The 54358-nt window shown below is 66.3% G+C and carries 56 protein-coding genes (1 of these 56 cut by a window edge); 26 read left to right on the plus strand and 30 right to left on the minus strand.

Going from position 1 to position 54358, the window contains the following annotated elements; all coding sequences use genetic code 11:
• Positions 1-165: 165 nt before the first annotated feature.
• Entirely contained in the window at positions 166-1092 is a 927-nt protein-coding gene (locus tag PSEWESI4_RS02610) for a LysR substrate-binding domain-containing protein (RefSeq protein WP_187669620.1), read from the minus strand.
• A gap of 296 nt (positions 1093-1388) precedes the next feature.
• On the opposite strand from PSEWESI4_RS02610, the gene PSEWESI4_RS02615 reads away from it, so the two are divergent.
• The 4 genes from PSEWESI4_RS02615 (at position 1389) to PSEWESI4_RS02630 (ending at position 7008) form a co-directional block, all read left to right on the plus strand.
• Positions 1389-2879 carry an aldehyde dehydrogenase gene (locus PSEWESI4_RS02615; RefSeq protein WP_187669621.1) on the plus strand — a complete coding sequence of 497 codons (1491 nt, stop codon included), beginning with the start codon at positions 1389-1391 and terminating at the stop codon, positions 2877-2879.
• A gap of 150 nt (positions 2880-3029) precedes the next feature.
• Positions 3030-4082: an ABC transporter substrate-binding protein gene (locus PSEWESI4_RS02620; protein ID WP_187669622.1), complete on the plus strand. Its 1053-nt coding sequence runs from the start codon at positions 3030-3032 to the stop codon at positions 4080-4082.
• Positions 4083-4180: 98 nt separating this feature from the next.
• Positions 4181-5584: an APC family permease gene (locus PSEWESI4_RS02625; RefSeq protein WP_187669623.1), complete on the plus strand. Its 1404-nt coding sequence runs from the start codon at positions 4181-4183 to the stop codon at positions 5582-5584.
• 41 nt (positions 5585-5625) lie between these two features.
• The gene (locus tag PSEWESI4_RS02630) at positions 5626-7008 is read left to right on the plus strand and encodes an aspartate aminotransferase family protein (RefSeq protein ID WP_187669624.1); all 1383 of its coding nucleotides are present in this window, start codon (positions 5626-5628) and stop codon (positions 7006-7008) included.
• Between the two features lie 546 nt (positions 7009-7554).
• Here PSEWESI4_RS02630 and PSEWESI4_RS02635 read toward each other — a convergent pair.
• The 3 genes from PSEWESI4_RS02635 to phoB all read right to left on the minus strand — a co-directional run bounded on the left by PSEWESI4_RS02635 (position 7555) and on the right by phoB (position 11212).
• Positions 7555-8898, minus strand: a complete 1344-nt coding sequence (locus PSEWESI4_RS02635) for a hemolysin family protein (protein ID WP_187669625.1) — start codon at positions 8896-8898, stop codon at positions 7555-7557.
• Between the two features lie 255 nt (positions 8899-9153).
• Entirely contained in the window at positions 9154-10467 is a 1314-nt protein-coding gene (gene phoR / locus PSEWESI4_RS02640) for a phosphate regulon sensor histidine kinase PhoR (protein WP_187669626.1), read from the minus strand.
• A 55-nt stretch (positions 10468-10522) separates the two neighbouring features.
• Positions 10523-11212: a phosphate regulon transcriptional regulator PhoB gene (gene phoB / locus PSEWESI4_RS02645; protein ID WP_187669627.1), complete on the minus strand. Its 690-nt coding sequence runs from the start codon at positions 11210-11212 to the stop codon at positions 10523-10525.
• Positions 11213-11463: 251 nt separating this feature from the next.
• Between phoB and PSEWESI4_RS02650 the strand changes: the two genes are divergently transcribed.
• Positions 11464-11838, plus strand: coding sequence for a COG4315 family predicted lipoprotein (locus tag PSEWESI4_RS02650; RefSeq protein WP_187669628.1), 375 nt, complete (start codon positions 11464-11466; stop codon positions 11836-11838).
• 24 nt (positions 11839-11862) lie between these two features.
• On the opposite strand, the gene ubiA is transcribed toward PSEWESI4_RS02650, so the two are convergent.
• Positions 11863-12753 (minus strand): 4-hydroxybenzoate octaprenyltransferase, encoded by an 891-nt coding sequence (gene ubiA / locus PSEWESI4_RS02655; protein WP_187669629.1) that lies wholly within the window; start codon positions 12751-12753, stop codon positions 11863-11865.
• Positions 12754-13428: 675 nt separating this feature from the next.
• Positions 13429-13995, minus strand: a complete 567-nt coding sequence (locus PSEWESI4_RS02660; RefSeq protein WP_187669733.1) for a chorismate lyase — start codon at positions 13993-13995, stop codon at positions 13429-13431.
• 192 nt (positions 13996-14187) lie between these two features.
• Between PSEWESI4_RS02660 and PSEWESI4_RS02665 the strand changes: the two genes are divergently transcribed.
• Positions 14188-14355 carry a rubredoxin gene (locus tag PSEWESI4_RS02665; RefSeq protein ID WP_187669630.1) on the plus strand — a complete coding sequence of 56 codons (168 nt, stop codon included), beginning with the start codon at positions 14188-14190 and terminating at the stop codon, positions 14353-14355.
• A gap of 51 nt (positions 14356-14406) precedes the next feature.
• On the opposite strand, the gene PSEWESI4_RS02670 is transcribed toward PSEWESI4_RS02665, so the two are convergent.
• On the minus strand, positions 14407-15162 hold the full coding sequence (locus PSEWESI4_RS02670) for a substrate-binding periplasmic protein (RefSeq protein ID WP_187669631.1): 756 nt from the start codon (positions 15160-15162) through the stop codon (positions 14407-14409).
• A 277-nt stretch (positions 15163-15439) separates the two neighbouring features.
• Positions 15440-15853 (minus strand): hypothetical protein, encoded by a 414-nt coding sequence (locus PSEWESI4_RS02675; RefSeq protein ID WP_210768827.1) that lies wholly within the window; start codon positions 15851-15853, stop codon positions 15440-15442.
• 162 nt (positions 15854-16015) lie between these two features.
• Between PSEWESI4_RS02675 and PSEWESI4_RS02680 the strand changes: the two genes are divergently transcribed.
• The 7 genes from PSEWESI4_RS02680 to PSEWESI4_RS02710 all read left to right on the plus strand — a co-directional run bounded on the left by PSEWESI4_RS02680 (position 16016) and on the right by PSEWESI4_RS02710 (position 21346).
• Complete coding sequence (locus PSEWESI4_RS02680; protein WP_187669632.1) at positions 16016-16882, plus strand: sugar phosphate isomerase/epimerase family protein; 867 nt, start codon at positions 16016-16018, stop codon at positions 16880-16882.
• A gap of 10 nt (positions 16883-16892) precedes the next feature.
• The gene (locus PSEWESI4_RS02685) at positions 16893-17900 is read left to right on the plus strand and encodes a fatty acid desaturase family protein (RefSeq protein ID WP_187669633.1); all 1008 of its coding nucleotides are present in this window, start codon (positions 16893-16895) and stop codon (positions 17898-17900) included.
• 298 nt (positions 17901-18198) lie between these two features.
• Positions 18199-18366: a rubredoxin gene (locus tag PSEWESI4_RS02690; protein ID WP_187669634.1), complete on the plus strand. Its 168-nt coding sequence runs from the start codon at positions 18199-18201 to the stop codon at positions 18364-18366.
• Between the two features lie 21 nt (positions 18367-18387).
• The gene (locus tag PSEWESI4_RS02695) at positions 18388-19536 is read left to right on the plus strand and encodes an NAD(P)/FAD-dependent oxidoreductase (RefSeq protein WP_187669635.1); all 1149 of its coding nucleotides are present in this window, start codon (positions 18388-18390) and stop codon (positions 19534-19536) included.
• Positions 19537-19726: 190 nt separating this feature from the next.
• Positions 19727-19999, plus strand: a complete 273-nt coding sequence (locus PSEWESI4_RS02700; protein WP_187669636.1) for an HU family DNA-binding protein — start codon at positions 19727-19729, stop codon at positions 19997-19999.
• A gap of 132 nt (positions 20000-20131) precedes the next feature.
• Positions 20132-20524: a helicase gene (locus PSEWESI4_RS02705; RefSeq protein ID WP_187669735.1), complete on the plus strand. Its 393-nt coding sequence runs from the start codon at positions 20132-20134 to the stop codon at positions 20522-20524.
• Between the two features lie 84 nt (positions 20525-20608).
• Entirely contained in the window at positions 20609-21346 is a 738-nt protein-coding gene (locus tag PSEWESI4_RS02710) for a hypothetical protein (protein ID WP_187669637.1), read from the plus strand.
• Positions 21347-21486: 140 nt separating this feature from the next.
• Here PSEWESI4_RS02710 and PSEWESI4_RS02715 read toward each other — a convergent pair whose 3' ends face one another.
• From PSEWESI4_RS02715 to exbB, 9 genes are all read right to left on the minus strand, one after another.
• Entirely contained in the window at positions 21487-22893 is a 1407-nt protein-coding gene (locus tag PSEWESI4_RS02715; RefSeq protein WP_187669638.1) for an aminoacyl-tRNA deacylase and HDOD domain-containing protein, read from the minus strand.
• Between the two features lie 100 nt (positions 22894-22993).
• Positions 22994-25069, minus strand: a complete 2076-nt coding sequence (gene recG / locus PSEWESI4_RS02720; RefSeq protein ID WP_187669639.1) for an ATP-dependent DNA helicase RecG — start codon at positions 25067-25069, stop codon at positions 22994-22996.
• 4 nt (positions 25070-25073) lie between these two features.
• Complete coding sequence (locus PSEWESI4_RS02725; protein WP_187669640.1) at positions 25074-25994, minus strand: hydrogen peroxide-inducible genes activator; 921 nt, start codon at positions 25992-25994, stop codon at positions 25074-25076.
• Positions 25995-26115: 121 nt separating this feature from the next.
• Positions 26116-27135 (minus strand): ACR3 family arsenite efflux transporter, encoded by a 1020-nt coding sequence (gene arsB, locus PSEWESI4_RS02730; RefSeq protein WP_408004266.1) that lies wholly within the window; start codon positions 27133-27135, stop codon positions 26116-26118.
• Positions 27136-27191: 56 nt separating this feature from the next.
• A complete protein-coding gene (locus tag PSEWESI4_RS02735; protein ID WP_187669642.1) occupies positions 27192-27686 on the minus strand; it encodes an arsenate reductase ArsC in 495 nt (164 codons plus the stop codon).
• Between the two features lie 14 nt (positions 27687-27700).
• On the minus strand, positions 27701-28027 hold the full coding sequence (locus PSEWESI4_RS02740; protein ID WP_187669643.1) for an ArsR/SmtB family transcription factor: 327 nt from the start codon (positions 28025-28027) through the stop codon (positions 27701-27703).
• Between the two features lie 257 nt (positions 28028-28284).
• A complete protein-coding gene (locus PSEWESI4_RS02745) occupies positions 28285-29022 on the minus strand; it encodes an energy transducer TonB (RefSeq protein ID WP_187669644.1) in 738 nt (245 codons plus the stop codon).
• Positions 29019-29438 (minus strand): TonB system transport protein ExbD, encoded by a 420-nt coding sequence (gene exbD, locus PSEWESI4_RS02750; protein WP_187669645.1) that lies wholly within the window; start codon positions 29436-29438, stop codon positions 29019-29021. Before exbD ends, PSEWESI4_RS02745 begins: the two co-directional genes overlap by 4 nt.
• Before the next feature lie 3 nt (positions 29439-29441).
• The gene (gene exbB, locus PSEWESI4_RS02755; protein ID WP_187669646.1) at positions 29442-30473 is read right to left on the minus strand and encodes a tonB-system energizer ExbB; all 1032 of its coding nucleotides are present in this window, start codon (positions 30471-30473) and stop codon (positions 29442-29444) included.
• Positions 30474-30655: 182 nt separating this feature from the next.
• Here exbB and PSEWESI4_RS02760 point away from each other — a divergent pair, with 182 nt between their 5' ends.
• The 3 genes from PSEWESI4_RS02760 (at position 30656) to PSEWESI4_RS02770 (ending at position 32997) form a co-directional block, all read left to right on the plus strand.
• Complete coding sequence (locus PSEWESI4_RS02760; RefSeq protein ID WP_187669647.1) at positions 30656-31516, plus strand: NAD-dependent epimerase/dehydratase family protein; 861 nt, start codon at positions 30656-30658, stop codon at positions 31514-31516.
• 2 nt (positions 31517-31518) lie between these two features.
• Complete coding sequence (locus tag PSEWESI4_RS02765; RefSeq protein WP_187669648.1) at positions 31519-32316, plus strand: helix-turn-helix transcriptional regulator; 798 nt, start codon at positions 31519-31521, stop codon at positions 32314-32316.
• A 66-nt stretch (positions 32317-32382) separates the two neighbouring features.
• On the plus strand, positions 32383-32997 hold the full coding sequence (locus PSEWESI4_RS02770) for a LysE family translocator (RefSeq protein ID WP_187669649.1): 615 nt from the start codon (positions 32383-32385) through the stop codon (positions 32995-32997).
• Between the two features lie 73 nt (positions 32998-33070).
• Here the strand turns inward: PSEWESI4_RS02770 and PSEWESI4_RS02775 are convergent, their stop codons facing one another.
• The 5 genes from PSEWESI4_RS02775 to PSEWESI4_RS02795 all read right to left on the minus strand — a co-directional run bounded on the left by PSEWESI4_RS02775 (position 33071) and on the right by PSEWESI4_RS02795 (position 37812).
• Complete coding sequence (locus PSEWESI4_RS02775; protein WP_187669650.1) at positions 33071-33451, minus strand: RidA family protein; 381 nt, start codon at positions 33449-33451, stop codon at positions 33071-33073.
• Between the two features lie 120 nt (positions 33452-33571).
• Positions 33572-35680: a bifunctional GTP diphosphokinase/guanosine-3',5'-bis pyrophosphate 3'-pyrophosphohydrolase gene (gene spoT, locus PSEWESI4_RS02780; RefSeq protein WP_187669651.1), complete on the minus strand. Its 2109-nt coding sequence runs from the start codon at positions 35678-35680 to the stop codon at positions 33572-33574.
• Between the two features lie 60 nt (positions 35681-35740).
• Positions 35741-36004, minus strand: a complete 264-nt coding sequence (gene rpoZ, locus PSEWESI4_RS02785; protein WP_187669652.1) for a DNA-directed RNA polymerase subunit omega — start codon at positions 36002-36004, stop codon at positions 35741-35743.
• A 279-nt stretch (positions 36005-36283) separates the two neighbouring features.
• A complete protein-coding gene (gene gmk / locus PSEWESI4_RS02790) occupies positions 36284-36904 on the minus strand; it encodes a guanylate kinase (protein ID WP_187669653.1) in 621 nt (206 codons plus the stop codon).
• 44 nt (positions 36905-36948) lie between these two features.
• Entirely contained in the window at positions 36949-37812 is an 864-nt protein-coding gene (locus PSEWESI4_RS02795) for a YicC/YloC family endoribonuclease (protein WP_187669654.1), read from the minus strand.
• Between the two features lie 140 nt (positions 37813-37952).
• Here PSEWESI4_RS02795 and rph point away from each other — a divergent pair, with 140 nt between their 5' ends.
• Positions 37953-38675: a ribonuclease PH gene (rph, locus tag PSEWESI4_RS02800; protein WP_187669655.1), complete on the plus strand. Its 723-nt coding sequence runs from the start codon at positions 37953-37955 to the stop codon at positions 38673-38675.
• Between the two features lie 31 nt (positions 38676-38706).
• Positions 38707-39075: a DUF4870 domain-containing protein gene (locus tag PSEWESI4_RS02805; protein WP_187669656.1), complete on the plus strand. Its 369-nt coding sequence runs from the start codon at positions 38707-38709 to the stop codon at positions 39073-39075.
• 113 nt (positions 39076-39188) lie between these two features.
• On the opposite strand, the gene PSEWESI4_RS02810 is transcribed toward PSEWESI4_RS02805, so the two are convergent.
• Entirely contained in the window at positions 39189-39968 is a 780-nt protein-coding gene (locus tag PSEWESI4_RS02810) for an exodeoxyribonuclease III (RefSeq protein WP_187669657.1), read from the minus strand.
• Between the two features lie 81 nt (positions 39969-40049).
• Here PSEWESI4_RS02810 and pyrE point away from each other — a divergent pair, with 81 nt between their 5' ends.
• The gene (gene pyrE / locus PSEWESI4_RS02815; protein WP_187669658.1) at positions 40050-40691 is read left to right on the plus strand and encodes an orotate phosphoribosyltransferase; all 642 of its coding nucleotides are present in this window, start codon (positions 40050-40052) and stop codon (positions 40689-40691) included.
• A gap of 21 nt (positions 40692-40712) precedes the next feature.
• The gene (locus tag PSEWESI4_RS02820) at positions 40713-41312 is read left to right on the plus strand and encodes a DUF4124 domain-containing protein (protein WP_187669659.1); all 600 of its coding nucleotides are present in this window, start codon (positions 40713-40715) and stop codon (positions 41310-41312) included.
• 93 nt (positions 41313-41405) lie between these two features.
• Here the strand turns inward: PSEWESI4_RS02820 and PSEWESI4_RS02825 are convergent, their stop codons facing one another.
• The 5 genes from PSEWESI4_RS02825 to coaBC all read right to left on the minus strand — a co-directional run bounded on the left by PSEWESI4_RS02825 (position 41406) and on the right by coaBC (position 47093).
• Positions 41406-41843 (minus strand): acyl-CoA thioesterase, encoded by a 438-nt coding sequence (locus tag PSEWESI4_RS02825; protein WP_187669660.1) that lies wholly within the window; start codon positions 41841-41843, stop codon positions 41406-41408.
• 2 nt (positions 41844-41845) lie between these two features.
• On the minus strand, positions 41846-42751 hold the full coding sequence (argB, locus tag PSEWESI4_RS02830; RefSeq protein WP_187669661.1) for an acetylglutamate kinase: 906 nt from the start codon (positions 42749-42751) through the stop codon (positions 41846-41848).
• Positions 42752-42778: 27 nt separating this feature from the next.
• Complete coding sequence (gene algC, locus PSEWESI4_RS25040; RefSeq protein ID WP_210768828.1) at positions 42779-44176, minus strand: phosphomannomutase/phosphoglucomutase; 1398 nt, start codon at positions 44174-44176, stop codon at positions 42779-42781.
• A 1245-nt stretch (positions 44177-45421) separates the two neighbouring features.
• Complete coding sequence (dut, locus tag PSEWESI4_RS02840; protein ID WP_187669663.1) at positions 45422-45877, minus strand: dUTP diphosphatase; 456 nt, start codon at positions 45875-45877, stop codon at positions 45422-45424.
• Between the two features lie 7 nt (positions 45878-45884).
• Positions 45885-47093, minus strand: a complete 1209-nt coding sequence (gene coaBC / locus PSEWESI4_RS02845; RefSeq protein ID WP_187669664.1) for a bifunctional phosphopantothenoylcysteine decarboxylase/phosphopantothenate--cysteine ligase CoaBC — start codon at positions 47091-47093, stop codon at positions 45885-45887.
• Positions 47094-47230: 137 nt separating this feature from the next.
• Here coaBC and radC point away from each other — a divergent pair, with 137 nt between their 5' ends.
• A complete protein-coding gene (radC, locus tag PSEWESI4_RS02850) occupies positions 47231-47905 on the plus strand; it encodes a RadC family protein (RefSeq protein WP_187669665.1) in 675 nt (224 codons plus the stop codon).
• A gap of 16 nt (positions 47906-47921) precedes the next feature.
• On the opposite strand, the gene PSEWESI4_RS02855 is transcribed toward radC, so the two are convergent.
• Positions 47922-49499, minus strand: a complete 1578-nt coding sequence (locus PSEWESI4_RS02855; protein ID WP_187669666.1) for an ABC transporter substrate-binding protein — start codon at positions 49497-49499, stop codon at positions 47922-47924.
• Positions 49500-49820: 321 nt separating this feature from the next.
• On the opposite strand from PSEWESI4_RS02855, the gene rpmB reads away from it, so the two are divergent.
• The 4 genes from rpmB (at position 49821) to ltrA (ending at position 53224) form a co-directional block, all read left to right on the plus strand.
• The gene (rpmB, locus tag PSEWESI4_RS02860) at positions 49821-50057 is read left to right on the plus strand and encodes a 50S ribosomal protein L28 (RefSeq protein ID WP_187669667.1); all 237 of its coding nucleotides are present in this window, start codon (positions 49821-49823) and stop codon (positions 50055-50057) included.
• Positions 50058-50067: 10 nt separating this feature from the next.
• Positions 50068-50223, plus strand: coding sequence for a 50S ribosomal protein L33 (rpmG, locus tag PSEWESI4_RS02865; RefSeq protein WP_160077807.1), 156 nt, complete (start codon positions 50068-50070; stop codon positions 50221-50223).
• A 1022-nt stretch (positions 50224-51245) separates the two neighbouring features.
• Positions 51246-51401, plus strand: coding sequence for a hypothetical protein (locus PSEWESI4_RS02870; protein WP_187669668.1), 156 nt, complete (start codon positions 51246-51248; stop codon positions 51399-51401).
• A gap of 116 nt (positions 51402-51517) precedes the next feature.
• Positions 51518-53224, plus strand: a complete 1707-nt coding sequence (ltrA, locus tag PSEWESI4_RS02875) for a group II intron reverse transcriptase/maturase (protein ID WP_187669669.1) — start codon at positions 51518-51520, stop codon at positions 53222-53224.
• A gap of 310 nt (positions 53225-53534) precedes the next feature.
• On the opposite strand, the gene PSEWESI4_RS02880 is transcribed toward ltrA, so the two are convergent.
• Positions 53535-53900, minus strand: a complete 366-nt coding sequence (locus PSEWESI4_RS02880; protein WP_187669670.1) for a cupin domain-containing protein — start codon at positions 53898-53900, stop codon at positions 53535-53537.
• 216 nt (positions 53901-54116) lie between these two features.
• On the opposite strand from PSEWESI4_RS02880, the gene PSEWESI4_RS02885 reads away from it, so the two are divergent.
• Positions 54117-54358 carry the start of an aldehyde dehydrogenase gene (locus tag PSEWESI4_RS02885; protein WP_187669671.1) on the plus strand. It continues 1252 nt past the right edge of the window, so only the first 242 of its 1494 coding nucleotides appear in the window; it begins with the start codon at positions 54117-54119; its stop codon lies off the right edge, out of view.

Here is a 54358-nt window from a genome sequence, read left to right on the forward strand (position 1 = left end):
GGATTGGAGGCGGGTTGATGTGATGGGGGGCGGCCAACAGTGACTGTTGGCGAGCGGCTATTCCCGGTGGAGACCCGGCAGCAATGGGTCGACCTTTACCTAATAGACAAAGGCTGGCGGTGGCCGGCCAGCAGGCGCTAATGACCAACACAATACCTGCTCGCATCACTGTACCCTCAACGTCATATCCCCACCCCCCAACTCCTCCTTGCAATACTCCACGAACAACCGTGCCGGCTTGGTCAATTGGCTGCGCTTCAGCCAGGCGGCGACCAGGCCGGAGCCGGTGACGTCTTCGGCTATGTCGACGCAGACCACGCGCTTGCCGTCGTAGGTGCATTCCGAGTGGGGGCGGGTGACGAGGACGGAGAAGCCGAAGCCCTGGCCGACCATGCCGCGCACCATTTCGATGGAGGGGGAGCTGAAGACGATGTTCGGGCTCAGGCCGAGTTCTTCGAAGATGCTCACGAAGTAGGTGCGGCTGGGCAGCACGTCGAGGAGGATCATCGGTTCCAGCACGAGGTCGCGCAGCGATACCTGCGCCTGGCCGGCGAAGCGGTGGTTCTCGGGGAGCAGGGCGTAGGGTTTCAGCGGTGGCATCAACGGTTCGGTCTCGATGGTGCCGTCGAGGTCGTGGGCGTAGAAGATCGCCAGGTCGAAGCGGCCACCGGTGAGGCCCTGCACCAGTTCCTGCTGTTCGCCGTCGCGGAGGCGGATTTCCACGCCGGGGTAGCGTTCGTTGAAGCCGGCGATCAGGCGCGGCAGGTAGAGCGGGGCGACGGTTTCGAAGCAGCCGATGTCGATCTGCCCGGCCACCACGTCGTTGTCGGCCAGGGCGTTCTGTTCGAATTCCTTGGCCATGCGCAGCAGTTCCTGGGCCTTGCGGTAGAAGCGCGCGCCGCCGGGGGTGAGGGAGACGCCCTGGGCGTGGTGGCGGATGAACAGTTGCAGGCCGAAGCTTTCTTCCAGCCCCTTGATGGCCGTGGAGATGGACGGCTGGGCGATGTACAGCTTGCGCGAGGCCTCGGCCACGCTGCCGCATTCCACGGTGGTCACGAAGTATTTCAGTTGTCGCAAGGTATAGGACGCCACAGGCAGTTCCTCTCCGGCGTCGCTGCGCCCCGGGCCGGGGCGGCTCGCCTGTTGTTGTGTCGGTGCCGGGCGTCAAGCAAGAGGCCTGCCGGCCCGGCATCTTTTTCCCTGGCGCGGCGGCTCGCCGACCGGGGTATGCCCGACATGCACCATAACCCAGCACGAGGCACTTGGTTGGGGCGCTCCTGGGCAGCTTTTTCATATGGCCCGAGCACATTTTTAATAATTTTCCTCTGCCCGGGCTTGGGCCACCATCGAAGCCGTACCGATAACTAGGCACAGGCGAGGATCTGGTGGTGTTCGAGCTCGAAGACTGGCAACAGAAGGCTTCCCGGCAAGGGTTCATCGACAAGGCGTTGATCGCCGGACGCCAGGTGGCGGCGCAATCCGGCGCGACCTTCGCGGCCATCGACCCGGCGACCAACCGGCTGCTGGCGAATGTCGCCGCCTGCGGCGAGGCGGAGGTCGACCAGGCGGTGAGCGCCGCCCGGCGCAGCTTCGAATCCGGCGCGTGGTCGCGCTGCGCGCCGCGTGAACGCCAGCAGAAGCTGCTGCGCCTGGCCGAGCTGATCCTCGCCCATCGCGATGAGCTGGCGCTGCTCGATTCGCTGAACATGGGCAAGCCGGTGACGGATGCCTGGAACATCGACGTGCCCGGCGCCGCCGGGGTGTTCCGCTGGTATGCGGAGAGCCTCGACAAGCTCTATGACCAGGTCGCGCCCACCGCGCCCGATGCACTGGCGACCATCACCCGCGAGCCGCTTGGCGTGGTCGCCGCGGTGGTGCCCTGGAACTTCCCGCTGGATATGGCCGCCTGGAAGCTGGCGCCGGCGCTGGCCGCCGGCAACTCGGTGGTGCTCAAGCCCGCCGAGCAGTCGCCGTTCTCCGCGCTGCGCCTGGCCGAGCTGGCGCTGGAGGCGGGCATCCCGGAGGGCGTGCTCAACGTGGTGCCCGGCCTCGGCGAGCAGGCCGGCAAGGCGCTGGGCCTGCACCCGGACGTGGATTGCCTGGCCTTCACCGGCTCCACCGAGGTGGGCAAGTTCTTCATGGCCTATTCGGCGCAGTCCAACCTCAAGCAGGTCTGGCTGGAGTGCGGCGGCAAGAGCGCCAACCTGGTGTTCGCCGACTGCCGCGACCTGGACCTGGCCGCCGAGAAGGCCGCCTTCGGGATCTTCTTCAACCAGGGCGAGGTGTGTTCGGCCAACTCGCGGCTGCTGGTCGAGCGCTCGATCCATGACGAGTTCGTCGAGCGGCTGGTCGCCAAGTCCCGCGACTGGCTGCCGGGCGATCCGCTCGACCCGGCCAGCCGCGCCGGCGCCATCGTCGACGAGCGCCAGACCGCGCGGATCATGGAGTTCATCCGTGGCGCCGAGCAGGACGGCGCGCGCCTCGCCTGTGGTGGCCGGCAACTGAGCTTCAACGGTTCGTCCAATTTCGTCGAGCCGACCATCTTCACCGGCGTGCGTGCCGACCAGCGCCTGGCCCGCGAGGAGGTGTTCGGCCCGGTGCTGGCGGTGAGTGTCTTCGACAGCGAGGAGGAGGCCGTGCGGCTGGCCAACGACAGCGTCTACGGCCTGGCCGCCTCGCTGTGGAGCGACGACCTCAACCGCGCCCATCGCGTCGCCCGGCGGCTCAACGTCGGCACCGTGTCGGTGAACACGGTGGACGCCCTCGACCCCTGCACGCCGTTCGGTGGCGCCAAGCAGTCCGGCTTCGGCCGCGACCTGTCGCTACACGCCTTCGACAAGTACACGCAACTGAAGACCACCTGGTTCCAGTTGCGCTGAAGGCCGCGACACGATCCGGTCGCAGCGCGGCCGGCGACGAGAACAACAAGAGGAACCTTGCCGCGCGACACCGCGCATTTGACGGCCTCATGGCCATGACTGCCTCGATAACTATCGATCATAACCACAAGAGTGGGTGAGGGAGTTCCAATGAAAAAGTCCTTGCAGTGCATCCGCGCCGGCCTTGCCGTGGCGCTATTGAGCGGTACCGGTGGCGCGGCGCTGGCCCAGTCCCAGAGCCTGACGGTGATTTCCTTCGGCGGCGCCACCAAGGCGGCGCAGGAAGTCGCCTACTTCAAGCCCTTCGAGCAGAGCGGCGCGGCCAAGGTAGTGGCCGGCGAGTACAACGGCGAGCTGTCGCGCATCAAGGCGATGGTGGATGTCGGCCAGGTCAGTTGGGACGTGGTGGAGGTGGAGAGCCCCGAGCTGCTGCGCGGCTGCGAGGAAGGGCTGTTCGAGCCGGTGAACGCCAGTGTGCTGGGCGAGGCCGGGCAGTACCTGCCGGGCACCATCAGCGAGTGCGGGGTGGCCAGCTACGTGTGGTCGATGGTGCTGGCCTACAACGCCAAGCGCCTGGATACCGCGCCGGCCTCCTGGGCCGATTTCTGGAACGTGGAGAAATTCCCCGGCAAGCGCGGCCTGCGCAAGGGCGCCAAGTACACCCTGGAAGCGGCGCTGCTGGCCGACGGGGTGCCGCGCGAGGAGCTCTACAAGGTGCTGGCCACGCCGGACGGGGTGGCCCGCGCCTTCGCCAAGCTGGATGAGATCAAGCCGCATATCCAGTGGTGGGAGGCCGGCGCCCAGCCGCCGCAATGGCTGGTGGCCGGCGATGTGGTGATGTCCGCCGCCTACAACGGGCGGGTCGCCGTGGCCCAGCGCGAGGGCGCCAGCCTGGCCATCGTCTGGGACGGCAACCTGTTCGATCCGGATCACTGGGCCATCGTCCGTGGCAGCCGCAACAAGGAGCTGGCCGAGCGCTTCATCGCCTTCGCCAGCCAGGCCGAGCCGCAGCAGGCCTTCTCCCGGCAGATTCCCTACGGCCCGGTGAACCGTGCCGCGTTGGACGCGCTGCCCGACGAGACCCGCCAGCAACTGCCCACCGCCCCGGAAAACCTGGCCCAGGCGCAACTGGTGGACGCCGGGTTCTGGGTCGATCACGGCGAGGAGCTGGAGCAGCGCTTCAACGCCTGGGCCGCGCGCTAGGGCATGCGGGGCGGGGTTCGTACGCCCCGCTTCGTCGCGATGATCGGCCCCGGCGAGGTCGGGGCCGACGATAACAACTACAAGATTGGGAGATTGCCATGAGTGCAAGTGTTTCCGTCACCGCCGAAGCGCCGGCGGAAGCGGGCAAGCTGCGTCGTGTCCTGGGCCTCGGCTCGCTGCTGGCGGTGGCCGTCGGCCTGGTGGTGTCGCAGGGCGTGATGGTGCTGATGCTGCAAGGCGCCGGCATCGCCGGGCTGGGCTTCCTGATTCCGCTGTCGCTGGCCTTCCTGCTGGCGCTGACCTACGTGCTGTCGTTCTCCGAGCTGGCGCTGATGGTGCCGCGCGCCGGCAGCCTGAGCAGCTACACCGAGGTGGCCCTGGGGCATTTCCCGGCGATCCTGGCGACCTTTTCCGGCTACATCGTGGTGGCGATGTTCGCCCTCTCGGCCGAGCTGCTGCTGCTCGACCTGATCATCGGCAAGGTCTACCCCGGCCTGCTCCCCGACATGAGCATCGCCTACGGCGTGCTGATTCTGTTCACCCTGCTCAACCTGCTGGGCATCGACATCTTCGCGCGGTTGCAGTCGGCCCTGGCGCTGGTGATGGTGATCGTCCTGCTGGCCCTGGGGCTGACCGCGGTCACCGGCAGCGGCAGCGAGCCGGCGCTGGCCGGCGGTATCGGCGCGGACTGGAACCCGCTCGGCGCCGGGGTGCTGACCCTGGTGGCGCTGGCCATCTGGGGCTTCGTCGGCGCCGAGTTCGTCTGCCCGCTGGTGGAGGAGTCGAAGCGGCCGGAGCGTAACATCCCCCGCTCGATGATCCTCGGCGTGACGGTGATCTTCGTGACCATCGCCCTGTACTGCGTCGGCGCGCTGTTCTACGTGCCCCGCGAGGAGCTGTCCGGTTCGGTGCTGCCGCACTACCTGTTCGCCACCGCGCTGTTCGGCGAGGCCGGCAAGGTGCTGCTGGTGGTCGCCGCCGTCACCGCCACTTGCAGCACGGTGAACAGCTCCCTGGCGGCGATCCCGCGGATGCTCTACGGCATGGCGCAGAACGGCCAGGCGTTCCCGCAGTTCAAGTCGCTCAGCCGCCGCTACGGCACGCCTTGGGTGGCGGTGCTGTTCGTCGCCATGATCACCGGCGTGCCGATCCTGTTCATGGGCGACGACCCGGATTCCATCGGCCTGCTGCTGCTGGCCGCCGCCGTGGCCTGGCTGCTGGCCTACATCATCTGCCACCTGGACGTGATCGCCCTGCGCCGCCGCTATCCGCACATGCACCGGCCGTTCCGCACGCCCTTCTACCCGCTGCCGCAGATCGTCGGGATCGCCGGCATGCTGGTGGCGATCTACTACGTGTCGCCGGCCGAGGAACTGACCCTGAAGATCTTCCTCAGCGCCGGCGCGGTGCTTGGCCTGGTGTCGCTGATCGCGGTCTTCTGGATCAAGCTGGTGATGCGCAAGCCGCTGTTCAGGCCGGAACCCATCGAGTCGGTGCAGTAAGAGAACCCGCAACATCCCCGCGAGGGGCGAGGAGAAAAAAGATGAATGCCCGCTTCAAGGCTCAACGTGAAACCCGCGACTACCAGGCGTCGGACGCCGCCCACCACATTCACGCCTTCCTCGACCAGAAGGCGCTGAACGCCGAGGGTCCGCGCGTGATGGTGCGTGGCGAGGGCCTGTACCTCTGGGACAACGACGGCAAGCGCTACCTGGACGGCATGTCCGGCCTGTGGTGCACCAACCTCGGCTACGGGCGCCAGGACCTCAACGCCGCCGCCGCCCGCCAGTTGGAGCAGTTGCCGTACTACAACATGTTCTTCCACACCACCCACCCGGCAGTGGTGGAGCTGTCCGAACAGCTCTTCGAGCTGCTGCCCGACCACTACAGCCACGCCCTCTACACCAACTCCGGTTCCGAGGCGAACGAAGTGCTGATCCGCACCGTGCGCCGCTACTGGCAGGTGGTCGGCAAGCCGGGCAAGCGGATCATGATCGGCCGCTGGAACGGCTACCACGGCTCGACCCTGGGCAGCACCGCGCTGGGCGGCATGCAGTTCATGCACGAGATGGGCGGCATGCTGCCGGACTTCGCGCACATCGACGAACCCTACTGGTTCGCCCACGGCGGCGAGCTGACCCCGGCCGAGTTCGGCCGCCGCTGCGCCCTGCAACTGGAGGAGAAGATCCTCGAACTGGGCGCCGAGAACGTCGCGGCCTTCGTCGCCGAACCCTTCCAGGGCGCCGGCGGCATGATCTTCCCGCCGGAAAGCTACTGGCCGGAGATCCAGCGCATCTGCCGCCAGTACGACGTGCTGCTGTGCGCCGACGAGGTGATCGGCGGCTTCGGCCGCACCGGCGAATGGTTCGCCCACCAGCACTTCGGCTTCCAGCCGGACACCCTGTCCATCGCCAAGGGCCTGACCAGCGGCTACATCCCCATGGGCGGCCTGGTGCTCAGCAAGCGCATCGCCGAAGCCCTGGTGGAGCAGGGCGGGGTGTTCGCCCACGGCCTGACCTACGCCGGCCACCCGGTGGCTGCCGCCGTGGCCGCCGCCAACCTGCGGGCGTTGCGCGACGAGGGGATCGTCGAGCGGGTGAAGGACGAAACCGGCCCCTACCTGCAACGCTGCCTGCGCGAGCTGTTCGGGGATCACCCGCTGGTGGGCGACATCCAGGGCACCGGCCTGGTCGCCGCGTTGCAGTTCGCCGAGGACAAGGCCACCCGCAAGCGCTTCGACAACGAGAGCGACATCGCCTGGCGCTGCCGCACCATCGGTTTCGAGGAAGGGGTGATCATCCGCTCCACCCTCGGCCGCGTGATCATGGCCCCGGCCCTGGTGGCCGGCCGCACCGAACTGGACGAGCTGCTGGAAAAGACCAAGCTCGCGGTGGATCGCACGGCGCAGGAACTGGGCCGCTTGTAACGCTCTTTGTAGGAGCCAGCTTGCTGGCGATGCTTTTGGTGTCGCCGATGATCGCCAGCAAGCTGGCTCCTACAGGGTGGGGTGAGCTGGATCGCATGGTGGGGGTTTGCACGGACAGCTCCCTCTCCCAGGGGGAGAGGGGACTCGTTCGGAGTAATGGCCGAGCGTCGAAGTATCAGGTCTGGCACGCAAACGTCCTCTCCCGAAGGGAGAGGACAGGGCCTCTCAGCTCACCCGGCCATCACCTGTAGCCCGGATGCAATCCGGGGAAACGGTCTTGCCAGCCTCACGGTCTTGCCTCAAGTCCCGCAACCTGCCAGCCCATACGGACAGCCCCCTCTCCCATTTATGGGAGAGGGTTGGGGAGAGGGAACATGGCTTCACAGTACGCCGAAACCCCACCCCTCACCCTCTCCCAGTGGGAGAGGGGATTGGTTCGGAGTAGTGGCCGAGCGCCGAAGTATCAGGTCTGGCACGCAAACTCCCTCTCCCTTCGGGAGAAGGGAGTAGCCGACTCTCCGGATTGCATCCGGGCTACGGTCGGCCTCAATCCAGCTTGAGCACCTTGGCGAGGATGATCTTCGGCCCCTTCATCTTCTTGACGATGATGCGCAGGCCCTCGACCTCGATGACTTCCTCTTCCTCCGGCACCCGCTTGAGGGTTTCGTAGACCAGCCCGGCGAGGGTTTCCGCCTCGATGTGGTCGAGGTCCAGGCCGAGCAGGCGTTCCAGTTTGAACAGCGGGGTGTCGCCGCGCACCAGCAGCTTGCCCGGCTGGTAGGCGAGCACGCCGCGTTCGGTCTTGCGGTGTTCGTCCTGGATGTCGCCGACCAGCACTTCCAGCACGTCTTCCATGGTCAGGTAGCCGATCACCTTGCCGTCGGCTTCCTCGACCAGGGCGAAGTGCGAGCCGCCCTGGCGGAACTGTTCGAGCAGGTCGGACAGCGGCATGTTGCGCGAGATGTGCTCGATGGGGTGGATCAGTTCGTCGAGCTTCAGCGCGTTGGGCAGCATCTCCAGCAGCGAGAGTTGCAGGAGCAGGTCCTTGATGTGCAGCAGGCCGATGAACTCGCCGGCGGCCTCGTCGTACACCGGGTAGCGGCTGTACTTGTGGCGGCGGAAGATGCTGAAGATATCGTGCAGCGGCATGTCGCGCTCGATGTACACCAGGTCTTCGCGGGAGTTGGCCCAGTCCACCACTTCCAGCTCGCCGAGTTCCACCGCCGAGGCCAGCACGCGCATGTCCTGGTCGCTGGGGTCGCGGGCGCGGCTGGAGTGGAGGATCAGCTTGAGTTCCTCGCGGCTGTAGTGGTGCTCGTGGTGCGTTCCCGGCTCGCCTTGCCCGGCGATGCGCAGGATGGCGTTGGCGCTGGCGTTGAGCACGAAGATCGCCGGGTACATCAGCCAGTAGAACAGGTACAGCGGCGCCGCCGTCCACAGCGAGAGCAGCTCGGGCTTGCGGATCGCCCAGGACTTGGGTGCCAGCTCGCCGACCACGATGTGCAGGTAGGAAATGATCGAGAAGGCGGTGAAGAAGGCGATGCCGTGCACCAGTTTCGGCGACTCGATGCCGATGGCGCCGAGCAGCGGGGTGAGCAGTTCGGCGAAGGCCGGCTCGCCGACCCAGCCCAGGCCCAGCGAGGCCAGGGTGATGCCCAGTTGGCAGGCCGACAGGTAGGCGTCCATCTGGTTGTGCACGGTGCGCAGGATGTGGCCGCGCCAGCCGTGCGCCTCGGCCAGGGCGTCGACCTTGGTGGCGCGCAGGCGGACGATGGCGAACTCGGCGGCCACGAAGAAGCCGTTGAGCAGGACCAGGAAAAAGGCGAAGAGAACGAGGCCGAAGTCGGCGAAGTAGGTGACCAGGTCGGGGCTACTGGAAGAGGGGTCCATTGCGGGAGTGCTTGGCTGATGACCGGCTAAGGGTGAAGGTTGAAGGTGAGGTTTGCAAGCAGGTGCCCGTCGTGGCCCGCAGGGCGAGTCTCCACGGCCCGTAGAGTGGGCTTCAACCCACCGAGCGGAGTGGAGCCTTGCGTTGGACGCAAGCTCGGCCCCTCACCCCAGCCCTCTCCCGGGGGAGAGGGGGCCGTTCGTGCAAGTCCGGGCTTCGCGAGCACTCCGCCCCGCTGTATGCGCCGCCGTCCACGTTCATGCGTCCTGGTCTGTCCGCACTCTCTGGCTGACGGGGAAGTGGCAGGTGAAGGTGCTGCCCTGGCCGAGCTGGCTGGTGATGTCCAGGCGGCCACGGTGGCGCAGCAGCACGTGCTTGACGATGGCCAGGCCGAGGCCGGTGCCGCCGGTGTGGCTGGCGCGGCTGGAGTCGACCCGGTAGAAGCGCTCGGTCAGGCGCGGGATGTGCCGCGCCTCGATGCCGATGCCGGAGTCCTGCACGGCCAGGTGCGCGCCCTGCTCGTCGCCCCACCAGCGGATGCGGATTTCGCCGCCGTCGGGGGTGTACTTCACGGCATTGAACACCAGGTTGGAGAAGGCGCTGCGCAGCTCCGCCTCGCTGCCCTTGAGGCGCATGCCGGGGGCGGCGTCCAGCTCTATGCGGTGGCCACGGGCGCCGGACAGTGCCTGGGCGTCGGCCTTGATCGTTTGCAGCAGTTCGGCGACCGCCACCGGCTGGTTGTCCGAGGGATAGTCGGTGGCTTCCAGCTTGGCCAGCAGCAGCAGGTCGTTGAGCAGGGTCTGCATGCGTTCGCCCTGCTGCTGCATCTGCTCCAGGGCGCGGCGCCAGCGCGGGTTCACCTCGTCGACGTTGTCCAGCAGGGTCTCCAGGTAGCCGGCGATCACCGTCAGCGGCGTGCGCAGCTCGTGGGAGACGTTGGCGACGAAGTCCTTGCGCATCTGTTCGAGCTGGTGGACGCGGGTGACGTCGCGCACCAGCATCAGGTGCTCGCCGTTGCCGTAGTGGGTGATGTGGAATTGCAGGCGGCGGCGGTCGTTGACCGGCGAGGGCAGTTCCAGCGGGTCGGCGTGGTTGTTCTGCTCGAAGTATTCCTTGAAGCGCGGGTGGCGGACCAGGTTGGTCACCGGCTGGCCGCTGTCCTGAGGGGTCTTCAGGCCGAGCAGGGTCTCGGCGGCGCGGTTCCACCATTCCAGGTTGCCGTCGGCGTCGAGCATGATCACCGCGTCCTTGAGCGCGGCGGTGGATTCCTGGATGCGGTCGATCACCGCCTGCAGGCGGCCACGGGCGCGCTGGTCGCGGCGTTGCAGGTGGTAGATGCTGTCGAACACCTCGCCCCACAGGCCGTAGCTGTGCGGCGGCGGTTCGTCGGGTTGGTGGTTCTTCAGCCAGTGCTGGAGGCGCAGCAGTTGCCACAGCGTCCAGCCCAGGTAGGCGCCCAGGCCGGCGGCCAGCGCCCATCCGTATTCGCCCGTGATCAGGCCGAGCAGCAGGCACCCGGCCACCACCAGCAGCAAGCGGCGGATTACCACGCCACGCCAGTCTTGATTCACCTGTCAGGTTCCTTGCACAGCATTCCCTGTCGGGGCTCCCCTGGTCGGGTCCGGCTCAACTCTTGGTGGAGAAACGATAGCCGGTGCCGCGCACTGTCTGCACGAGATTCTCGTATGCGGTGCCGAGCGCCTTGCGCAGCCGGCGGATGTGCACGTCGACGGTACGCTCCTCGACGTAGACGTTGCCGCCCCAGACCTGGTCGAGCAACTGGCCACGGGTGTAGGCGCGTTCCTGGTGGGTCATGAAGAATTGCAGCAGACGGTATTCGGTGGGGCCCATCTCGGCCGGCTTGCCGTCGATGGTGACACGATGGCTGACCGGGTCGAGCAGCAGCCCGCCGACCTCGATCGGCGTCTCGCCATCGCTCGGTGCGGCGCGGCGCAGCACGGCCTTGAGGCGGGCGACCAGCTCGCGCGGCGAGAACGGCTTGGTGATGTAGTCGTCGGCGCCGACTTCCAGACCCTGGATCTTGTTGTCCTCCTCACCCTTGGCGGTGAGCATGATGATCGGGATGTCGCCGGTCAGCTCGTCGCGCTTCAGACGGCGCGCCAGCTCGATGCCGGAGGTGCCGGGAAGCATCCAGTCGAGGAGGATCAGGTCCGGCTTGCGGTCGACGATGATGGCGTGGGCCTGCTGGGTGTTCTCCGCTTCCAGGCAGTCGTAGCCGGCCATTTCGAGGGCGACTGCGATCATTTCGCGGATCGGCGCTTCGTCGTCGACGATGAGGATGTGCTTGCCTGCCATGGATGTGCCTCGGGTTGGGTCCAGTCGTTGGGGGCTGTCGGCGCAGCAGCGCGGTTCGTGACGAGGCGTCAACAGCCCCGACGCATTAGATAACGGAATTATTGCAGTCATGTGACATCCCTGTGGTGGCTTCGGCTCGACTATGCTGAGTGGCGAGGCCGGGTGGTCCGGCTTCGTACGTGCATCCATGAGGCTGTCCGAACCCCCGGGTTGCCGTCAGATCGCCTCTGTTCCAACAGGGGGTCCATGCGATGAACAGAACATTCCTCCTCGCCATCGGTTGCGCTGGCCTGCTGCTGGTGGCGCCGGCGGTGGCCGACGATGCGCCGGCCACGGTGTCCAATGGCATGCTGGTCGATCAACAGGGCATGACGCTGTACACCTACGACAAGGACGGCATCGACAAGTCCAACTGCAACGGCCCGTGTGCCGCCAACTGGCCGCCGCTGGCGGCGATCGCCGGTGCCCAGGGCGACGAGGACTGGACGGTGATCACCCGCGACGACGGCAGCCTGCAATGGGCCTACTACGGCAAGCCGCTGTACACCTTCGTGCAGGACAAGAAACCCGGCGACACCACCGGCGAAGGCAAGATGGACGTCTGGCACATCGCCAAGCCGCAGTAGCCCCTGGATGCCGTAGGGTGGGCTTCAGCGCAGCGCGTAGTCGGCGATGATGCCGATCAGGATCGCCAGCCCGGCCCAGTGGTTGTGCAGGAAGGCCTTGAAGCAGAGCTGCGGGTCGCGGCTGCGCGTGCTGTGGAACTCCCAGAGGAAGCAGGCCGCCGCCGCCAGCAGGCCGAGCTGGAAGTAGCCGCCCAACTCGAAGCGCGCGCCGGCCAGCAGCAGGCAGAACAGCGACAGGCCCTGCAGGCCGAGGACTATGATCCGGTCGGCGTCGCCGAACAGGATCGCGGTGGACTTCACGCCGATCTTCAGGTCGTCCTCGCGGTCGGTCATCGCATAGTAGGTGTCGTAGGCCACCGTCCACAGCAGGTTGGCGATGTACAGCAGCCAGGCCGCCGCCGGCAGCGCGCCGGTCTCGGCGGTGAAGGCCATCGGGATGCCCCAGGAGTAGGCCGCGCCGAGCACCACCTGGGGATAGAAGGTGTAGCGCTTCATGAACGGGTAGCAGGCGGCCAGCGCCACCGCGCCGAACGACAGCCAGACGGTCGTCGCGTTGGTCAGCAGGACCAGCCCGAAGGCCAGCGCCAGCAGCACGACGAACACCAGCATCGCCTCCTTTATCTGGATCTTGCCGGCCGCCAGCGGGCGGGTGCGGGTGCGGTCGACGTGGCCGTCGAAATTGCGATCGGCGTAGTCGTTGACCACGCAGCCGGCGGCGCGCATCAGCACGGTGCCGAGCACGAAGATCAGCACGTTCTTGACGGAAGGCGAGCCCTCGCCGGCGATCCACAACGCGCACAGGGTCGGCCAGAGCAGCAGGTAGATGCCGATCGGCTTGTCCATGCGGGTCAGTTGCAGGAAGTCCCAGGCGCGTGGGTGCAGACGGTTGAAGGATTTCAGCAGGTCTTGGTACATCGGCGCGTCTCTCCGTGCGAGTGCGCGGATTATACGACGAGGGTGGTGTGGTGGATCGTTGATGGAGTGGGGGATGGTGGCGTTGGTCAGGCCATGGGGGTGGGATCAAGCGCGTTCCCTCACCCCAGCCCTCTCCCAGGGGGAGAGGGAGTCTACGGAGCCAGCCCGCGGCTACGTGGCATCTCGCAACTCCGTCCGGCCCCCTCTCCCTCCGGGAGAGGGCTGGGGTGGGCGGAGTCAATGACCAGCACCTGCGCCGAATACCAGACGCCAGGCCAAGTGAGGCAGGGTAAAACCCCCCGATGGGTTGTCACCCATCCTACGGACTCGACAGAGTTGCGGCGATGGAGCAGCCTCGTAAACTCCCTCTCCCCTCGGGAGAGGGCTGGGGTGAGGGGCGGAGCCAGTTACCAGCACCTGCGCCGAATACCAGACGCCAGACCAAGTGAGGCAGGGTGAAACCACCCGATGGGTTGTCACCCATCCTACGGACTCTAGAGGGAGTCTACGGAGCCAGCCCGCGGCTACGTGGCATCTCGCAACTCCGTCCGGCCCCCTCTCCCTCCGGGAGAGGGCTGGGGTGAGGGGCGGAGCTAGTTACCGGCACCTGCGCCGAATACCAGACGCCAGGCCAAGTGAGGCAGGGTGAAACCACCCGATGGGTTGTCACCCATCCTACAGGCTGGAAGCTTGCGGCTTGCGGCCGACCTCATCCCACAGCGCTGGCAGGTACACCTCGGCGACCAGCACGCCCAGCGCGTCACGGACGAAGCAGGAGCGGCGGCTCCACAGGCGCTCCTCGCGTACCTCGGCCGGCAGCCAGGCCGCCGGGTAGCGGGTCACTTCGATGGGCCCGCGGGTGAAGGCGCGGTCGCTGAACAGCAGTTCGCCGAGCGAGCGGCTGCCGAGCAGGCTGAGGTCGAAGCCGGAGCCCTCCAGGGCGCCGCGCGCCGCCACGCTGCGGGCGAACACCCAGGGCTGGCCATGGCCGCGCAGGTACACCTCGCGCACCCAGCCCTGGCTGCCTTCCGGTGCGCCGAGGGCCTGGCATTCGTCGTGGCGCAGCGTCTGCCAGCCTTCGAGCAGCGGGCTGACGCTGAAGTGATCGGCGGACAGCGCGGTCAGGCGGCGGGTCAGCGACCCCTGGTCGAACAGCCAGTCGGCCAGTGGCTCGGTGGGGCGGGGATGCAGTTGGCTGGCGCTGAACCAGCGCGGCGGATGGGGAAGGGCGGCGTGGGGCACGGCGGCGACTATCTGCAACGGTCGGGGCCGCGAGCTTAGCATGTTTGCCGCCTCCGGCCGGACACCAGCCAAAGGTTGGGTCGGCCGGATGGCACTTGCACGGCGCTGCCTGTGCCAGTACAAACGCCCGTGACCGGCAATCCTTCAATTCCTAGTGCCGGTCGTGTGCCTGAAGAACCGAGGTAGTAGTCGATGAAGAAGTGGCAGTGTGTGGTCTGTGGGCTGATCTATGACGAGCGCCTGGGCTGGCCGGAAGAGGGTATCGCCGCCGGCACCGCCTGGCAGGACGTGCCGGAAGACTGGGTGTGCCCGGATTGCGGCGTCGGCAAGTCCGACTTCGAGATGATCGAGATCGGTTGATCCCTGCCCCGCCATGACGACGGCGGCCCGCCGGCCGCCGCTCGCGCTCCTTCAGAGATAGCCGTTGGTTATCTCGTCCACGAAACCTTCGGCACGCAGTTCGTCGAGAGCCTTTTGCAGGCGCTCCACCACTTCGTCGGGGGTGTCCTTGTTCAGCGCCAGGTAGAGTTGCGCGTCGTTGAAGCGCAGCACCGTCTGTAGCCCGGAAATGCCGTCCTGCTTGGCCAGGAAGCGGCCGACCGGGTCGGTGGTGGCCCACAGGTCGATCTCGCCCTTCACCAGCTTGCGCGCGTTCTCCAGGTCACGCAGTGCGTTGACCGGCTTCAGGCCCAGGCTTTCCAGGTGCTGGCTGACGGCATCGTTGCGATAGGCGCCGACGCGGTACTTGCCCGCTTCTTCCAGGCTGTTCACGCGCAGATTGTTGCCAGGCGCGGAAAGCAGCACCCAACTGGTCTTGGCCAGCGGTCCGACCCATTTGAACAGCGGCTTGCGTTCCTCGGTGTAGGTGGTCGAGAACAGCGCGTAGTCCGGCTTCTCCAGGGTCAGGCGATAGATACGGTCCCAGGGGAAGCGCAGGGTCAGGTTGTAGTCGATGCCGGCGCGCTTGAAGACTTCCCGGACGATGTCCGCGCTGATGCCGTCGATCGAGTCGTCCCGGGCGAAGTTCTTGTCGTCCACCGCCATGTTGAACGGCGGGAAGTTCTCGGTGAGCAGGACCACCCGGTAACCCTCGGGCAGTTCCGCATGGGCGGCGGGGGCGACGAACGCCAGTCCCGCCAGGAAAAACATCTGCAGCCACTTCGACATGTTGCATTCTCCCCCAGCCTGATTGATGGATGCCGCGAGTTGCCGGTCGGGGGCCTCGGTGCGGAGTTCCGCGCCCTGTGGCCAGCTCCGGGCGTGCGTCGCGGCGGGTCGCTGCTTGCAGCTTTCGATCCAGTTCGCCGGTGGCCCGTTCGAGGCTTCTTCGCGATGGTCGGCGATGCGCGGGATGCCGCGCGTTCCGGTGCTGCTGAACCGTGCAGAACATACCCGCCGGGCTCGGCGTTTGTCGCTATCCGGTCACGTCAGGTTGCCTACGGGTTCACGTTCTCAGCTTGCTGTAGTTCTCGAACGACTGGTCGAAGAAGCGCTCCAGGCGTTCGGCCACCGCTGTGCCGAGGGTTACCCAGCGCACCCGGCGGTCGTGCTCGGCGGGGCTTTCGTCGAGCAACGCCTGGTCGATCAGTTGTTGCACGTACTTCACCGCGGTGCGCCGGCTGATGCTGGGCATGAAGGCGTAGAGGTCGGTCTTGCGCAGCGATTGGTCGCGACGCAGCCACATGTGGGTGAACAGGTCGCAATAGCACAGGTCGCTGAGGCCGGTATCGCCGAACAGGGCGATCCAGCTTTCGTCCATGCGAATGATGGCTTCGGCGACGGCACGGCGGTTGGTCTGGCTGTAGCGACGGGGCATGGCGTCCTGCTCGGCGGGTTCCTGGCGATCAGTTTGGTGCAAGTCTGCACTTTATGCACTGTCTCGAGGCGTTGCGGGCTTCTCCCGGATCGTCATAAATATGCAAAAGTGCATGAAATAAAGCATTTTTCTACGCTGCGCGGGTCGCTGGCATGGCGGTTGCTCAAGCTGCTGCGAGCGTTCATGTCGAACGGGGAGAATGCCATGCGGTTGCGAATATTCAAGACTCTCTGGGGCCACGCCGGCAGTATCGAGCAGGCTGCCTTGCAGGCGCTCGAGGCCGGTTTCGACGGCCTCGAGGCGCCGGCCCCCGGCAACGCCGCCGCACGCGCGGCGTTCGCCGAGGTGCTTGCCAGCCATGATCTCGACTACATCGCCGAGATCTGCACCGCCGGCAGCTACGTGCCGGAGCGCCATGCCACGCCGGCCGCGCACCTGGCCGACCTGGAGCGCAAGCTGGTTGGCGCCCTGGAGCTGTCGCCGCGCTTCTGCAACCTGATGGCCGGCTGCGACGCCTGGCCGCTGGCCGTGCAACTGGAGTTCTTCGCCGCGGCGCTGGAGATTGGCGACCGGCATGGCGTGCAACTGAGCTTCGAGACCCACCGCAGCCGCTCGCTGTTCAATCCCTGGGTCACCGCCGAGCTGGTCCGCCAGTTGCCGGACCTGCGCCTGACCGCCGACATCAGCCACTGGGTGGTGGTCAGCGAACGCCTGCTGGACGACGACTGGGGGCTGCTGCTGGCCATCGCCGAGCGGGTCCACCACATCCATGGCCGCATCGGCTATCCACAAGGGCCTCAGGTGCCGCACCCGGCAGCGCCGGAGTACGCCGGCTGCCTGGCCTTCCACCAGCGTTTCTGGGAAGCGGTGTGGGCGTCGCAGCGCCGTCGCGGCTACGCGCTGAGCACCCTGACCCCGGAATTCGGCCCGGACGGCTACCTGCACACCCTGCCGTTCACCGACCAGCCGGTGGCCGACCTGTGGCAGATCAACCGCTGGGTCGCCGACACCGAGCGCGCGCATTTCCAGCGCTGCGCCGCAACCCCGCACCTGGCTAGCGGAGCATTGTGAGGAGCTGCCCATGAAACTGCCCACCTTGCGTCATCCCGCCGGCCGCCTGCCCACCGCCCTGGTGCTGGCCTACATCGCCGCCGCCTACCTCGGCGGCTTCGCCCTGCTGATCCACGCCACGCCGTGGAGCTGGCCGCTCGGCGTGCTGCTGCTCGGCCACGGCCTGGTGATCGCCGCCTACCTGATCCACGACTGCGCCCACCAGGCGGTGTTCCTCGAGCGCGAATGGAATGCCCGCCTCGGCAGCCTGCTCAGCGTGCTGGTCGGTGGCTGCTACGGCGCCTACGATGGTCTGCGTCTCAAGCATATGCGCCACCATGTCGACCGCGCCGACGTGGTGGCCTTCGACTACCGCGCCATCCTGCTCGCCCGGCCCTGGCTGCTGCGCCTGGTGCGGGCGCTGGAGTGGGCCTACGTGCCGGCGGTGGAACTGCTGATGCACGGGCTGGTGATCGCCAGCCCGTTCTTCGTCGAGCAGTACCGCCCGCGCCGCCGCCGGGTGCTGACCTGGCTGGCGCTGCGCGGCTCGGCGCTGGTCCTGCTCGGCTGGCTGGCCTGGCCGGCGCTGCTCGGCTACCTCGTCGCCTACCTGCTGTTCCTCAATGTGCTTCGCATGATGGACATGCACCAGCACACCTACGAGGTGGTGGTCGGCCTGGACGCCGAGCCCGGCGAACGCCCGGCCTATGCCTACGAGCAGCGCAACACCTTCTCCAACCCGTTCGGCCACTCGCCGCTGCTCAACCTGCTGGTGCTCAACTTCGGCTACCACAACGCCCATCACGAGAAGCCGACCGTGCCCTGGTACCGCCTGCCGGCCCTGCACCGCGAGCTGTACGGCGGGGGTGACCGCGAGGAACCGGTGCTGCCGGCCCGCCGCTTTCTCGCCAACCTGCATCGCCACCGGGTGGCGCGAGTGCTCAACGCCGATCACGGCGACGCGACCCTCGGCCAGCCGGTGGCCGAGGGGCCGGGCTTCGTCGGCGTCTACGGGGTGTCGTTCCTCACCGCGCTCTAGACTGGTAGTCAGGAGTCGGGCCCGGTTGCCATCCCTCGGCTCTGTACGAAAAGTGCCTGCGCATCGGTGATGCTGCGTTTAAAAGAGGCTCGGACTGCTCATTTACAGCCGTAAACTCGATCGCGAGCCCGGTCCGTTCCTCCCCTCTTTTTGTCGGGGCCGCCTAGGTTTGCCTGACCTTCGCTCGGCGACTTTTCGTACAGAGCCTAACCTCCGTCGGGGCGATGCCTTCGGCAATTGGCGGCACCGGGTAAATCCGTTAGGGTCCAAACAGCATCCGCATCGCGGAGGTCGAACCATGCGCAAATGGCAATGCATCATCTGCGGCTTCATCTACGACGAAGCCGAGGGCCTTCCCGAGGAAGGCATTCCACCCGGCACCGCCTGGGAGGACATCCCGGAAGACTGGCTGTGCCCCGACTGCGGCACCGGCAAGCAGGATTTCGAGATGATCGCCATCGGCTGATCAACCCCTTGGAGTGAATACATGAGTGCACCTGTAGTGATCGTCGGCACCGGCCTGGCCGGTTACAACCTGGCCAAGGAATTCCGCAAGCTGGACGTCGACACGCCGCTGCTGCTGATCACCGCCGACGATGGCCGCTCCTACTCCAAGCCGATGCTCTCCACCGGTTTCGCCAAGAACAAGGACGCCGACGGCCTGGCCATGGCCGAGCCGGGCACCATGGCCGAGCAGCTCAAGGCCGAAGTACGCACCCACACGCGGATCACCGGCATCGACCCGGCCCACAAGCGGCTGTGGATCGGCGAGGAAGCCGTGGCCTACCGCGACCTGGTGCTGGCCTGGGGCGCCGACACCATCCGCGTGCCCGTGGAAGGCGACGCCCAGGACGCCATCTTCCCGATCAACGACCTCGAGGACTATGCGCGCTTCCGCGCCGCCTCCGCCGGCAAGCGCCGCGTGTTGATCCTCGGGGCGGGGCTGATCGGCTGCGAGTTCGCCAACGACCTCAGCGCTGGAGGTTTTCAGGTCGAACTGGTGGCGCCCTGCGAGCAGGTGATGCCCGGCCTGATCCACCCGGCCGCCGCGACGGCGGTGCGGGCCGGCCTGGAAAGCCTCGGCGCGCGCTTCCACCTCGGCCCGGTGCTGGCCAGCCTGAAGCATGCCGGCGATGGCCTCGAAGCGATCCTCTCCGACGGCACGCGGATCGAATGCGACCTGGTGGTCTCGGCGGTCGGCCTGCGCCCGCGCACCGAACTGGCCGCCGCCGCCGGGCTGGCGGTCAACCGCGGGGTGGTGGTCGACCGCCGCCTGCAAACCTCCCACGCCAACATCTATGCGCTCGGCGACTGTGCCGAGGTGGACGGCCTCAACCTGCTCTACGTGATGCCGCTGATGAGCTGCGCCCGCGCTCTGGCGCAGACCCTCGCCGGCACGCCCACCGAGGTCAACTACGGGCCGATGCCGGTGCTGGTCAAGACGCCGGTCTGCCCGCTGGTGGTGTCGCCGCCGCCGCGTGGGCTGAGCGGCGAATGGACGGTGGAAGGCAGCGGCGCCGACATCAAGGCATTGTGCCGCGATGCCGCCGGTCGGCTGATCGGCTACGCCCTGACCGGAACGGCCGTGCAGGAAAAACTGGCGTTGAACAGGGAGCTTCCCGCGCTGCTGGCGTGAATGTCGTGCGTTCTGTCCGATAAGCTGCAAAAAACCCACGACAAAACGCCGGGCCGAGACTGGCGCGAGGCCCGTGGGCGTGCCATCCTCCCTCGGGTCTGCCGCAGTGCAGAGCTGCTGCGGTGCTTTCGGCGCCGTTCGGGAAGAGCGGCGGGACACACAACAACAACAAAACGTCAAAGAGGCTTCTATGCGCAAACCGGAACTCGCCGCGGCTATCGCGGAAAAGGCTCAACTCACCAAAGACCAGGCCAACCGCGTACTCAATGCCGTACTGGAAGAAATCACCAACGCGCTGAACCGCAAGGACAGCGTCACCCTGGTTGGCTTCGGTACCTTCGTCCAGCGCCATCGCGGAGCCCGCACCGGGAAGAACCCGCAGACCGGCGCTCCGGTGAAGATCAAGGCCAGCAACACCGTCGCCTTCAAGCCGGGCAAGTCCCTGAAAGACGCCGTCAACTGAACGCCGCTTCGCCCGGGGCCGTTCGGCTCCGGGCCATCGCCAGGGCCTCCCGACCCCATCGAAGGCTGGCTGTAGTCCCCGCCGCAAACCGCTACAATGCGCCGCCATTCCATTCCCGCCGAGGCCGTGCGCATGAAATTCCGCTTTCTCCTCTGGATGCTGGGCCGCCTGATGGCCAAGGCCAGCCGCGACAATCCCGCGTTCCAGCAGCAACTGGACGGCAAGGACCTGACCTTCCAACTGCATACCCTGGACGGCAAGCTGGCCCGCCACTTCGTGGTCAAGGACCAGCGCGTTACCAGCAAGCGCGGCCCGGCCAGCGAACCAGCCTTCGCCATCGGCTTCAAGGACGCCGCCTACGGCTTCGCCACCATGAGCGCGAAGAACAAGCAACTGGCGTTCATGCAGGGCATCCAGAACAAGGACATCCAGATCCAGGGCAACCCGGCGCTGGTGATCTGGTTCCAGGGCCTGACCAAGCACCTGGTGGCGAAGAGGAAGAGCGTCGAGAAAAAAGCGGCCTGATCCGCAAAGCGCCCGTGCTTCACTAGCCGTGGTGCGGGCCGATTGGTTAGGCTGGGCGGCACTCTGTTCGCCGGATATGCCGTCATGCGTGTGCTGTCGTTGCTGTCGCTGTTCCTTCTACCCTTCTTCTCTCTCGCCGAACCGGCCCAGCCCGGCGCCCTGAAACGCGCCTTCGAGCTGGCCGGCGTCCAACTGCTCTGCGAGCAGAGCGCGCCGCTGATCCAGCGCGGCCTGGAGCCGGCGCAGCAGGAGCGGGTCGCCCAGGCCTTCGCCGCCGACCTGATGTGCGCCGACCTGGCCCAGCAGGTGGCCGGCCAACTGGACGCCAGCGAAGTGCGCCAGATCGAGGCGCTGCTCGACAGCCCGCTGGCGCAGCGCTTCACCGCGGCGGAACGTGCGGTGGGGGAGCCCGGCGGCACCGAAGGCCTGGCCGCCTATCGCGAGCAACTGAAGAGCAGGGCGCCGCGCGCCGAGCGCCTGGCCTTGATGCAGCGCCTGGACAAGGCGGCGCACACCACCGCCCTGGCCACCCAATTGCGCCACGAGGCCGACAAGACCCAGGTCCTGCTGGTGCTGAACGCCCGTGGCGAGTCGCTTTCCGAACCGCAACTGGACGAGATGACCGCCAAGCAGGTCGAAGTGCTGCGCAACTCCAGCAGGCAGGCGGTGGAGTCCTTCATGTTCTACGCCTACCGGCAGATGCCCAGCCGCGAGCTGAGCGACTACACCGCGCTCTACGAACAGGACCCGGTACGCAAGCTTCTCGACGCCAGCGTCAAGGCCCTGCCACAGGTGTTCGCCGCGCGCCGGAAGGCGCTGTAACCGGTAGGGTGCGCCGTGCGCACCGATTGAGAGGCGACTCCTGGGGTTCCGGCCGACACTGTGCCCGCCCCCCAAGAGCCGGTGCGCGCGGCGCACCCTACGATCATGATCCACATATCCCGTAGGGTGGTCGTCGTGGCTCAGTGACCTTGCTGGTACTGCCTGGCCAGTTCGCGCAGCGCGGTTTCGGCGGCCAGTACCTTGTCCACCGCTTCCTCGGCCTTCTCGCGGGTCAGGCCGAGCCCTTCGTGGAGGCTGGCGGGAATCTCGTCCTGCGGGTCGACACCGATGCCGCGACTGGCCAGCAGGCGCACCGCCAGGCATACGAGGTTGGCGTAGGCGGCGTTGTCGCCACGGTAGTCCGGGTCGTGCTGGAAGCGCAGGGCGTCGGCCAGTTCCTCGGGCATGTCCCAGTGACGCATCAGCCAGGCGCCGATCTGCTCGCGGGTGATGCCCAGCAGGTGCTGCTCGACGTAGCTGTGCGGCAGGTGCGGGTTGGCCTCCAGATGCCGGCAGATCAGTGAGAAGTGCGGCGGGAAGACGTGCGCCAGAACCAGGTAGCCGAAGCTGTGCAGCAACCCGGCGAGGTAGGTCAGGCCGCCTTCCGGGCGCACCGCGCGGGGCATGGCGCGGGTCAGGCCCTCGATCACCGCGGCGGTGTAGATCGCCTGCTGCCAGTAGGGCGTGGCCTGTTGCGGCTGGTCCTTGGGCAGGCTGAGGGTCTTGCCGAGCGCCAGGCCGAGCGCCAGGTTGATCACCAGGTCGAAGCCCAGCACGCGGACGATGGCGTCTTCCACCGAGCGGATCTTGCCCGGCGCCGCGTAGTAGGGCGAGGCGGCCCAGCTCACCACCTGGGCGGCCAGCGCCGGATCGGTTTCCACCACGCCGGTGATGTCGTCGATCGTGGCGTTGGGGTCGACGCGCAGCTTGACGATGCGCTGCGCGGTTTCCGGCAGCGGCGGGATCTCGATGGTTTCCTCCAGGCGCTGCTGGATGCGTCGCGCGGTGAAGGCCTGCACCGCCTGGGTGATTTCCGCGCGGTCGTCGTGCGGGCGATTGAGGTTGGGCCGGATGCCGGCCAGCGGCTCGCCGAAGCGCGCGGCGCTGGCCTTGGCCAGCAGCCCCTTGTAGGCGTCGCGGGGAACCTCCAGCAGCACGCCGGGCGTGCCGGACTCGATCAGCAACCGTTCTTCCTGCAGCAGGCGCTCGTCGTACAGGCAGGGCGCGCTGGTCAGCGGCGGCAGGGCCGGCAACAGGTCGAGGCCGTGCTTGCCGAGCAGGCGTTCCTGGCGTTCCGGCTTGATCGCGGTCACTTGGCGGCCGGTCAGTTCGGTGAGGCGCTTGAGATCGAGCAACTGGTTGCGCGGGAACAGCACCAGCAGCGCGCCGATGGCATCCTCCAGCAGCACCGCCTGGACCCGGCGGGCGCAATCCAGCCCCGTTCGCTCATGGCTCACCTGATGGGGCACGGCGAGCTTGCCGAGCAGTTGCAGGATCACCGCGGGCGGCTGGGGCGAGGTTTCGGCGGAGTGGGCGAGTTCGGTCATGGAGGCATCCGGCTGGTACATCGATGGGCCCGAGTATAACCAGCGAGACCACCCTGTGCGGACAAGATGCGACCGGTGAAGACTGGTGCTTAGTGATGGCTCAGACCTGGCCGTACTGCTGGCCATGGCGCAGCCAGCGCTCCAGCAGCGGGCTGACGTGCTGCGGCCAGCGCGCCAGCAGGGCCTGGGCGGCGTCGCGCACGGCCGGCAGCAGCTCGGCGTCGCGCATCAGGTCGGCGACCTTGAATTGCAGCAGGCCGGTCTGCCGGGTGCCTAGCATCTCGCCGGGGCCGCGCAGTTCCAGGTCCTTCTCGGCGATCACGAAGCCGTCGCAGGTCTCGCGCATGATCGCCAGGCGCTCACGGCCGAGCTGCGAGAGCGGCGCGTGGTAGAGCAGCACGCAATGGCTGGCGGCGCTGCCGCGTCCGACCCGGCCGCGCAACTGGTGGAGCTGGGCGAGGCCGAGGCGTTCCGGGTTCTCGATGATCATCAGGCTGGCGTTGGGCACGTCGACGCCCACCTCGATCACCGTGGTGGCGACCAGCAGTTGCAGGCGGCCGGCCTTGAACTCGTCCATCACCGCGGCCTTTTCCGCCGGCTTCATGCGGCCGTGGATCAGCCCGACGCTGAGCCCCGCGAGCGCGGCCGAGAGCTCTTCGAAGGTGGTTTCCGCCGCCTGGCAGGTCAGCTCCTCGGACTCCTCGATCAGCGTGCACACCCAGTAGGCCTGGCGGCCTTCGCGGCAGGCGGCGCGCACCCGCTCGATCACTTCCGGGCGGCGGCTGTCGGCGATCACCAGGGTGTTCACCGGGGTGCGGCCGGGCGGCAGTTCGTCGAGGATCGAGGTATCGAGGTCGGCGTAGGCGCTCATCGCCAGGGTCCTGGGGATCGGCGTGGCGGTCATGATCAACTGGTGCGGGCAGAGGCGGCCGTCGACGCCCTTCTGGCGCAGGGCCAGGCGCTGCTGCACGCCGAAGCGGTGCTGTTCGTCGATGATCGCCAGGGCGAGTTTGCGGAACTGCACTTCGTCCTGGAACAGCGCGTGAGTGCCGACCACCATCGGCGCGCCATCGGCGATCCGCGCCAGGGCCGCCACGCGCGCCTTGCCCTTGAGCTTGCCGGCCAGCCAGGCGACTTCGAGACCGAGCGGTTCCAGCCATTTGGAGAAGTTCAGGTAGTGCTGTTCGGCGAGGATTTCGGTGGGCGCCATCAGTGCCACCTGATAGCCGGCTTCCAGCGCTTGCAGGGCGGCCAGCGCGGCGACCACGGTCTTGCCGGCGCCGACGTCGCCCTGCACCAGGCGCAGCATCGGCTCGCTCTGCGCCAGGTCGTAGGCGATCTCGGCGCCGACCCGCTGCTGCGCGCCGGTGGGTGTGAAGCCGAGGTTGGCGAGGAACTGCTTCGGCAATCGTTTCGCCGGGGGCAGTTGCGGCGCCTCCTGGGCGCGCAGGGTCTCGCGCAGGCGCTGCAGCGACAACTGGTGGGTCAGCAGCTCCTCGAAGGCCAGGCGGTGCTGGGCCCAGTGGCGACCTTCGGCGAGTTCCTCGAGATCGGCGTCCGGCGGCGGCCGGTGCAGGTAGCGGATCGCCTCGTCGAGCGGGCCGAGGCGGTAGTCACGGGCCAGTTCGGCGGGCAGCCAGTCCGGCAGGCTGTGCGGGCCGAGGCGCGCCAGGGCCTGGCCGCTGAGCTGGCGCAGGCGCTGCTGGGTGAGTCCTTCGGTGGTCGGGTAGATCGGCGTCAGGGTCTGTTCCACGGCGATCGGTTCGGCGCCGGAGAGCGCGCGGTATTCCGGGTGGTAGATCTCCAGCCCGGAGGCGCCGGGGCGCACCTCGCCGTAGCAACGCAACTGGGTGCCGCGCTTGAGGCCGTCCTTCTGCGCCTGGCTGAAGTGGTAGAAGCGCAGGCTGAGGGTGCCGCTGCCGTCCTGCAGGCGCACCAGCAGGCTGCGGCGCCGGCCCATCACCACGTCGGCGCCGGCCACGATGCCTTCGACCACCGCATCCTGGCCGGGGCGCAGGGCGCCGATGGGGGTGATGCGGGTGCGGTCCTGGTAGCGCAGCGGCAGGTGGAACAGCACGTCCTGCAGGGTTTCCAGGCCGACCTTGGCGAGTTTTTCGGCCAGCGCGGCGCCCACGCCCTTGAGCGCGGTGACCGGCACCGTTGCCAGCTCGGTCATGGGCTCAGGCGGCGTTGGGCCGCGCCACCGAGCACAGGCGGATCGAGTCGGCCAGCACGTCGATGGCCTTGGGCCGCGGGAAGCTGGCGCGCCAGGCGATGGCCACGGTACGGAACGGCGCCGGCGGGGTCAGCGGGCGTACCTCGAACACGCCGGGCGCGTAGTGGTGGCTGTCCACCGCCGAGAGCGGCAGGATCGAAATACCCATACCGGAGGCGACCATGTGGCGGATAGTCTCCAGCGAGCTGGACTCCACCGTGGTGAACTGGGTGCCTTCGTCGCCGTGCTTGCGCAGGGTCGGGCAGGCTTCCAGGACCTGGTCGCGGAAGCAGTGGCCTTCGCCGAGCAGCAGCAGGCTCTTGTTGTTGAGCTGGGTGCTGTCGATGGTCTCGCTCTCGCCCCAGGGGTGGCCGGCCGGCAGCAGCACCTTGAACGGCTCGTCGTAGAGGGCCATGGTCAGTACGTCGGCTTCCTGGAACGGCAGGGCGATGATGATCGCGTCCAGTTCGCCGTTACGCAGCTTGTCGCGCAGCACGTGGGTGAAGTTTTCCTCGATGTACAGCGGCATCTGCGGCGCCACCTTGTGCAACTGCGGAATCAGGTGCGGGAACAGGTAGGGGCCGACGGTGTAGATGGCGCCGACCTTGAGCGGCGCGGCCAACTGGTTCTTGCCGGCCTGGGCCAGTTCGCGGATGCCCTGGGCCTGCTCGAGGACCTTCTGGGCCTGGGTGATGATGCCCTCGCCGACCGGCGTGAGGCGCACCGCGCTCTTGCTGCGCTCGAAGATCAGCACGCCGAGTTCGTCTTCCAGTTTCTTCACCCCCACCGACAGGGTCGGCTGGCTGACGTGGCAGCGCTCGGCCGCGCGGCCGAAGTGCTGTTCCTGGGCGAGGGTGACGATGTAGCGCAGTTCGGTGAGGGTCATAGGTAAATTCCATGAAAGTGCTACCAATAATAGCGGCAGCTTCCGATGGAACGAAACACCCCAGCGCACCGGGGAGGCGGGGTGGGGTGCCGAAGACCCGAACGCGTGCGGGAAGGACCGTCTACGCGCGTTCGTACCAGGCGCGCGAGCGGTTGACCAGGCGCACCACCAGCAGCATGACCGGTACTTCGATGAGCACGCCGACCACGGTGGCCAGCGCTGCGCCGGAATGGAAGCCGAACAGGCTGATGGCGGCGGCTACCGCGAGTTCGAAGAAGTTGGATGCCCCGATCAGCGCCGAAGGGCAGGCGATATCGTGTTTTTCGCCGACGCGGCGATTGAGCCAGTAGGCCAGGCCTGAATTGAAGAGAACCTGGATCAGGATCGGCACCGCCAGGATGGCGATCACCAGCGGCTGCTGGAGGATGGCCTGGCCCTGGAACGCGAACAGCAGCACCAGGGTCAGCAGGAGGGCCAGCATGGATAGCGGGCCGATTCGCCCCAGTGTGCGCTCGAATGCCGCCTGCCCACGGCGTAGCAACGCGCGGCGCCATGCCTGGGCGATGATGACCGGGATGACGATATAGAGCACCACCGAGGTCAGCAGCGTGTCCCACGGCACGCTGATCGACGACAGCCCGAGTAGCAGCCCGACGATGGGTGCGAAGGCGAACACCATGATGGTGTCGTTCAGGGCCACCTGTGACAGCGTGAACATAGGGTCGCCGCCGGTCAGCCGGCTCCAGACGAATACCATCGCGGTGCAGGGCGCGGCGGCCAGCAGGATCAGGCCGGCAACATAGCTGTCGAGCTGTCCGGCCGGCAGCCAGTCGGCGAATACCTGGCGGATGAACAGCCAGGCGAGCAGCGCCATGGAGAAGGGCTTGACCGCCCAGTTGACGAACAGCGTCACCCCGATGCCGCGCCAATGCCGCCCGACCTGCCCCAAGGCGCCGAAGTCCACCTTGAGCAGCATCGGGATCACCATGATCCAGATCAGCAGCCCGACCGGCAGGTTGACCTTGGCAACCTCCATGCGGCCGATTGCCTGGAACAGATCCGGGGCGATCTGGCCAAGGCTGACGCCAGCCACGATGCACAGCGCCACCCAGGCTGTCAGGTAGCGTTCGAACGTGCTCATGGGCTGCGCATCGGGCACTTTGCCGAGCGCTTCGCTTCCCGCATCCATGGCCTTTCTCACTGCTGGCCGATGTCGCGCAACGCTTGCTGCCGAGCCATGGCATCCAGGCGATCCAGGGGAAGCGACAGGAACAGTTCGATGCGCCGCCGCAGGGCCACGGCGGCATTCAGGAAGGCCTGGCGCTGCTGCTCTTCGCTGCCCTCGGCCGTTGCCGGGTCAGGCACGCCCCAATGGGCGGTCACCGGTTTGCCCGGCCAGAGCGGACAGGCTTCTCCCACCGCGTTGTCGCACACCGTGAAGATGAAGTCGAAGCGCGGCGCCCCGGGTTCGACGAACTCATCCCAGCTCTTGCTGCGGTAGCCGGCGCTCGGTAGATGCAGTCGCTCCAGGGTCGCCAGGGCCAATGGATGCACCTCTCCCCTGGGATGGCTGCCGGCGGACCAGGCCCGGAATCGTCCGCTGCCCAGGTGATTGAGGATGCCTTCGGCCAGAATGGAGCGCGCCGAGTTACCGGTGCAGAGGAACAGCACGTTGTAGGTGGTGTCGGTCATGGGGGAGCCCTGGATCAGCAGGTCGTGCAGGTTTGGGGGGAGGAAACTTCGCACACGCCATCCTGGCAGCAATGCTGGGTCAGATAGCCCAGGAGACTGTTCATGCGTGCATATTCGGCGCGATAGATCAGGTTCCGGCCTTGCTGCTCGATGGTCACCAGGCCTGCATGTGCCAGCTCCTTCAAATGGAAGGACAGGGTGTTGCGGGCCACATCGAGCTGGTCGGCCAGGACGCTGGGGGTGAGCCCGTCGGGACCGGCGACCACCAGCGCGCGAAACACACGCAGCCGCTGGGTATGGGCCAGGGCGCCGAGGGCGGAGACAGCTTGATCTTCGTTCATGGTTCGATAATACAACTTTTATTGAATCATTTGGCAAGAGGGCGAATCGGATCAGGACGATACTGCCTGTGTCTTCTGGTTCTCGATCTGGAAGAGGTGGTGAGGCGGGGAAGTGCGAGGGAAGGCGGTTCCGGCCATTGCCGCGATGTCTCCACGACGGTCGCGACAGAGACTCGGGGAATCGCGTGAGCGGATGTACTGCAAGGGCACTTCGGCCCCTCACCTCGTGGGGGAGGGGCCGAAGCGATGGCAGCCCCCTAGCGGCGATCCAGCGAGTAGACGAAGGGTGCGACCACTTCCAGGCTGTTGCCGTCGAGCAGGTCGGCCGGCGGCTTGGGCACCGGCTGGGCGCGGCGGATCATCGCCAGGGTGGCGCGGTCCAGCGAGGCGCTGCCGGAGCTGCCGACCAGTTCCACGGACAATACGTTGCCATCGCGGTCGACGCTGAAGCGCACTCGCGTGATGCCTTCGTAGCCACGCCGGCGGGCGTCCTCGGGGTAGCGCTTGTAGCGGCTCAGGTGGCTGAGCAGCTTGCTCTGCCAGGTCACCTCGGCCTTCGACGGCGCGCTGACCGATGCCAGTTGCTGGGCGGCCGGCTTGCTGTCGGTTTCCGCCGGCGGTGCCGGTGGCGCCTCCTGCGGCGGTTCCTCGGCCGGCTTGGGCTGCGGCTTCTCGATCGGCTTCGGTGGCTTGGGCTTCGGCTTGGGTTTGGGCTTAGGCTGGGTGATGGCGATCTTCGGCTTCGGCGCTTCGACCAGCTTGGGCAGCGGTTCCGGCTCCGGTTCCGGCTCCACGATCTGGGGCGGCGGCGGGGCCGGCTTGGGCGCGGCCGGCGGCAGCGGCTCCAGCTCGATCATCACGGCTGGCGGCGGCAGCTCGACGGGGGCGGCCTGCGGATGCCAGAACAGCGCCCAGAAGGCCAGTCCGCCGTGCAGGGCGAGCACCACCGCCAGGCTGACGGCGTAGCGCGACAGCGTGCGGGTTTGGGTAGTCATTGAACCGTCTCGAGCCCCACCAGACCGATCTTCAGGTAGCCGGCGCCGCGCAGGGCGTCCATGACTTCCATCAGCTTGTCGTAGTTCACTTCCTTGTCGCCGCGGACGAAGACGGTCTTGTCCTTGTCGGCCTGGGTGAGCTTGTCCAGCGCCGGACCGAGCTGTTCCTTGCTGACCAGCTCGTTGTCCAGGTACAGGGTGTGATCTTCCTTGATGCTCAGGTAGATCGGCTTGTCCGGGCGTGGCGCCGGCTTGGCGCTCGAGGCCGGCAGGTCGACCTTGATGTCGACGGTGGCCAGCGGCGCGGCGACCATGAAGATGATCAGCAGCACCAGCATGACGTCGATAAAGGGCGTTACGTTGATCTCGTGGGATTCGACGAGATCATCGCTTCCTTCGTTCAGATGCAGTCCCATGGATTACCCCAGCTTCACCACGTTGGCCTGCTGGTTGCGATCGCTCGCCGGCAGGTGGTCGAGGTCGCGGCTGAGCAGCAGCAGGACTTGTGCCGAGCAGTCGGCGACCTGGGCCTTGTAGCCGGTGATGGAGCGGCTGAAGACGTTATAGATGACCACGGCCGGAATCGCCGCGACCAGGCCCAGGGCGGTGGCCAACAGGGCCTCGGCGATGCCGGGGGCGACCACCGCAAGGTTGGTGGTCTGCGATTTGGCGATGCCGATGAAGCTGTTCATGATGCCCCACACGGTACCGAACAGGCCGACGAAGGGTGCGGTCGAGCCGATGGTGGCGAGCGGGCCGGTGCCCTTGCTCATGTGCCGGCCGCTGGCGGCGACCAGGCGTTCCAGTCGGAAGCTGACGCGCTCCTTGATGCCTTCCTTCTCGCGGGTGTTGGCCGAGAGCTTCACTTCTTCCAGCGCTTCCTGGACCAGTTGGTGGCTCAGGCAGCCCTGGCGGGCGGTGCCTTCGTCGGCTTCCTTCAGGGTGCGTGCCTTCTTCAGGCCAGCCAGTTCGACCAGCAGGCGGCGGCGGGAGTTGAACAGCTCCAGGCCCTTGGCGATCCAGATGGTCCAGGTGATGATCGAGGCGATCACCAGGCCGATCATCACCGCTTTCACCACGATGTCGGCGCCCTGGTACATGCCCCAGGGCGACAGGTCGTGGGCCAGCGTCTGCTCGGCGGCGACCACTTCCTGCTGCTCGGCCTCGGCGAGGGCGGCGGGATCGATGGCGGCTTCGCCATTCTCGCCGACTGCCGGAGCGCTGGCGGCATCGGTAGCTGCGGCGTCGATAGCGCTCGGGGTCGCCGGAGCGGCGGCCGGGTCGGCCGGAGCGCTGGCCGCCGGTGCGGTTTGCGCGGCGGCTTCGGCGCCGACGGGCTCATCCGCGGAGGCCAGGGTCGGCACCAGCAGCAGGCTGCAGAACAGCGCTGCCAGGCCACGCGAGGCGCGGGAAGGACGGACGGGTTGAGCGTTGGAGTGGTTAGCGTTCATGCTGGGCGGACCCTGAGGAGAAAAGAAGTCAGCTGGACTGCCGGCATGAGCCGGTAGTGAAAAAAGGCCGCTATTATTGCAAGTAATTCTTGTTAACAAAAGTAATATTGTAACTTTCCTATGCACTTTTCTACGTAACACTGCCTTCGTCCGCCGCCTCTGGACTGCCGCTGGAGCTCTCGATGCCTACAGAACCTTCTTTGCTGATCGCCGGTTGCGGTGACGTCGGCTGTCGCCTGGCCGCCCGCATGCTGGGTGCGGGCTGGCGCGTGCATGGCCTGCGTCGCCAGGTCGATGCCTTGCCGGACGGTGTACTGCCGCTGGCCGCCGATCTCGCGGCGACGGACTGCCCGTCGGCCTGGCCCGCGGGGTCGCTGGATTACCTGGTCTATTGCGCCGCCGCCAGCCGCCACGATGAAGGGGGCTATCGACAGGCCTACGTCGACGGGCTGGCGCACCTGCTGGCCTGGCTGGAGCAGCATGGCCAGCGGCCTCGGCACCTGCTGTTCGTGTCCAGCAGCGGCGTATACGGGCAGCGGGACGGCGAGTGGATCGACGAGGAGTCGCCGGCCGAGGCGGGCGACTTCTCCGCACAGGTCATGCGCGAGGCCGAGCAACTGGCGCTGGGCAGTGGCCATCCAGCCACGGTGGTGCGCTTGACCGGTATCTACGGGCCGGGACGCAACTGGTTGCTGAACCAGGTCCGCGAAGGGTGCCGGGTGACCCGCGAACCGCCGCTCTACGCCAACCGCATCCATGCCGAGGATGCCGCCGGATTGCTGGCTTTCCTGCTCGACGCCGACTCCCGTGGCGTGGCCCTGGCGGACTGCTACCTGGGCGTGGACGACGAGCCGGCGCCGCTGCACGAGGTGGTCGACTGGCTGCGCGGCGAACTTGGCGTCTCTCACTGGGCCGAGCAGGGCGAGATGCGCCGCGCCGGCAGCAAGCGTTGCAGCAATGCCCGCGCTCGCGCGCTGGGCTGGGCGCCGCGCTACCCGAGCTATCGCGAAGGCTACGCCGCGGTGCTCGCCGGGCAGGATTGAACGTGGACGCCAACCGCTTGCAGGCACGCTCCTGGCTGCCCGGGGTGGAGCTGTTCCACGCCGACTTCTCCGGCCAGCCGTTCGGCCGCCACAGCCACGACGCCTTCGCCATCGGTGCGATCCTGCACGGCGTTGGCGGCTACCAGTGCCGTGGCGCCCGGCATGCGCTGCCGGCTGGCACCCTGTCACTGATGAACCCCGAGGAGCCGCACACCGGTCATGCCGAGTCGCCGCGACTGGTTTATCGGATGCTCTACGTCGAGGAGGCGCGGCTGCCGCAATTGCTCGGCCGCAAGCGCCTGCCGCGTGGTTTCAGCGAGCTCAACCCGCGCGACGACGGCGCGGTGGCGGCCGCCCTGGCTCGCTTGGTCGACGAGTTCGCTCGGGACGACGCGCTGGCCCTGGAAAGCGAACTGCTGCAACTGCTGGAGCTGGTCTTCACCCGCCATGGTGGCCTGCGTGAGACCGCCGCTCCGCCGCGCGACGGTGGCGTCACTGCGCGTCTGCGCGACTACCTGGAGGCACATTACCGCGAGTCGATCGGCCTGGAGGATCTGGCCGGCCTGCTGCAGCGCCATCCGCGCCACCTGATCGAGGCCTTCCGTCGTGCCTACGGCGTACCGCCGCACACCTACCTGCTGCAACGCCGGGTGGCCGAGGCCAAGCGCCGCCTGCTGGCCGGCGAGGCGCTGGCGGACCTGGCCCTGGAACTGGGCTTCTACGACCAGGCGCACTTCTCCGCCACCTTCAAGCGTTTTACCGGCGTGACGCCGGGGCATTACCGGCGCGGCGGCGCCTGAGTTTTTTCCAAGACCCGCCGATTCGAGCGGATCGAGACTGGCCTCCGCGTTCGTCGGAGGTCCGTCATGCTCGCCCTGTTCATGCTGGTTGCCAGTACCCATTTCGCCGCCCTGCTGTCGCCGGGGCCGGATTTCTTCCTGCTGATCCGCGCCACCCTGTTGCGCGGTCGGCGGCATGCCGACGGCTGCGCCAGTGGCATTGCCCTGGCCAACCTGCTGAGCATGTTGTTGGTGCTTTGCCTCCTGGGGTTGTTGCCGGAAGAGGGCGGTTGGCTGTGGCAGGGACTGCAATGGCTGGGCGGTGGGTATTTCGTCTGGCTCGGCTTGCAGGCACTGGCCGCCCGGCGCGACCTGAGCCTCCCCGAGGACAGCGCCGGAGCGAGGGGAAGCTGGCGTGCCGGCTTCGTCCAGGGGCTGCTGGCCAGCAGCCTGAACCCCAAGCTGCCGATCTTCTACGCCGGGCTGTTCGGTGTACTGCGCCAGTCCGCCATGCCCGCCTGGGGGCTGGCGCTGAGCATGACTTGGATGGGGCTGGTGGTGCTGGCCTGGGACCTGCTGCTGGTGCGCCTGCTCGGCCAGGCGCGCTGGCGGAACTGGCTGGGGCGCCGGGTCGTCTGGCTGGATCGTTTGTGTGGGGCGCTGCTGTTGGCGCTGGGCGTCTGGTTGCTCGTGGAGGCCTGAATGCAGGGAGCGGCCGGGCGGAGCTCCCTACGATCGAAGCGCGAGGGGCGGGGCGAGTGCCCCGCCGGAGGGCTTATTCGAGGACCAGGATGCCGTCCATTTCCACCTGTGCGCCGCGCGGCAGGGCGGCGACGCCGATGGCGGCGCGGGCCGGGTAGGGCTGCTCGAAGTAGCGGCCCATGATCTCGTTGACCTTGGCGAAGTTGGAGAGGTCGGTGAGGAAGATGTTCAGCTTGACCAGGTCGTGCATGTAGCCGCCGGAAGCTTCGATCACCGCCTTGAGGTTCTCGAACACCTGGACGGTCTGGGCTTCGAAGCCGTCCACCAGTTCCATGGTCGCCGGGTCGAGCGGGATCTGCCCGGACAGGTAGACGGTATTGCCGGCCTTGATCGCCTGGGAGTAGGTGCCGATGGCGGCAGGCGCCTTGTCGCTGTGGATGACGGTCTTGCTCATGGGGAGGCTCCTTGTTCGAGGGGGAAAGACGATAAAAGCGCTTGAGGCCGGACGACAAGGCTGTCCGCTATCCGCTGTTCGATTCGTCCAGCGTTCAGCCTCCAGCGCTTTTGTCGGCCTTCAGGCTCTTACGCGGGTGATGCGGATCACGCCCTTGAGGGCGCGCAGCTTCTTGATGACCCGGGCCAGGTGCACGCGGTCGTGCACGCTGACCACCAGTTGGACCACGCTGATGCGGCCATCGCGTTCGTCCATGCTGATCTTTTCGATGTTGCCGTCGGCGGCGTTGACGCTGCTGGCGAGCAGGGCGATCAGGCCGCGCTGGTGCTCCAGTTCGACACGCAGCTCGACGTTGAATTCACCGGTGACGTCCTTGGCCCAGGACAGGTGGATGCATTTTTCCGGGTTGTGGCGAATCTCGGCGATGTTCTTGCAGTTTTCCAGGTGCACCACCATGCCCTTGCCGGCGGACAGGTGGCCGACGATCGGGTCGCCGGGAATCGGCGTACAGCACTTGGCGTAGCTCAGCACCAGGCCTTCGGTGCCACGGATCGCCAGCGGGCCCTGGCTGGCCGGCAACTGGTCGCCGTCGCTGGCCAGCAGGCGGCGGGCGACCACGTAGGCCATGCGGTTGCCGAGGCCGATGTCTTCCAGCAGGTCTTCGATCACCTCCAGGCGATACTCGCCGAGCACCGTCTGCAGGCGTTCGGCGGGGACTTTCTCGAGATGGCTGTCGAAGCCGGTCAGCACCTTGTTGAGCAGGCGCTCGCCGAGGCTGATCGACTCCGAGCGGCGCTGTTGCTTGAGGGCGTGGCGAATGTGCGTGCGCGCCTTGCCGGTGACCACGAAGTTGAGCCAGGCCGGGTTCGGCCGGGCGCCGGGGGCGGTGACGATCTCGACCGTCGAGCCGCTTTCCAGGGCTTGCGACAGCGGCGCCAGGCGGCGGTTGATGCGGCAGGCGATGCAGGCGTTGCCGACGTCGGTGTGCACCGCGTAGGCGAAGTCGACCGCGGTGGAGCCTTTCGGCAGCTCCATGATGCGGCCCTTGGGCGTGAACACGTAGACCTCGTCGGGGAACAGGTCGATCTTCACGCTCTCGATGAATTCCAGCGAGTTGCCGGCGCGTTGCTGCAACTCCAGCACGCCCTTGACCCACTGCCGCGCGCGGGCGTGGTTGCCCTTGGGATGGTCGTCCTCGCTGGACTTGTACAGCCAGTGCGCGGCGATGCCGTTGTTGGCCATCTCTTCCATCTCGCGGGTGCGGATCTGGATCTCGATGGGCACGCCGTGCATGCCGAACAGGGTGGTGTGCAGCGACTGGTAGCCGTTGGCCTTGGGAATCGCGATGTAGTCCTTGAAGCGACCGGGCAGCGGCTTGTACAGGTTGTGCACGGCGCCGAGCGCGCGGTAGCAGGTGTCGACCTTGTCGACGATGATGCGGAAGGCGTAGACGTCCATGATCTCGTTGAACGCCTTGCGCTTGCCGCGCATCTTCTTGTAGATGCTGTAGAGGTGCTTCTCGCGGCCGATCACTTCGCCGCTCATGCCTTCGCGTTGCAGGCAACTGGCCAGCGATTCCTCGATCTTGGCGACGATTTCCTTGCGGTTGCCGCGCGCCCGGCGCACGGCGGCGCGGATACGCTCGGAGCGCATCGGGTGCATGGCCTTGAAGCCGAGGTCCTCGAACTCCACGCGCATGCTGTGCATGCCCAGGCGGTTGGCGATCGGGGCGTAGATTTCCAGGGTTTCGCGGGCGATGCGCCGGCTCTTCTCGTGCGGCATGGCATCGAGGGTGCGCATGTTGTGCAGGCGGTCGGCCAGCTTGACCAGGATCACCCGGATGTCGCGGGCCATGGCCAGGGCCATCTTCTGGAAGTTCTCGGCCTGCGCCTCGGCCTTGGTCTGGAAGTCCATCTGGGTCAGTTTGCTGACCCCGTCGACCAGCTCGGCGACGGTTTCGCCGAACTGTGCGGTGAGCGCTTCCTTGGCGATGCCGGTGTCCTCGATCACGTCGTGCAGCATGGCGGCCATCAGGCTCTGATGGTCCATGTGCATGTCGGCGAGGATGTTGGCGACCGCCAGCGGATGGGTGACGTAGGCTTCGCCGCTACGGCGGCGCTGGCCATCGTGGGCCTGCTCGGCGTAGAAGTAGGCGCGGCGGACCAGGTTGATCTGGTCCGGACCGAGGTAGGTCGAAAGGCGCTCGGCGAGGACGTCTATGCCCGGCAAGGGTTCACCCCCTGCCGATCATCCGGCCCCGGTGTCGCGACTCTTCGACCAGGCATGGGCTTACAGGGCCTCGTTGGCCTCTTCCTCGAAGTTGACGAACAGCGGTTCTTCCTCGACCAGCTCTTCCTGGGCGACCACATCGTAGTCGACCAGGCCGGCGGCGATTTCGCGCAGGGCGACCACGGTCGGCTTGTCGTTCTCCCAGGCTACCTTGGGTTCCTTGCCACCGGTGGCCAGTTGGCGGGAACGCTTGGTGGCGAGCATGACCAGTTCGAAGCGGTTATCGACGTTATCCAGGCAGTCTTCAACGGTAACGCGGGCCATGGTGTTCCTCTAGCGACGTAAATGAGCGAAAAACGTGCCCGAATCGGGCAGGCGGACTGAATAGTCTAAAAAATAGACAGCATTAATGGAAGCTGAAAGCGCTTTTTGTAGGGGCAACAGCCTTGCGTGCTCTATTTTCCGGGTTCCCGCGTTCGCGGGAATGACGCTTGGGCGGCGGCGAGACTTCCCCTTGCCTCGTCATTCCCGCGCAGGCGGGAGTCCACTAGACACCGCAGGAGCAAGCTTCGAGAACAAGCTCGCTCCTAATGGAGGGCGGTGTCAAGCCAGCAATTCGCTGAGCAGGCCGGCGTGGCGCTTCTGCTGGTGGTCCTGGGTCAACTGGTTGGCACGGAAGATCGACTTGAGGTCGGCCAGTGCGTGGGCGAAATCGTCGTTGATCACGATGTAGTCGTATTCGACGTAGTGGCTCATCTCGCTGACGGCCTCGCGCATGCGCCGCTCGATCACTTCGCTGCTGTCCTGGCCGCGGTTGGTCAGGCGGTGGCGCAGGGCTTCCTGGGTGGGCGGCAGGATGAAGATGGATTTCGCCTGCGGCATCAGCTTGCGGACCTGCTGGGCGCCCTGCCAGTCGATCTCGAGGATCAGGTCGTAGCCCTCGGCGAGCGTCTGCTCCAGCCAGCGCTGCGAGGTGCCGTACAGGTTGTCGAAGACCTGGGCGTGTTCGAGGAATTCGCTGCGTTCGAGCATCGCCTTGAACTGTTCGTGGCTGACGAAGTGGTAGTTGACCCCGTCCACCTCGCCCGGGCGCATGGCGCGTGTGGTGTGCGAGACGGATACGCGGATCTGCGGCACGGCGTCGACCAGGGCCTTGACCAGACTGGTCTTGCCCGCGCCGGAGGGGGCGGAAATGATGTACAGGATGCCGTGGGTGGTGGCCATGGTGAGGATTCCGGAAACGTTTGCTGGATGATGCCTGCCCGGCATCACTCGATGTTCTGCACCTGTTCGCGCATCTGTTCGATCAGCACCTTGAGGTTCACCGCCGCCTGGGTGCTGCGCGGGTCGAACGCCTTGGAGCCGAGGGTGTTGGCTTCGCGGTTGAGCTCCTGCATCAGGAAGTCCAGGCGCCGTCCGGCGGCGCCGCCGGCCTTGAGCACCCGGCGCACTTCGGTGACGTGGGTGGTCAGGCGATCCAGTTCCTCGGCGACGTCGCTCTTCTGCGCCAGCAGGACCAGTTCCTGTTCGAGGCGCTGGGGATCGAGTTCGGCCTTCAGTTCGGTGAAGCGGTCGAGGATCTTCTGCCGCTGGGCGGCGAGCATCTGCGGGACCAGTACGCGCAGCGCGCCGACTTCTTCGAGAATGCCGTCCAGGCGCTCGTTGAGCAGCTTTGCCAGTTCGGCGCCTTCACGGGCGCGGCCGTTCTTCAACTCGCCAAGGGCGGCCTCGAAGGCTTCCAGGGCGGCCTTGTTGAGCGCCTGCGGGTCGGCCGCGTCGGCCACCAGCACGCCTGGCCAGGCCAGCACTTCCAGGGGGTTGAGCGGGGCCGGCTGCTTGATCAGTCCGGCGACGGTCTCGGCGGCGGCGACCACCTGGGCGGCGCGTTCGCGGTCGACCTGCAGCGGCTGGCCGGCGTTGTCCTCGGCGAAGCGCAGGGTGCATTCCACCTTTCCGCGCGATAGGCCCTGGCGCAGCGCCTCGCGCACCGCGCCTTCGAGGTCGCGGAAGGCTTCCGGCAGGCGCAGGTGCGGCTCCAGGTAGCGATGGTTGACCGAACGCAATTCCCAGCTCAGGGTGCCGTGGGTACCCGCCCGTTCGACGCGGGCGAAAGCGGTCATGCTGTGCACCATGGGGAAGACCTCGCGGATGACAGGGGACGAAAAGCGCAGGATTGTAGCGCAGTGCGCCGATGCCTCCCAATTTGCCGTGTCGCCCCGCCCCGGCGGCCCTATAATGGCGGGCAGACTCACGTTCCCATAGGTAGTTCGACATGAATCGTCCCAGTGGCCGCGCGCCCGACCAGCTTCGCCAGATCCGCATCACCCGCAACTACACCAAGCATGCCGAGGGTTCGGTGCTGGTGGAGTTCGGCGACACCAAGGTGATCTGCACGGTCAGCATCGAGAACGGCGTGCCGCGCTTCCTCAAGGGGCAAGGGCAGGGCTGGCTGACCGCCGAGTACGGCATGCTGCCGCGCGCCACCGGCGAGCGCAACCAGCGCGAGGCCAGCCGTGGCAAGCAGGGCGGGCGGACCCTGGAGATCCAGCGCCTGATCGGTCGTTCGCTGCGCGCCGCGCTGGACATGTCCAAGCTCGGCGAGATCACCCTGTACGTCGACTGCGACGTGATCCAGGCCGACGGCGGCACCCGCACCGCGTCGATCACCGGCGCGATGGTGGCGCTGGTCGATGCCCTGCGCGTCCTCAAGAAGCGTGGCGGCCTGAAGGGGGGCGACCCGCTCAAGCAACTGATCTCCGCCGTGTCGGTGGGCATCTACAAGGGCGAGCCGGTGCTCGACCTGGACTACCTGGAAGACTCCGCCGCGGAAACCGATCTCAACGTGGTGATGACCGACTCCGGCGGCTTCATCGAGGTGCAGGGCACCGCCGAAGGCGAGCCGTTCCATCCCGAGGCGCTCGCCGCCATGCTGGACCTGGCGCGCAAGGGCATGGCCGAGCTGGTCGAGCTGCAGCGCGCGGCCCTGGCCGACTGATTCTTCTTCCCTACTCGCAAGGAGCACCCGCATGAGCGACGAACCGCTACCGGTCACCACCGTCAGCCAGGAAGCCCGCCAATGGGCGATGTTCTGCCACTTCGCGGCCTTCTTCGGCCTGGTGTTTCCCTTCGGCAACCTGCTCGGTCCGTTGATCGTCTGGCAGATCAAGAAGGACTTCGATCCCTTCGTCGACGCCCAGGGCAAGGAAGCGTTGAACTTCCAGATCACCGTATCGCTGGCGGCGCTGGTGTGCTTCATGCTGATGCTGGTGGTGATCGGCTTCCTGCTGCTCGGCCTGCTCGGCATCGTCGCGCTGGTGCTGGTCATCATCGCCGGCATCAAGGCCAACGAAGGGCAGGACTACCGCTATCCGTTCAACTGGCGGTTGGTGAAGTAGGAGCCAGCTTGCTGGCGATCCGGCAGCTTCCGCATGGCCGGGAGCCCCGATCGCCAGCAAGCGAGGTTCCCACAAAAGCAAAAAGCCGGCTGATGCCGGCTTTTTGTTGTCCGTCAGACCGTCAGCGTCCAGTCGTAGTCGACGATCAGCGGCGCGTGCTGCGAGAAGCGCGGCTGTCGCGGCAGGCGGGCGCCACGCACGAAGCGGCGCAGGCCCGGGGTGAGCAACTGGTAGTCGAAGCGCCAGCCGAGGTTGAGCATCTGCGCTTGCTCGGTGTCCGGCCACCAACTGAATTGCTCGCCTTCGCGGCTGACTTCGCGCAGGGCGTCGACGTAGCCCATGTTGCCGATCACTTCGTCCATCCACGCCCGTTCCGGCGCGAGGAAGCCCGGCGACTGCTGGCAGTCGCGCCAGTTCTTCACGTCCATCTTCTGATGGGCGACGTAAAGCGAGCCGCAATAGATGTACTCGCGGCGCTTGCGGCGCTGCTTGTCCAGGTAATGGGTGAAGTCGTCCATGAACTTGAACTTGTGGTTCAGGCTCTCGTCGCCGTTCTGCCCGGAAGGCAGCAGCACGCTGGCGATACTCACCTTGTCGAAATCGGCCTGCAGGTAGCGCCCGTAGCGATCGGCGGTCTCGAAACCGAGTCCACTGATCACCGCCTTGGGTTGCAACCGCGAATAAAGCGCCACACCACCTTGGTCGGGCACTTCGGCTTCGCAGGCATAGAGGAAATAGCCGTCCAGTTGGAAGGCTTGGTCGTCCAGTTCAAAGGCGGAAGAGCGGGTATCCTGCAGACAGATGACGTCGGCATTCTGTGCTTGCAGCCAGCTGAGTAGACCCCGCTCGACCGCAGCTTGAATACCATTCACGTTCACACTGATGATCCGCATAAATGGCCCCCAAAAACACGTGGGTGTATGATACCCGAGCTCATCTCAATTAGCTAAATCCGTGCCGTTCGGGGCTTTTTCATGCAGGCGTACCAGCGCGACTTCATTCGTTTTGCCATCGAACGCGGGGTACTGCGTTTCGGTCAGTTCACTCTCAAGTCCGGGCGCGTCAGCCCCTATTTCTTCAATGCCGGGCTGTTCAACAGCGGCTCCGCGCTGGCCAGGCTCGGCCAGTGCTACGCTGAGGCGGTGATCGATAGCGGGCTGGATTTCGACGTGCTGTTCGGCCCGGCCTACAAGGGCATCCCGCTGGCGGCGGCGACCGCCGTGGCGCTGGCCGACAGGCACGACCGCGACCTGCCCTGGTGCTTCAACCGCAAGGAAGCCAAGGATCACGGCGAAGGCGGCACCCTGGTCGGCGCGCCGTTGCAGGGCCGGGTGCTGATCGTCGACGACGTGATCACCGCCGGCACGGCGATCCGCGAAGTGATGCAGATCATCCGCGCCCAGGACGCCCAGGCTGCCGGTGTGCTGATCGCGCTGGACCGCCAGGAGCGCGGCCAGGGCGAACTGTCGGCCATACAGGAAGTCGAGCGGGATTTCGGCATGCCTGTGATCAGCATCGTCTCGCTGGAGCAGGTGTTGGAGTATCTTGCCGAGGATGCCGTGCTGAAGGAGCACTTGCCGGCGGTGCAGGCCTATCGCGACCAGTACGGGATCTAACTTCTCCAACAGGTATCGTCCATGCTCAAACCGGTTTCGTTGCGCGTAACGCTGTTGCTGGGGATGCTGCTGCCGCTGGCCAGCCAGGGGCAGACCACCGAGTTGTATCGCTACGTCAACGACAAGGGCGTGGTCGTGCTGGACCGCCAGGGCGTGCCGCCGCAGTACATCGGCAAGGGCTACGAGGTGCTCAACGAGCAGGGGCGGGTGATCCGGGTGGTTCCGCCGGCGCCGAGCCCGGAGGAGATGAAGCGCCAGTTGGCCGAGAAGGCCCGGGCCCGCTCCGATGCGCAACTGCTGCGCCTGTACAGCACCCCGGAGGACGTCGAGCGGGCCAAGGTGCGCAAGCTGGCCGAACTGGATGGCCTGATCAGCGTGGCGAACGGCAACCTGCAATCGCTGCGCACCCAGCAGGCCAACCTGCAGAGCCAGGCCGCCGACCATGAGCGCGCCGGCCGCGAGGTGCCCGCGCACCTGGTGTCGCAGATCGAGAACCTCAAGTCCGAGCAGACGCATACCCAGCAGGACATCCGTCGCTACCAGACGGCGCGCCAACAGGCCGAAGCGAGCTTCGATGCGGATCGGGCGAGACTGGCCGAACTGCTCGGCGCGAACCGCTGACCGACCAGAGGTAGGGTGGGCTTCAGCCCACCGATTCTCTTTTCAATGAATTGAAGCGGAGCTCCGCCCGGCCCGCTCTACGGCTGCCCGGCGCTATTCCCCGGGCGCACGGCGCTCGTATCCCCGCGCCTTTTCGCGTAGCCAGTCGGGCAGCGGCTGGCTGCTGCGGCTTTCGCCATTGGCGTGCACGTAGATCACTTCACCGGCGGTCAGCGCCGTGTCGTCGCGCCAGATGCCGAGGTTGAAGGTCAGGCTCGAGCGGCCCAGGCGGCCGATGCGCACGCCGATGTCCAGGCAGTCGTCGAAGCGTGCCGGGGCGAAGTACTCGAGGACGGTCTTGACCGCGAAGAAGTCGCCGCCGTCGCGGCTGAGGTCGGCCGGATAGGCGATGCCCAGCGCGCGGAAGTATTCGGTGATGCCGACGTCGGCATAGGTCAGGTAGTTGCCGTTGAACACGATCCCTTGCGGGTCGACCTCCGCCCAGCGCACCCGCAGGGGATGGATGAAGCGGAAGTCGGCGCGGTCGAGCATGCTCAGTGCTTCTTGCGGTTGCAGATCAGGGTGCCGACGCCGCTGTCGGTGAAGATCTCCAGCAGCACCGCGTGAGGCACCCGGCCATCGATGATGTGCGCGCTGGTGACGCCACCCTGCACCGCTTCCAGGGCGCAGCGGATCTTCGGCAGCATGCCGCCATAGATGGTGCCGTCGGCGATCAGCTCGTCCACCTGGGTGGTCGACAGGCCGGTCAGCACCTGGCCCTGCTTGTCCATCAGGCCGGCGATGTTGGTGAGCAGCATCAGCTTCTCGGCGCGCAGCGCCTCGGCCACCTTGCCGGCCACCAGGTCGGCGTTGATGTTGTAGGACTCGCCGTCGGCGCCGACGCCGATCGGCGCGATCACCGGGATGAAGTCGCCCTTGACCAGCATGTTGAGCAGTTCGGTGTTGACCCCGGTGACCTCGCCGACGTGGCCGATGTCGATGATCTCGGGCTGGGTCATCTCCGGGGTCTGGCGGGTGACCTTGAGCTTTTTGGCGCGGATCAGCCCGGCGTCCTTGCCGGTCAGGCCGATGGCGCTGCCGCCATGGCGGTTGATCAGGTTGACGATGTCCTTGTTGACCTGGCCGCCGAGCACCATCTCCACCACGTCCATGGTCTGGGCGTCGGTGACGCGCATGCCGTCGATGAAGTGGCTTTCGATCGACAGGCGCTTGAGCAGGTCGCCGATCTGCGGACCGCCGCCGTGGACCACCACCGGATTGATGCCGACCGCCTTCATCAGCACGATGTCGCGGGCGAAGCCTTCCTTCAGCTCGTCGCTTTCCATGGCGTTGCCGCCGTACTTGATCACCAGGGTCTTGCCGACGAAACGGCGGATGTACGGCAGCGCTTCGGAAAGTACCTGGGCGATGTTGGTGGCGGCGTCACGGGCGAGGGTCATGCGGGGCTCCAGGGCAACGGATAACGGTCAGAACGGCAGGTTGAGGTTGGGGTCGACGGCCAGCAACTGGGCGCGGAACAGTTCGCGAATGCGCTCGAGCTCCGCCTGGGTGTCGCCCTCGAAGCGCAGCACCAGCACCGGCGTGGTGTTGGAGGCGCGTACCAGACCCCAGCCCTTGGGATAATCGACGCGCACACCGTCCAGGGTGGTCACGCTGCCTTCGCCCCATTCGCCGCCGCTCTGCAGGCGCTCGATGATGCGGAACTTGGTTTCCTCGGTGACCTGGACGTTGATTTCCGGGGTCGAGATGTCGACCGGGAAGGCGGAGAACACGTGCTCGGCGTCGCGCTTGTCGAGGCTGAGGATCTCCAGCAGGCGGGCGGCGCTGTAGATACCGTCGTCGAAGCCGAACCAGCGCTCCTTGAAGAAGATGTGGCCGCTCATCTCGCCGGCCAGCAGGGCGCCGGTCTCCTTCATCTTCTTCTTGATCAGCGAGTGGCCGGTCTTCCACATCACCGGGCGGCCGCCGTAGCCGCTGATCAGCGCGCCCAGGCGGCGGGTGCACTTGACGTCGAAGATCACGTCGGCGCCGGGGTTGCGCGATACCACGTCCTTGGCGAACAGCATCATCAGGCGGTCTGGGTAGATGATGGTGCCTTCGTTGGTCACCACGCCAACGCGGTCGCCGTCGCCGTCGAAGGCCAGGCCGAGGTCGGCCTTCTCTGCCTTGACCTTGGTGATCAGGTCTTCCAGGTTCTCCGGCTTGCCCGGGTCCGGGTGGTGGTTGGGGAAGGTGCCGTCCACGTCGCAGAACAGCGGGATCACCGTGCAGCCCAGGGCTTCGATCAGTTGCGGGGCGATCACCCCGGCGACGCCGTTGCCGCAGTCGACCACCACGCGCAGTGGCTTGGCCAGGGCGATGTCGTCGCGGATCTGCTTGAAGTAGCGGTCGAGGATGTCCACCTGCTCGACGTTGCCGACGCCGCTGGCCAGGTCGTTGCTCTCGATGCGCTGGCGCAGGGCCTGGATTTGCTCGTTGGCCAGGGTGTCGCCGGCGATCATGATCTTGAAGCCGTTGTAGTCCGGCGGATTGTGGCTGCCGGTGAGCATGACGCCGGATTTGCCTTCCAGCACGTTGGCGGCATAGTACAGCGCCGGAGTCGGCACCATGCCGATGTCGCTGACCTGGCAGCCGGTGTCGGCGATGCCCTGGATCAGCGCCTGCACCAGCTCGGGGCCGGACAGGCGGCCGTCGCGGCCAACCGCGACGCAGGGCTCGCCACGGGCGAGGCTTTCCGAACCGACCGCGCGGCCGATCCAGTAGGCGGTCTCGGTGGTCAGGGTGTCGCCGACCACGCCGCGGATGTCATAGGCGCGGAAAATGCTGGTGGGCAACGTGGGTGGAGTGATGGCGGTATCGGGCATGGGGCTTTGCTCCAATCCCAGGAGATCCTGGTCTTCGTCGAGAATGTCGATATCGAGGATATCGGTGTCCTGAAACAGCGGGTCGACCAGTTCGCTGGTTCGGACCGGCTGGGGCGCCTCCGGGCGTTCCGGTGCGGTGGCGCTCTTGTCTTTGCCGTTGCCATTGCTGGTGGCCGCGGTGGGGCGAGGCAGGCGAGCCAAGGTCTGGGCCAGCAAGTTGAGTTCGGGCAGGCGCAGACTGAAGGCTTTGACGGTCTTGCCGCTCGAGAGTTCGCGCAGCATCTGGCCGAGTTGCTCCACGTCGTCGCGCAGGCGTCGTTGCTGGCCGCGCAGCAGCAGGAACAGGCCGAGCAGCGCACCGCCAAGTGCCAGCAGCACGGCGGGGGCCAGCAGCCACAGCGGGACGCCGCCCTGTTCCAGGGCGCTGCCGGGGGTGAAGGTCAGTTTCCAGTTGGGATTGCCGCTGGCGAGGACCAGCGGCGTCCCCGCTGCGCCATCACCGCGCTGGGTGAGCACTTGCGCCGGGCTGTTGCCGAACTGCTGGGTGAGCTGCAATTGGCCGACGCCGGCCGGCAGCGGCGGCAGGGCGGCGAGCAGGCGTTGCAGGTCGAACACCAGCAGCAGGGTGCCGGCGGCCGGTTCGTTGTCGCTGGCGCGCAGCGGCGCGACGCTGTAGAGCAGCCAGCGCTGGCCGACCCGGTAGGCTTCCGGGGCCGGCGGCTGGCCGTTCTCGGCGCGGCGGATCAGGTCGAGGGCGGCGAAGTTCACCGGCGCCGCGTTGCTGGCATCCTGCGCCGCCTGGCCACGCAGGTTGAGATGGGCGCCGACCACGCTTTCCCAGTAGCCGAGCGCTCGTTCGGCGGCGTTCAACTGAGTGCCGTCCTGGCTTTGCAGGGCGAGCAGCAGTTGCGGGTTGCGCGCGGCGGCGTGGGTGTCGGCCTGCACTTGCTTGACGGCCTGCTGCAAGGCTGCCGCCTGGCTGCCGCCCCAGGCTTCGGCGAGGCGCTGGCGCTGTTCGGCCTGCTGGCTTTGCAGGCCGCCGAACCAGAGCAGCGCGGCGGCGGCGATCAGGCCGGCCAGGCTGGCGCCGAGCCCCGGCAGCAGGGTCGAAAGGTCCGTCGCTCCGGCCGTTGGGGCCTGACGGGAGGCGTCGGGGTTGATGGGGGCCGGCTCCTTGGCGGCGTGCTTGAAGAGTTTCACGCGGGGTCTCCTCGACGATTCATCCTGAATGGGGGCGGCGGCTGATCAGTGGCTGCCGGAGTGGCCGAAACCGCCGGCACCGCGCTCGCTGGCGTGGAATTCGTCGACCAGTTCGAAATGCGCCTGCACCACCGGCACCAGCATCAGTTGGGCGATGCGCTCGCCGACGGCGATGGTGAAGGCCGTGTGGCCGCGGTTCCAGCAGGACACCATCAGTTCGCCCTGGTAGTCGGAGTCGATCAGGCCGACCAGGTTGCCGAGCACGATGCCGTGCTTGTGGCCGAGCCCGGAGCGCGGCAGGACCAGCGCGGCCAGGCCGGGATCGGCGATGTGGATGGACAGGCCGGTGGGGATCAGCAGGGTCTGGCCCGGCTCGATCACGGCGTCTTCCTGGAGCATGGCGCGCAGGTCGAGGCCGGCGGAGCCCGGCGTGGCGTATTGCGGCAACGGGAAGTCGCGGCCGAGGCGCGGGTCGAGGATCTTGGCTTGCAGTGAGTGCATGGTGGTCTCAGGCCTGGTTGAGGCGATCGGCGATGAAAGCGACCAGTTGGCGGGCGATCTTGCCCTTGCTGGTCTGGGCGAAGCTAGTCTGCCGCTGTTCGCGATCGATGATGGTGATGGCGTTCTCTTCGCTGTTGAAGCCGATTGTGGGGTTGGCCACATCGTTGGCAACGATCAGGTCGAGGTTCTTGTCGCGCAGTTTGCGCGAGGCGTAGTCGAGCAGGTTCTCCGTCTCGGCGGCGAAACCGACGCTGAACGGGCGGTCGGGGCGGCCGGCCAGGGTGGCGAGGATGTCCGGGTTGCGCACCAGTTGCAGCAGCAGGCCCTCGCCGGTGGTCGGGTCCTTCTTCATCTTGTGCGGGGCGACCACCTCGGGGCGGTAGTCGGCCACGGCGGCGGCGGCGATCAGCAGGTCGCAGGGCATCGCCGCCTCGCAGGCGGCGAGCATGTCGCGGGCGCTGACCACGTCGATGCGGTTGACCCGGTCCGGCGTCGGCAGGTGCACCGGGCCACTGACCAGGGTGACCTTGGCGCCGGCCTCGGCGGCCGCTTCGGCGAGGGCGAAGCCCATCTTGCCGGAGCTGTGGTTGGTGATGTAGCGCACCGGGTCGATGTTCTCCTGGGTCGGCCCGGCGGTGATCAGCACGTGCCTGCCGTCCAGCGCCTGGCGCTGGAAGCAGTCGGCGGCGAGCAGGGCCAGGTTGTCGGGCTCCAGCATGCGGCCGAGACCGACGTCGCCGCAGGCCTGGGCGCCGGAGGCGGGGCCGAACACGCGCATACCGCGCTGGGCGAGCAGATCGAGATTGGCCTGGGTCGCCGGGTCGCGCCACATGCCCTGGTTCATCGCCGGGGCGAGGGCGACCATGGCGTCGGTGGCCAGCACCAGGGTGGTCAGCAGGTCGTTGGCGATGCCCTGGGCGAGGCGCGCCAGCAGGTCGGCGGTGGCCGGGGCGATCAGCACCAGGTCGGCCCAGCGCGCCAGCTCGATGTGGCCCATGGCAGCTTCGGCGGCGGGGTCGAGCAGGTCCAGATGGACCGGGTGGCCGGACAGCGCCTGGAGGGTCAGCGGCGTGATGAACTCACGGCCGCCCTGGGTCATCACCACGCGCACTTCGGCGCCCTGGTCGCGTAGCCGGCGAATCAGTTCGGCACTCTTGTAGGCGGCGATACCGCCACCCACGCCCAGGACGATGCGTTTCCGATACAGCCGCTGCATAGCACTTGCCTTAACACAGAGTGATGGAGTCGACGGCGCTGCCCGCCCTGGCCGGTCGCCGTGGAAAAAAAGAGCCGGTACGATAGCACAGCGCCCGCAGCGGAGCAGCGGGCCGGCTCTAGACCTAAGGAGAGGATATGAGTATTCGCGATTGGCCCGTGGCGGAGCGCCCGCGGGAAAAACTGCTGGAACAGGGCGCGGCGAGCCTGAGCGACGCCGAATTGCTGGCGATCTTCCTGCGTACCGGCGTGACCGGGCGCAGCGCGGTGGACCTGGCGCGCCACCTGCTCAGGGACTTCGGCAGCCTGCGCGCGCTACTGGAGGCCGACCTGGCGACCTTCAGCCGGCACCTGGGGCTGGGCGCGGCCAAGTTCGCCCAGTTGCAGGCGGTGCTGGAAATGGCCCGCCGCCACCTGGCCGAGCGGATCAGGCGCGATTCCGCGCTGGAGAGCCCGCAAGTGGTGCGTGACTACCTGAAAGCCTGCCTGCGCCACGAGCCCCACGAAGTGTTCGGCTGCCTGTTCCTCGATGCCAAGCACCGCGTGCTGGCCTTCGAGGTGCTGTTCCAGGGCACGGTGGATGGCGCCAGCGTCTACCCGCGCCAGGTGATCAAGCGTGCCCTGGCGCACAATGCGGCGGCTGTGATCCTTACCCACAACCACCCTTCGGGCGTGTCCGAGCCCAGCCAGGCGGACCGCCTGCTGACCCAGCGCCTGAAGGAGGCGCTGGCCCATGTCGACGTGCGGGTGCTCGACCACTTCGTGGTCGGTGATGGCGAGCCGCTGTCGATGGCTGAACTGGGGTGGTTGTGATTCCGTAGGGTGGGCTTCAACGTTGCAGGCCGACCCGGGAGAAGTCCTGCCGGCCGAACGGGCTGACCTGGTAGCCGGTGACTTCCTTGCGCGCCAGCACGCTGGCCTGCGGGTGGGCCAATGGCAGCCACAAAGCCTGTCGCTGGATGATCGCCTGCGCTTCCTTATATAGGCGGCTGCGTTCGGCCTGCTCGGCGTTGCGCTTGCCGTCGGCGATCAGCGTGTCGAGCGCCGGGTCGCAGTAGCGCGCGAAGTTGGTCCCGGACTGCACCGCCGCGCAGGAGAACTGCGGGGTGAGGAAGTTGTCCGGGTCGCCGTTGTCGCCGGCCCAGCCCATGAACAGCAGGTCGTGCTCGCCGGCCTTGGCGCGGCGGATCAGCTCGCCCCACTCGACCATGCGGATCTCCGCCTGGATGCCGACTTCGGCGAGGTCGGCCTGCAACAGTTGCGCGCCGAGGCTGGGGTTGGGGTTGAGCAGGCTGCTCGATGGTCGGGTCCAGATGGTCGTCCTGAAGCCTTCGGCCAGCCCCGCCTTGGCCAGCAGCGCGCGGGCCCGTTCGGGGTCGTGGGGATAGCCGGGCAGTTCGTCGGCATGGCTCCAGGTGTTCGGCGGATAGGGGCCGCTGGCCGAGGTGGCGCCGTCCTCGAATACCGCCTTGAGATAGCTGGCCTTGTCGAAGGCGAGGTTGATCGCCTGGCGCACTTCCAGCTTGTCCAGCGGTGGGTGCTGGCTGTTGAGGGCGACGAAGGCGGTCATGAAGGCCGGGGTTTCGAGCACCTGCAGGGCCGGGTCGCCGGCGGCGGAGCGCACATCCAGCGGCTTGGGCGACAGGGCGATGTGGCACTCGCCACGGCGCAGCTTCTGCAGGCGCACGTTGGCGTCCGGGGTGATGGCGAACACCAGGGCGTCCACCGCCGGTTTGCCGGCGAAGTAGTCGGGGTTGGCGGTGTAGCGCACGAGGGCGTCCTTCTGGAAGCGCTTGAGCACGAACGGGCCGGTGCCCACCGGCTGGATGTTGAGCTTCTCCGGCGTGCCGGCCGCGAGCAGCCGGTCGGCGTATTCGGCGGAATAGATGGAGGCGAAGCCCATGCTCAGGGTGGCGAGGAACGTCGCGTCCGGGTGGTTCAGGGTGAAACGCACGCTGAGCGGGTCGGGCGCCTCGATGTCCTTGATCAGGCCGGGCAACTGCATCGACTGGGCGTGCGGATAGCCGCCCGGCGCGGTCTTGTGCCAGGGATGCGCCGGGTCGAGCATGCGCCGGAAGCTGAACAGCACGTCGTCGGCGTTCAGCTCGCGGCTCGGGGTGAACCAGTCGGTGCGCTGGAACTTCACGCCCGGACGCAGCTTGAACAGGTAGCTCAGGCCGTCCGCCGATATCTCCCAGCTCTCCGCCAGGCTGGGCATGAGTTCGCCGCTGGCGGCATCGAAGTCCACCAGGCGGTTCATCAGCGCATCGGCCGAGGCGTTGGTGGTGGTCAGCGAGTTGTACTGCACCACGTCGAAACCTTCCGGGCTGGCTTCGGTACAGACGCTGAGTACGGCGGCCTGGGCCATCAACGGGGCGAACAGCAGAGGCAGGGCGGCGAGGCGCATGGGAGACTCCTGTCGAACGGGCCGGCCTACCCTAGACCATGGCGCGACGCGGGACAACGGCGCCGGCCGACGAGCGGTCGTCCCGGCGATGGCACGGCGTAGCCGCGCGGTCGCGGCAGGAGGCTTTTTCGGGGGCAGGTTACCCTTGTTGCTCGAGGGGCTTTCTGGTATAAAGCAGCGCTCTTTTCTAGGGGCCCGGTTGCCGTGCTGGTTCATGCGGCCGGTAAGACCCCCGAGAAACGCGGCGCAGAGCGCCATTGGACATTGAGTTTAAGCAGCCAACCCATGCCGGGTTGGGCATGTGGTTTAGAGGGCTGAGGTATGTCGAGAGTCTGTCAGGTGACCGGTAAGGGTCCGGTAACCGGGAACAACGTTTCCCACGCTAACAACAAAACCCGTCGTCGTTTCCTGCCGAACCTGCAACATCACCGTTTCTGGGTCGAGTCCGAGAAGCGCTTCGTGCGTCTGCGCGTTTCCGCCAAGGGCATGCGCGTGATCGACAAGCGTGGTATTGATGTCGTGCTGGCCGAGCTGCGCGCTCGCGGCGAAAAGGTTTAAGGAGATAGTCATGCGTGAACTGATCCGTTTGGTGTCCAGCGCCGGTACCGGCCACTTCTACACCACCGACAAGAACAAGCGCACCACCCCGGACAAGATCGAGATCAAGAAATTCGATCCGACCATCCGCAAGCACGTGATCTACAAGGAAGCCAAGATCAAGTAATTGGTGCGACACGCATGGTCGTGTCGTGCTTGGTTGGGAGCTTTACCCTGACACCAAGCCCCTTGATTCAAGGGGCTGAAGTCAAAACTAAGCAGATGAGCCTGGCTTTGATAGCCTAAGTAATCCGCCTGCGGGGGTGCGAAATTCTCCGTTTGCGGGGAAAGAACGCCTCGAATTCGCCTCCCTGAGGTTAGAGTTCGATCAAAAGCACTATCAAAAGAACAATCTCCACCGGGGATTGTCTCAAATGAACGAAGCTCCCTGGGGGGACGAAACTCCCATCGGGGTTTTTCGTTTTCTCAAAAGCTTGATCATTTGGCCCTCCGCCACCGTCGTGAGACGTGGGAGGCATCTTGTCCAAGCACGAGCGCAAGCTCTATCTATCATTGTCCAGCCATTGCCTGCACGGAATGGTAGCGGACTCGTTGTACGACCAACGATAGCCTAGGGAGACATGCGTCACTGGTAACGGTGGGGTATGAAGCTTTCCCGACAATGTAGCCCCCTTTCAGGGTGCGTCTTTGCCGTGAGGCGAGGCGCAGACGCTCGGAGCAGTACCGGGTCGAGGCGCTAGGCTGGCTGGCATGGACAACGCAAGTGAACTGCTGATAAACGTCGTTATGATCAGATTGCCAAAACTGCTGTTAGGCAATAACCAAAAGGTGCGTGGTCGGTTATCCCTGTCGATTATGGGGATACGTCGTCTCGGTACCACCGGCGAATAGGCAGGTCCTAAACCAGTCGTGTGATAGATAGGGAACGTGGTAAGCCCGTATTGCTGCCCTCGTGGCAGGGGAGCCGCAAGGCGAACTGTTGGCGGTGCGGGTATGGGATTGCAGAAAAAGCGAATGCCGGGCTGTAATGGTTCGGATAGGGGTTGGAACATCACCCCACGGGAAACCGGGCAGACTTCTGCAGGGTCTTTCGTCGCATGACGTCTGACTGACCTCACTCAAAATAGGTGGCAAGTCCACCAGGCTCGTATCCCCTCCGGGGATAGGGGAAACGCAAGGAGAGAACGGATGAACAGTTTTGCTCGCGAGATTCTCGCGGCCGCAAGGCAGGCTCCGGCCATCTACTTCGCGCCGCTTCTGGGTGCGATTCAGGAAGTGAAAGCCGAGTGGCAGCGCCAAGTGCGCAGCAACGAGGCCAGCTCTTCTCTGGAGAAAAAGCGCTAGGAGCACCCGCAAGCCCTCCGGGGTTTGCCGCAGCCATCATCAACCCCGTTCGGGACCACTGTTCCCGGACGGGGGCAGTGCGTTTCCGCTCGGGATCTACCTGAGAGGAAAGCAGCATGAAAGAACTCAGCCAGCCGGCCGGGTCTGCGTTTTCCGACACTCCGCAGCAATGGCACGACATCGACTGGTGTCGTGTGCAGCGGAATGTCCGAGGAATGCAGATACGGATTGCGAAGGCTTGTCGGGAAGGCAAATGGCGCAAGGTGAAAGCCCTGCAACGAATGCTGACCCGCTCGAAGTCGGCCAGATATCTGGCCGTACGGAGAGTCACTGAAAACCAGGGCAAGCGCACGGCGGGAGTCGACCGCGTGCTCTGGGATACCCCCGACGCCAAATGGAAAGCGGCACAAGGGTTGAAGCGGCGCGGATATCAGCCACGGCCTTTACGGCGTGTGTTCATTCCAAAGTCGAATGGGAAGGAACGCCCCCTAGGCATCCCGACCATGACCGACAGAGCCATGCAGGCATTGTATCTGCTGGCGCTGGCACCCATTGCGGAAACCACGGGCGATCCGAACAGCTACGGCTTCAGGATCGAACGCTCGACGGCGGATGCAATGAGTCAGCTATTCACCTGTCTGTCCCAGAAGGCTTCGGCTCGATGGGTACTGGAGGCGGATATCGAAGGCTGCTTCGATCACATCAACCACCACTGGTTGGTCGCGAATATCCCTACGGATAAAGCGATTCTCCGGAAATGGTTGAAGGCTGGCGTGGTTCATAAAGGCCAACTACAGGCAACGGATGCCGGTACGCCACAAGGCGGGATCATCTCGCCGACCTTGGCAAATATGGTGCTGGACGGGCTGGAGTCAGGTCTCAAGCAATATCTGGGACGGGCGAAGGCAAAGAAGCTAAAGATACATGTGGTGCGTTATGCGGATGATTTCGTGATTACCGGCGACTCTCCGGAGGTGCTGGCAGACGAGGTCAAACCTTGGGTAGAGCAGTTCCTGGCGGTACGCGGACTGCGGTTGTCACCCGAGAAAACGCAGATTGTCCACATCGACCAAGGCTTTAACTTCCTGGGATGGAGCTTCCGCAAATACAAAGGGAAGCTCCTGATCAAACCGAGCAAGAAAAACGCGCAAGCGTTCTATCGCAAGGTGAAGGAAGCGATCAGCAACAACAAGACGACGAGACAGGAGAACCTGATTCGCCTGCTGAATCCGGTCTTGAGAGGTTGGGCGTTGTATCACCAACCCGTGGTTGCCAAGCAGGCGTTCAGTCGCATGGATTTCCTGCTCTTTCAGGCAATATGGCGTTGGGCAAAACGGCGGCATCCGAGGAAAAATCTCGAATGGATACGGAAGAAGTATTTCCGAACGAGCGAGAACAAGAACTGGGTGTTTGCCACCACGGTACTTACCGAGGAAGGGAGCAAAAAGGATTTTGTGCTGTATACCCTGTCGGAAACACCAATCGAGCGGCACATCAAGATCAACGGGGAATACAACCCCTTCGATCCCTCGATGGAGGCAATGGGCGAGAAGTTGCGGATGGATCGGATGCTGAAGAAGCTGAAGTACCGGAAGCAGATTACGAGCCTATACGTGAGCCAAAAGGGACGATGTGTACTCTGTGGGCAACCGATAACCAAGGAAACGGGATGGCATGACCATCACATCGTTCACCGCTCGCAAGGCGGCAGTGATGCGACGGCCAACCGGGTGCTACTGCACCCCAATTGCCATCAACAGCTACATAACCGTGGTCTGACAGTGAGCAAGCCGGCTCCCTCGGGGGCTTCGTTAAAGGCTTGAGCCGTATGCGCTGAAAGGCGCACGTACGGTTCTTAGGGGGAGGTGGGCCAGCAATGGCCTGCCTCTACCCGACATCCGCACCTTGTGAAGAAAACCCGCCATCGCGCGGGTTTTTTTCTGCCTGCGATTTATTGGATTTCCGCGTTAGCGGCGGCCCGCGTAGGGGAATGACGGGGCCTTGAAGCGCGCCGGTTGTTCCCCCCCCGTCGTCCTCGCGAACGCGGGGACCCACTAAAAGAAACGCGGGGGACCCGGTAAAAGAAAGGCCCACACGAGGCGGGCCGAGGGTCTTGCGGGGGAGAGAAGCGGGTCAGTTGGCGGCTTGCTCGAAGATCACGTACACCTTGCGGCACGGTTCGAGCACTTCCCAGGTGCCGCGGAAGCCGGCGGGGATTACGAAGCGGTCGCCGGCGCGCAGGGTCTTGGCGTTGCCCTCGCTGTCGCGCAGGACCGAGACGCCCTGGAGGATTTCGCAGTACTCGTGCTCGGTGTAGTTCACCGTCCACTGGCCGACCGCGCCTTCCCAGATGCCGCTGTTGAACTGGCCGCAGGGGCTGGAATAGTGGTTGCGCACGCTCTGCTCGGGGTCGCCCTTGAGGATCTTCTCGGCCGCCGGACGGTAATGTTCGGTCTGGGTCTCGGCCTGGGCGAAATCGACGATCTGCTGGATGTTCATGGCGATGCCTGTGTTGTTGGAGATTGGTCTGGCGTCGGATGACGGCAGTCTATGTTTAATAAAACGCACATGACAAGGCTGTTTATCCCCGTATTGTCAAAAATATTGAAAATCCGCCGTGCGCTGGTTTAGTGTTGTGGGGATTGGCTGAACAGGCCTTGCCGAATTCGCGCGGCCGCTCCTGGATGGCCGCCACCACAACAAGAGGAATCCCCCATGACCAGCTTGACCCGTGCCGATTGGGAACAGCGCGCCAACGACCTGAAGATCGAGGGTCGCGCCTACATCCAGGGCGAATACACCGCCGCCGCTTCCGGGGCGACCTTCGACTGCATCAGCCCGGTCGATGGACGGGTGCTGGGCCAGGTGGCCAGTTGCGACAGCGCCGACGCCGAGCGTGCGGTGGCGGCGGCTCGTGCGGCCTTCGAGTCGGGCGCCTGGTCGCGCCTGGCGCCGGC

Origin of the sequence: Zestomonas carbonaria (genome assembly GCF_904061905.1) — a bacterium.
Classification (GTDB): Bacteria; Pseudomonadota; Gammaproteobacteria; order Pseudomonadales; family Pseudomonadaceae; genus Aquipseudomonas; species Aquipseudomonas carbonaria.

Bases quoted from the DNA above. Each gene is read 5' to 3' on its own strand.
- PSEWESI4_RS02620 (WP_187669622.1), top strand. From the start codon at position 3,030: ATGAAAAAGTCCTTGCAGTGCATCCGCGCCGGCCTTGCCGTGGCGCTA.
- PSEWESI4_RS02625 (WP_187669623.1), top strand. From the start codon at position 4,181: ATGAGTGCAAGTGTTTCCGTCACCGCCGAAGCGCCGGCGGAAGCGGGC.
- PSEWESI4_RS02630 (WP_187669624.1), top strand. From the start codon at position 5,626: ATGAATGCCCGCTTCAAGGCTCAACGTGAAACCCGCGACTACCAGGCG.
- PSEWESI4_RS02635 (WP_187669625.1), bottom strand. From the start codon at position 8,898: ATGGACCCCTCTTCCAGTAGCCCCGACCTGGTCACCTACTTCGCCGAC.
- phoB (WP_187669627.1), bottom strand. From the start codon at position 11,212: ATGGCAGGCAAGCACATCCTCATCGTCGACGACGAAGCGCCGATCCGC.
- PSEWESI4_RS02650 (WP_187669628.1), top strand. From the start codon at position 11,464: ATGAACAGAACATTCCTCCTCGCCATCGGTTGCGCTGGCCTGCTGCTG.
- ubiA (WP_187669629.1), bottom strand. From the start codon at position 12,753: ATGTACCAAGACCTGCTGAAATCCTTCAACCGTCTGCACCCACGCGCC.
- PSEWESI4_RS02665 (WP_187669630.1), top strand. From the start codon at position 14,188: ATGAAGAAGTGGCAGTGTGTGGTCTGTGGGCTGATCTATGACGAGCGC.
- PSEWESI4_RS02670 (WP_187669631.1), bottom strand. From the start codon at position 15,162: ATGTCGAAGTGGCTGCAGATGTTTTTCCTGGCGGGACTGGCGTTCGTC.
- PSEWESI4_RS02680 (WP_187669632.1), top strand. From the start codon at position 16,016: ATGCGGTTGCGAATATTCAAGACTCTCTGGGGCCACGCCGGCAGTATC.
- PSEWESI4_RS02685 (WP_187669633.1), top strand. From the start codon at position 16,893: ATGAAACTGCCCACCTTGCGTCATCCCGCCGGCCGCCTGCCCACCGCC.
- PSEWESI4_RS02690 (WP_187669634.1), top strand. From the start codon at position 18,199: ATGCGCAAATGGCAATGCATCATCTGCGGCTTCATCTACGACGAAGCC.
- PSEWESI4_RS02695 (WP_187669635.1), top strand. From the start codon at position 18,388: ATGAGTGCACCTGTAGTGATCGTCGGCACCGGCCTGGCCGGTTACAAC.
- PSEWESI4_RS02700 (WP_187669636.1), top strand. From the start codon at position 19,727: ATGCGCAAACCGGAACTCGCCGCGGCTATCGCGGAAAAGGCTCAACTC.
- PSEWESI4_RS02705 (WP_187669735.1), top strand. From the start codon at position 20,132: ATGAAATTCCGCTTTCTCCTCTGGATGCTGGGCCGCCTGATGGCCAAG.
- PSEWESI4_RS02710 (WP_187669637.1), top strand. From the start codon at position 20,609: ATGCGTGTGCTGTCGTTGCTGTCGCTGTTCCTTCTACCCTTCTTCTCT.
- PSEWESI4_RS02715 (WP_187669638.1), bottom strand. From the start codon at position 22,893: ATGACCGAACTCGCCCACTCCGCCGAAACCTCGCCCCAGCCGCCCGCG.
- recG (WP_187669639.1), bottom strand. From the start codon at position 25,069: ATGACCGAGCTGGCAACGGTGCCGGTCACCGCGCTCAAGGGCGTGGGC.
- PSEWESI4_RS02725 (WP_187669640.1), bottom strand. From the start codon at position 25,994: ATGACCCTCACCGAACTGCGCTACATCGTCACCCTCGCCCAGGAACAG.
- arsB (WP_408004266.1), bottom strand. From the start codon at position 27,135: ATGAGCACGTTCGAACGCTACCTGACAGCCTGGGTGGCGCTGTGCATC.
- PSEWESI4_RS02735 (WP_187669642.1), bottom strand. From the start codon at position 27,686: ATGACCGACACCACCTACAACGTGCTGTTCCTCTGCACCGGTAACTCG.
- PSEWESI4_RS02740 (WP_187669643.1), bottom strand. From the start codon at position 28,027: ATGAACGAAGATCAAGCTGTCTCCGCCCTCGGCGCCCTGGCCCATACC.
- PSEWESI4_RS02745 (WP_187669644.1), bottom strand. From the start codon at position 29,022: ATGACTACCCAAACCCGCACGCTGTCGCGCTACGCCGTCAGCCTGGCG.
- exbD (WP_187669645.1), bottom strand. From the start codon at position 29,438: ATGGGACTGCATCTGAACGAAGGAAGCGATGATCTCGTCGAATCCCAC.
- exbB (WP_187669646.1), bottom strand. From the start codon at position 30,473: ATGAACGCTAACCACTCCAACGCTCAACCCGTCCGTCCTTCCCGCGCC.
- PSEWESI4_RS02760 (WP_187669647.1), top strand. From the start codon at position 30,656: ATGCCTACAGAACCTTCTTTGCTGATCGCCGGTTGCGGTGACGTCGGC.
- PSEWESI4_RS02770 (WP_187669649.1), top strand. From the start codon at position 32,383: ATGCTCGCCCTGTTCATGCTGGTTGCCAGTACCCATTTCGCCGCCCTG.
- PSEWESI4_RS02775 (WP_187669650.1), bottom strand. From the start codon at position 33,451: ATGAGCAAGACCGTCATCCACAGCGACAAGGCGCCTGCCGCCATCGGC.
- rpoZ (WP_187669652.1), bottom strand. From the start codon at position 36,004: ATGGCCCGCGTTACCGTTGAAGACTGCCTGGATAACGTCGATAACCGC.
- gmk (WP_187669653.1), bottom strand. From the start codon at position 36,904: ATGGCCACCACCCACGGCATCCTGTACATCATTTCCGCCCCCTCCGGC.
- PSEWESI4_RS02795 (WP_187669654.1), bottom strand. From the start codon at position 37,812: ATGGTGCACAGCATGACCGCTTTCGCCCGCGTCGAACGGGCGGGTACC.
- rph (WP_187669655.1), top strand. From the start codon at position 37,953: ATGAATCGTCCCAGTGGCCGCGCGCCCGACCAGCTTCGCCAGATCCGC.
- PSEWESI4_RS02805 (WP_187669656.1), top strand. From the start codon at position 38,707: ATGAGCGACGAACCGCTACCGGTCACCACCGTCAGCCAGGAAGCCCGC.
- PSEWESI4_RS02810 (WP_187669657.1), bottom strand. From the start codon at position 39,968: ATGCGGATCATCAGTGTGAACGTGAATGGTATTCAAGCTGCGGTCGAG.
- pyrE (WP_187669658.1), top strand. From the start codon at position 40,050: ATGCAGGCGTACCAGCGCGACTTCATTCGTTTTGCCATCGAACGCGGG.
- PSEWESI4_RS02820 (WP_187669659.1), top strand. From the start codon at position 40,713: ATGCTCAAACCGGTTTCGTTGCGCGTAACGCTGTTGCTGGGGATGCTG.
- PSEWESI4_RS02825 (WP_187669660.1), bottom strand. From the start codon at position 41,843: ATGCTCGACCGCGCCGACTTCCGCTTCATCCATCCCCTGCGGGTGCGC.
- argB (WP_187669661.1), bottom strand. From the start codon at position 42,751: ATGACCCTCGCCCGTGACGCCGCCACCAACATCGCCCAGGTACTTTCC.
- algC (WP_210768828.1), bottom strand. From the start codon at position 44,176: ATGCCCGATACCGCCATCACTCCACCCACGTTGCCCACCAGCATTTTC.
- dut (WP_187669663.1), bottom strand. From the start codon at position 45,877: ATGCACTCACTGCAAGCCAAGATCCTCGACCCGCGCCTCGGCCGCGAC.
- coaBC (WP_187669664.1), bottom strand. From the start codon at position 47,093: ATGCAGCGGCTGTATCGGAAACGCATCGTCCTGGGCGTGGGTGGCGGT.
- radC (WP_187669665.1), top strand. From the start codon at position 47,231: ATGAGTATTCGCGATTGGCCCGTGGCGGAGCGCCCGCGGGAAAAACTG.
- PSEWESI4_RS02855 (WP_187669666.1), bottom strand. From the start codon at position 49,499: ATGCGCCTCGCCGCCCTGCCTCTGCTGTTCGCCCCGTTGATGGCCCAG.
- rpmB (WP_187669667.1), top strand. From the start codon at position 49,821: ATGTCGAGAGTCTGTCAGGTGACCGGTAAGGGTCCGGTAACCGGGAAC.
- rpmG (WP_160077807.1), top strand. From the start codon at position 50,068: ATGCGTGAACTGATCCGTTTGGTGTCCAGCGCCGGTACCGGCCACTTC.
- PSEWESI4_RS02870 (WP_187669668.1), top strand. From the start codon at position 51,246: ATGAACAGTTTTGCTCGCGAGATTCTCGCGGCCGCAAGGCAGGCTCCG.
- ltrA (WP_187669669.1), top strand. From the start codon at position 51,518: ATGAAAGAACTCAGCCAGCCGGCCGGGTCTGCGTTTTCCGACACTCCG.
- PSEWESI4_RS02880 (WP_187669670.1), bottom strand. From the start codon at position 53,900: ATGAACATCCAGCAGATCGTCGATTTCGCCCAGGCCGAGACCCAGACC.